The organism is Agrobacterium vitis, from assembly GCF_014926405.1.
GTDB classification, from domain to species: Bacteria; Pseudomonadota; Alphaproteobacteria; order Rhizobiales; family Rhizobiaceae; genus Allorhizobium; species Allorhizobium vitis_H.
In genome coordinates, this window is sequence record NZ_JACXXJ020000005.1 from 1,611,730 (window position 1) to 1,666,010 (window position 54,281).

General features: G+C 56.7%; 64 protein-coding genes, 1 tRNA gene and 1 pseudogene (2 of these 66 only partly in view). 22 read left to right on the forward strand and 44 right to left on the reverse strand.

Annotation, left to right across the window (positions count from 1 at the left end; genetic code table 11):
- The 3 genes from IEI95_RS18675 to IEI95_RS18685 all read left to right on the forward strand — a co-directional run.
- On the forward strand, nt 1-1,722 hold the 3' portion of the coding sequence (locus IEI95_RS18675) for a hypothetical protein (protein WP_156538672.1). Its footprint begins 300 nt before the window's first position; 1,722 of the gene's 2,022 nt are visible here — the last part of the coding sequence; the start codon falls outside the window, past its left edge; the stop codon is at nt 1,720-1,722.
- Between the two features lie 334 nt (nt 1,723-2,056).
- A complete protein-coding gene (locus IEI95_RS18680; RefSeq protein WP_194416878.1) occupies nt 2,057-4,489 on the forward strand; it encodes a glycosyltransferase family 2 protein in 2,433 nt (810 codons plus the stop codon).
- A gap of 7 nt (nt 4,490-4,496) precedes the next feature.
- Nucleotides 4,497-6,038, forward strand: a complete 1,542-nt coding sequence (locus IEI95_RS18685; RefSeq protein WP_156538670.1) for a rhamnan synthesis F family protein — start codon at nt 4,497-4,499, stop codon at nt 6,036-6,038.
- A 95-nt stretch (nt 6,039-6,133) separates the two neighbouring features.
- Here IEI95_RS18685 and IEI95_RS18690 read toward each other — a convergent pair whose 3' ends face one another.
- From IEI95_RS18690 to IEI95_RS18705, 4 genes are all read right to left on the reverse strand, one after another.
- Nucleotides 6,134-6,520, reverse strand: a complete 387-nt coding sequence (locus tag IEI95_RS18690) for a hypothetical protein (RefSeq protein ID WP_156538669.1) — start codon at nt 6,518-6,520, stop codon at nt 6,134-6,136.
- Between the two features lie 183 nt (nt 6,521-6,703).
- Nucleotides 6,704-7,141, reverse strand: coding sequence for a secretion protein HylD (locus IEI95_RS18695; RefSeq protein WP_194416879.1), 438 nt, complete (start codon nt 7,139-7,141; stop codon nt 6,704-6,706).
- Nucleotides 7,138-7,380 carry a hypothetical protein gene (locus IEI95_RS18700; protein WP_156538667.1) on the reverse strand — a complete coding sequence of 81 codons (243 nt, stop codon included), beginning with the start codon at nt 7,378-7,380 and terminating at the stop codon, nt 7,138-7,140. Before IEI95_RS18700 ends, IEI95_RS18695 begins: the two co-directional genes overlap by 4 nt.
- Entirely contained in the window at nt 7,377-7,985 is a 609-nt protein-coding gene (locus IEI95_RS18705; RefSeq protein WP_194416880.1) for a glycoside hydrolase family 19 protein, read from the reverse strand. Before IEI95_RS18705 ends, IEI95_RS18700 begins: the two co-directional genes overlap by 4 nt.
- A 114-nt stretch (nt 7,986-8,099) precedes the next feature.
- Here IEI95_RS18705 and IEI95_RS18710 point away from each other — a divergent pair, with 114 nt between their 5' ends.
- The 3 genes from IEI95_RS18710 to relB (IEI95_RS18720) are packed head-to-tail and all read left to right on the forward strand — an operon-like array spanning nt 8,100 to nt 8,976.
- Nucleotides 8,100-8,387, forward strand: coding sequence for a type II toxin-antitoxin system RelE/ParE family toxin (locus IEI95_RS18710; RefSeq protein ID WP_156538665.1), 288 nt, complete (start codon nt 8,100-8,102; stop codon nt 8,385-8,387).
- Nucleotide 8,388: 1 nt separating this feature from the next.
- Nucleotides 8,389-8,685 (forward strand): addiction module antidote protein, encoded by a 297-nt coding sequence (locus IEI95_RS18715; RefSeq protein WP_156538664.1) that lies wholly within the window; start codon nt 8,389-8,391, stop codon nt 8,683-8,685.
- A 9-nt stretch (nt 8,686-8,694) separates the two neighbouring features.
- A complete protein-coding gene (gene relB / locus IEI95_RS18720) occupies nt 8,695-8,976 on the forward strand; it encodes a type II toxin-antitoxin system RelB family anti-toxin (RefSeq protein WP_234934236.1) in 282 nt (93 codons plus the stop codon).
- A 6-nt stretch (nt 8,977-8,982) separates the two neighbouring features.
- On the opposite strand, the gene IEI95_RS18725 is transcribed toward relB (IEI95_RS18720), so the two are convergent.
- Genes IEI95_RS18725 through IEI95_RS18765 form a run of 9 tightly spaced genes read right to left on the reverse strand, consistent with a single transcriptional unit; the run spans nt 8,983 to nt 19,623 of the window.
- On the reverse strand, nt 8,983-9,486 hold the full coding sequence (locus IEI95_RS18725; RefSeq protein ID WP_156538663.1) for a hypothetical protein: 504 nt from the start codon (nt 9,484-9,486) through the stop codon (nt 8,983-8,985).
- Nucleotide 9,487: 1 nt separating this feature from the next.
- Complete coding sequence (locus tag IEI95_RS18730) at nt 9,488-10,555, reverse strand: gp53-like domain-containing protein (protein WP_156538662.1); 1,068 nt, start codon at nt 10,553-10,555, stop codon at nt 9,488-9,490.
- Nucleotides 10,539-10,730, reverse strand: coding sequence for a hypothetical protein (locus IEI95_RS18735; RefSeq protein WP_156538661.1), 192 nt, complete (start codon nt 10,728-10,730; stop codon nt 10,539-10,541). Before IEI95_RS18735 ends, IEI95_RS18730 begins: the two co-directional genes overlap by 17 nt.
- Nucleotides 10,731-10,777: 47 nt before the next feature.
- Entirely contained in the window at nt 10,778-12,274 is a 1,497-nt protein-coding gene (locus tag IEI95_RS18740; protein ID WP_156538660.1) for a hypothetical protein, read from the reverse strand.
- Nucleotides 12,271-15,138, reverse strand: coding sequence for a phage tail protein (locus IEI95_RS18745; protein ID WP_194416881.1), 2,868 nt, complete (start codon nt 15,136-15,138; stop codon nt 12,271-12,273). The genes IEI95_RS18740 and IEI95_RS18745 overlap by 4 nt, the downstream gene beginning before the upstream one ends.
- Nucleotides 15,139-15,151: 13 nt before the next feature.
- Complete coding sequence (locus tag IEI95_RS18750) at nt 15,152-15,583, reverse strand: GNAT family N-acetyltransferase (RefSeq protein WP_194416882.1); 432 nt, start codon at nt 15,581-15,583, stop codon at nt 15,152-15,154.
- A complete protein-coding gene (locus tag IEI95_RS18755; protein WP_194416883.1) occupies nt 15,576-16,262 on the reverse strand; it encodes a hypothetical protein in 687 nt (228 codons plus the stop codon). Before IEI95_RS18755 ends, IEI95_RS18750 begins: the two co-directional genes overlap by 8 nt.
- Nucleotides 16,262-16,888 (reverse strand): hypothetical protein, encoded by a 627-nt coding sequence (locus tag IEI95_RS18760; protein ID WP_156538656.1) that lies wholly within the window; start codon nt 16,886-16,888, stop codon nt 16,262-16,264. Before IEI95_RS18760 ends, IEI95_RS18755 begins: the two co-directional genes overlap by 1 nt.
- The gene (locus tag IEI95_RS18765; protein ID WP_194416884.1) at nt 16,885-19,623 is read right to left on the reverse strand and encodes a tape measure protein; all 2,739 of its coding nucleotides are present in this window, start codon (nt 19,621-19,623) and stop codon (nt 16,885-16,887) included. Before IEI95_RS18765 ends, IEI95_RS18760 begins: the two co-directional genes overlap by 4 nt.
- Here IEI95_RS18765 and IEI95_RS18770 point away from each other — a divergent pair.
- From IEI95_RS18770 to rfbA, 4 genes are all read left to right on the forward strand, one after another.
- Entirely contained in the window at nt 19,622-19,879 is a 258-nt protein-coding gene (locus IEI95_RS18770) for a hypothetical protein (protein WP_156538654.1), read from the forward strand. The two genes, IEI95_RS18765 and IEI95_RS18770, sit on opposite strands and share 2 nt — an antisense overlap.
- 180 nt (nt 19,880-20,059) lie before the next feature.
- Nucleotides 20,060-20,623, forward strand: coding sequence for a dTDP-4-dehydrorhamnose 3,5-epimerase (rfbC, locus tag IEI95_RS18775; protein WP_156550836.1), 564 nt, complete (start codon nt 20,060-20,062; stop codon nt 20,621-20,623).
- A 69-nt stretch (nt 20,624-20,692) separates the two neighbouring features.
- Nucleotides 20,693-21,751, forward strand: a complete 1,059-nt coding sequence (rfbB, locus tag IEI95_RS18780; protein WP_015915490.1) for a dTDP-glucose 4,6-dehydratase — start codon at nt 20,693-20,695, stop codon at nt 21,749-21,751.
- Between the two features lie 243 nt (nt 21,752-21,994).
- Entirely contained in the window at nt 21,995-22,858 is an 864-nt protein-coding gene (gene rfbA / locus IEI95_RS18785; RefSeq protein WP_194416885.1) for a glucose-1-phosphate thymidylyltransferase RfbA, read from the forward strand.
- Nucleotides 22,859-23,035: 177 nt separating this feature from the next.
- Here rfbA and IEI95_RS18790 read toward each other — a convergent pair whose 3' ends face one another.
- The 21 genes from IEI95_RS18790 to IEI95_RS18890 form a co-directional block, all read right to left on the reverse strand.
- A complete protein-coding gene (locus IEI95_RS18790) occupies nt 23,036-23,221 on the reverse strand; it encodes a hypothetical protein (RefSeq protein ID WP_194416886.1) in 186 nt (61 codons plus the stop codon).
- Nucleotides 23,218-23,580, reverse strand: coding sequence for a gene transfer agent family protein (locus IEI95_RS18795; protein WP_234934237.1), 363 nt, complete (start codon nt 23,578-23,580; stop codon nt 23,218-23,220). The genes IEI95_RS18790 and IEI95_RS18795 overlap by 4 nt, the downstream gene beginning before the upstream one ends.
- 17 nt (nt 23,581-23,597) lie before the next feature.
- A complete protein-coding gene (locus tag IEI95_RS18800) occupies nt 23,598-24,041 on the reverse strand; it encodes a phage tail tube protein (RefSeq protein ID WP_015915834.1) in 444 nt (147 codons plus the stop codon).
- 26 nt (nt 24,042-24,067) lie between these two features.
- Nucleotides 24,068-24,475: a DUF3168 domain-containing protein gene (gp17, locus tag IEI95_RS18805; protein ID WP_194416888.1), complete on the reverse strand. Its 408-nt coding sequence runs from the start codon at nt 24,473-24,475 to the stop codon at nt 24,068-24,070.
- Nucleotides 24,472-24,933, reverse strand: a complete 462-nt coding sequence (locus IEI95_RS18810) for an HK97 gp10 family phage protein (RefSeq protein ID WP_194416889.1) — start codon at nt 24,931-24,933, stop codon at nt 24,472-24,474. The genes gp17 and IEI95_RS18810 overlap by 4 nt, the downstream gene beginning before the upstream one ends.
- Nucleotides 24,930-25,292, reverse strand: coding sequence for a head-tail adaptor protein (locus IEI95_RS18815; protein WP_194416890.1), 363 nt, complete (start codon nt 25,290-25,292; stop codon nt 24,930-24,932). Before IEI95_RS18815 ends, IEI95_RS18810 begins: the two co-directional genes overlap by 4 nt.
- Nucleotides 25,267-25,464, reverse strand: a complete 198-nt coding sequence (locus IEI95_RS18820; RefSeq protein ID WP_194416891.1) for an aspartate-semialdehyde dehydrogenase — start codon at nt 25,462-25,464, stop codon at nt 25,267-25,269. Before IEI95_RS18820 ends, IEI95_RS18815 begins: the two co-directional genes overlap by 26 nt.
- Nucleotides 25,464-26,012 carry a head-tail connector protein gene (locus tag IEI95_RS18825; RefSeq protein WP_194416892.1) on the reverse strand — a complete coding sequence of 183 codons (549 nt, stop codon included), beginning with the start codon at nt 26,010-26,012 and terminating at the stop codon, nt 25,464-25,466. Before IEI95_RS18825 ends, IEI95_RS18820 begins: the two co-directional genes overlap by 1 nt.
- Entirely contained in the window at nt 26,009-26,260 is a 252-nt protein-coding gene (locus tag IEI95_RS18830; RefSeq protein ID WP_194416893.1) for a hypothetical protein, read from the reverse strand. The genes IEI95_RS18825 and IEI95_RS18830 overlap by 4 nt, the downstream gene beginning before the upstream one ends.
- Before the next feature lie 60 nt (nt 26,261-26,320).
- Nucleotides 26,321-27,592, reverse strand: coding sequence for a phage major capsid protein (locus tag IEI95_RS18835; protein WP_234934238.1), 1,272 nt, complete (start codon nt 27,590-27,592; stop codon nt 26,321-26,323).
- 50 nt (nt 27,593-27,642) lie between these two features.
- Entirely contained in the window at nt 27,643-28,251 is a 609-nt protein-coding gene (locus IEI95_RS18840; protein ID WP_194416895.1) for an HK97 family phage prohead protease, read from the reverse strand.
- Nucleotides 28,226-29,518 (reverse strand): phage portal protein, encoded by a 1,293-nt coding sequence (locus IEI95_RS18845; protein ID WP_194416896.1) that lies wholly within the window; start codon nt 29,516-29,518, stop codon nt 28,226-28,228. Before IEI95_RS18845 ends, IEI95_RS18840 begins: the two co-directional genes overlap by 26 nt.
- Nucleotides 29,519-29,530: 12 nt before the next feature.
- Nucleotides 29,531-31,345, reverse strand: a complete 1,815-nt coding sequence (locus IEI95_RS18850; protein ID WP_194416897.1) for a terminase large subunit — start codon at nt 31,343-31,345, stop codon at nt 29,531-29,533.
- A complete protein-coding gene (locus IEI95_RS18855) occupies nt 31,329-31,796 on the reverse strand; it encodes a P27 family phage terminase small subunit (protein WP_194416898.1) in 468 nt (155 codons plus the stop codon). The genes IEI95_RS18850 and IEI95_RS18855 overlap by 17 nt, the downstream gene beginning before the upstream one ends.
- 133 nt (nt 31,797-31,929) lie before the next feature.
- Nucleotides 31,930-32,259: an HNH endonuclease gene (locus IEI95_RS18860; protein WP_194416899.1), complete on the reverse strand. Its 330-nt coding sequence runs from the start codon at nt 32,257-32,259 to the stop codon at nt 31,930-31,932.
- Between the two features lie 207 nt (nt 32,260-32,466).
- Nucleotides 32,467-33,123, reverse strand: coding sequence for a transcription termination/antitermination NusG family protein (locus tag IEI95_RS18865; RefSeq protein ID WP_194416900.1), 657 nt, complete (start codon nt 33,121-33,123; stop codon nt 32,467-32,469).
- Nucleotides 33,110-34,393 carry a helix-turn-helix domain-containing protein gene (locus IEI95_RS18870; protein ID WP_194416901.1) on the reverse strand — a complete coding sequence of 428 codons (1,284 nt, stop codon included), beginning with the start codon at nt 34,391-34,393 and terminating at the stop codon, nt 33,110-33,112. Before IEI95_RS18870 ends, IEI95_RS18865 begins: the two co-directional genes overlap by 14 nt.
- A complete protein-coding gene (locus tag IEI95_RS18875) occupies nt 34,390-34,683 on the reverse strand; it encodes a hypothetical protein (protein WP_194416902.1) in 294 nt (97 codons plus the stop codon). Before IEI95_RS18875 ends, IEI95_RS18870 begins: the two co-directional genes overlap by 4 nt.
- Nucleotides 34,680-35,237 (reverse strand): hypothetical protein, encoded by a 558-nt coding sequence (locus IEI95_RS18880; protein WP_194416903.1) that lies wholly within the window; start codon nt 35,235-35,237, stop codon nt 34,680-34,682. Before IEI95_RS18880 ends, IEI95_RS18875 begins: the two co-directional genes overlap by 4 nt.
- 85 nt (nt 35,238-35,322) lie before the next feature.
- Complete coding sequence (locus IEI95_RS18885; RefSeq protein ID WP_194416904.1) at nt 35,323-35,559, reverse strand: hypothetical protein; 237 nt, start codon at nt 35,557-35,559, stop codon at nt 35,323-35,325.
- The gene (locus IEI95_RS18890) at nt 35,556-36,053 is read right to left on the reverse strand and encodes a hypothetical protein (protein ID WP_156538155.1); all 498 of its coding nucleotides are present in this window, start codon (nt 36,051-36,053) and stop codon (nt 35,556-35,558) included. Before IEI95_RS18890 ends, IEI95_RS18885 begins: the two co-directional genes overlap by 4 nt.
- A 104-nt stretch (nt 36,054-36,157) precedes the next feature.
- On the opposite strand from IEI95_RS18890, the gene IEI95_RS18895 reads away from it, so the two are divergent.
- The 5 genes from IEI95_RS18895 (at nt 36,158) to IEI95_RS18915 (ending at nt 39,204) form a co-directional block, all read left to right on the forward strand.
- Nucleotides 36,158-36,376, forward strand: coding sequence for a hypothetical protein (locus IEI95_RS18895; protein ID WP_156538156.1), 219 nt, complete (start codon nt 36,158-36,160; stop codon nt 36,374-36,376).
- Between the two features lie 97 nt (nt 36,377-36,473).
- Nucleotides 36,474-37,223, forward strand: a complete 750-nt coding sequence (relB, locus tag IEI95_RS18900) for a type II toxin-antitoxin system RelB family anti-toxin (protein WP_234934239.1) — start codon at nt 36,474-36,476, stop codon at nt 37,221-37,223.
- Nucleotides 37,224-37,496: 273 nt separating this feature from the next.
- Nucleotides 37,497-37,937: a hypothetical protein gene (locus IEI95_RS18905; protein ID WP_156538157.1), complete on the forward strand. Its 441-nt coding sequence runs from the start codon at nt 37,497-37,499 to the stop codon at nt 37,935-37,937.
- On the forward strand, nt 37,924-38,130 hold the full coding sequence (locus IEI95_RS18910) for a hypothetical protein (RefSeq protein ID WP_156538158.1): 207 nt from the start codon (nt 37,924-37,926) through the stop codon (nt 38,128-38,130). Before IEI95_RS18905 ends, IEI95_RS18910 begins: the two co-directional genes overlap by 14 nt.
- Nucleotides 38,131-38,136: 6 nt before the next feature.
- Complete coding sequence (locus tag IEI95_RS18915) at nt 38,137-39,204, forward strand: tyrosine-type recombinase/integrase (protein ID WP_234894816.1); 1,068 nt, start codon at nt 38,137-38,139, stop codon at nt 39,202-39,204.
- 24 nt (nt 39,205-39,228) lie between these two features.
- On the opposite strand, the gene IEI95_RS18920 is transcribed toward IEI95_RS18915, so the two are convergent.
- Both IEI95_RS18920 and IEI95_RS18925 read right to left on the reverse strand, forming a co-directional pair.
- Nucleotides 39,229-40,059 (reverse strand): ABC transporter permease, encoded by an 831-nt coding sequence (locus IEI95_RS18920; RefSeq protein ID WP_156533185.1) that lies wholly within the window; start codon nt 40,057-40,059, stop codon nt 39,229-39,231.
- 261 nt (nt 40,060-40,320) lie between these two features.
- Nucleotides 40,321-40,405 (reverse strand) — tRNA-Leu (locus IEI95_RS18925).
- Nucleotides 40,406-40,903: 498 nt separating this feature from the next.
- Between IEI95_RS18925 and lipB the strand changes: the two genes are divergently transcribed.
- Nucleotides 40,904-41,635: a lipoyl(octanoyl) transferase LipB gene (lipB, locus tag IEI95_RS18930; protein ID WP_156533187.1), complete on the forward strand. Its 732-nt coding sequence runs from the start codon at nt 40,904-40,906 to the stop codon at nt 41,633-41,635.
- Nucleotides 41,636-41,656: 21 nt separating this feature from the next.
- Here the strand turns inward: lipB and IEI95_RS18935 are convergent, their stop codons facing one another.
- Together IEI95_RS18935 and IEI95_RS18940 are read right to left on the reverse strand one after the other, a co-directional pair.
- On the reverse strand, nt 41,657-42,061 hold the full coding sequence (locus IEI95_RS18935) for a helix-turn-helix domain-containing protein (RefSeq protein WP_156538159.1): 405 nt from the start codon (nt 42,059-42,061) through the stop codon (nt 41,657-41,659).
- A gap of 753 nt (nt 42,062-42,814) precedes the next feature.
- Nucleotides 42,815-43,408 carry a DnaJ domain-containing protein gene (locus tag IEI95_RS18940; protein WP_085946625.1) on the reverse strand — a complete coding sequence of 198 codons (594 nt, stop codon included), beginning with the start codon at nt 43,406-43,408 and terminating at the stop codon, nt 42,815-42,817.
- 365 nt (nt 43,409-43,773) lie between these two features.
- On the opposite strand from IEI95_RS18940, the gene purL reads away from it, so the two are divergent.
- The 5 genes from purL (at nt 43,774) to IEI95_RS18965 (ending at nt 48,403) form a co-directional block, all read left to right on the forward strand.
- Complete coding sequence (gene purL, locus IEI95_RS18945) at nt 43,774-46,011, forward strand: phosphoribosylformylglycinamidine synthase subunit PurL (RefSeq protein ID WP_194416905.1); 2,238 nt, start codon at nt 43,774-43,776, stop codon at nt 46,009-46,011.
- Between the two features lie 39 nt (nt 46,012-46,050).
- Nucleotides 46,051-46,287 carry a BolA/IbaG family iron-sulfur metabolism protein gene (locus IEI95_RS18950; protein WP_015915812.1) on the forward strand — a complete coding sequence of 79 codons (237 nt, stop codon included), beginning with the start codon at nt 46,051-46,053 and terminating at the stop codon, nt 46,285-46,287.
- 15 nt (nt 46,288-46,302) lie between these two features.
- A complete protein-coding gene (locus tag IEI95_RS18955) occupies nt 46,303-46,503 on the forward strand; it encodes a hypothetical protein (protein ID WP_060715654.1) in 201 nt (66 codons plus the stop codon).
- Between the two features lie 101 nt (nt 46,504-46,604).
- A complete protein-coding gene (grxD, locus tag IEI95_RS18960) occupies nt 46,605-46,940 on the forward strand; it encodes a Grx4 family monothiol glutaredoxin (protein WP_015915811.1) in 336 nt (111 codons plus the stop codon).
- 257 nt (nt 46,941-47,197) lie between these two features.
- Nucleotides 47,198-48,403 (forward strand): multidrug effflux MFS transporter, encoded by a 1,206-nt coding sequence (locus tag IEI95_RS18965; protein WP_156533327.1) that lies wholly within the window; start codon nt 47,198-47,200, stop codon nt 48,401-48,403.
- Nucleotides 48,404-48,476: 73 nt separating this feature from the next.
- Here the strand turns inward: IEI95_RS18965 and IEI95_RS18970 are convergent, their stop codons facing one another.
- The 6 genes and pseudogenes from IEI95_RS18970 to rpsD form a co-directional block, all read right to left on the reverse strand.
- Nucleotides 48,477-49,298, reverse strand: coding sequence for an inositol monophosphatase family protein (locus tag IEI95_RS18970; protein WP_156533193.1), 822 nt, complete (start codon nt 49,296-49,298; stop codon nt 48,477-48,479).
- Between the two features lie 27 nt (nt 49,299-49,325).
- Nucleotides 49,326-50,162 carry an inositol monophosphatase family protein gene (locus IEI95_RS18975; protein WP_194416906.1) on the reverse strand — a complete coding sequence of 279 codons (837 nt, stop codon included), beginning with the start codon at nt 50,160-50,162 and terminating at the stop codon, nt 49,326-49,328.
- A 43-nt stretch (nt 50,163-50,205) separates the two neighbouring features.
- Nucleotides 50,206-51,093 carry a tRNA 2-thiocytidine(32) synthetase TtcA gene (gene ttcA / locus IEI95_RS18980; RefSeq protein ID WP_156533195.1) on the reverse strand — a complete coding sequence of 296 codons (888 nt, stop codon included), beginning with the start codon at nt 51,091-51,093 and terminating at the stop codon, nt 50,206-50,208.
- A gap of 96 nt (nt 51,094-51,189) precedes the next feature.
- Nucleotides 51,190-51,984 carry a ChbG/HpnK family deacetylase gene (locus tag IEI95_RS18985; protein WP_234934285.1) on the reverse strand — a complete coding sequence of 265 codons (795 nt, stop codon included), beginning with the start codon at nt 51,982-51,984 and terminating at the stop codon, nt 51,190-51,192.
- A gap of 140 nt (nt 51,985-52,124) precedes the next feature.
- A pseudogene (locus tag IEI95_RS18990) lies at nt 52,125-53,050 on the reverse strand (glutaminase).
- 155 nt (nt 53,051-53,205) lie between these two features.
- Nucleotides 53,206-53,823 (reverse strand): 30S ribosomal protein S4, encoded by a 618-nt coding sequence (rpsD, locus tag IEI95_RS18995; RefSeq protein WP_015915804.1) that lies wholly within the window; start codon nt 53,821-53,823, stop codon nt 53,206-53,208.
- Nucleotides 53,824-54,155: 332 nt separating this feature from the next.
- Between rpsD and IEI95_RS19000 the strand changes: the two genes are divergently transcribed.
- A protein-coding gene (locus IEI95_RS19000) for a TerC family protein (RefSeq protein ID WP_156533205.1) crosses the window boundary here: on the forward strand, nt 54,156-54,281 show its start. It continues 864 nt past the right edge of the window; the window shows 126 of its 990 coding nt (coding positions 1-126); it begins with the start codon at nt 54,156-54,158; its stop codon lies beyond the right edge, outside the window.

The following is a 54,281-nucleotide window of genomic DNA, read 5'->3' on the forward strand; positions in this document are numbered from 1 at the left end:
CTTCCGGTTATTAAAGACCCACGGATCTGTCGGTTTTTTCCGTTTTGGCGACAGGTTCTTGAGGGAATGGGAAAAACCGTTCATGTAGTTATGCCGCTGCGGTCTCCTTGGGATACGGCAAAGTCACTGAACTATCGCAACAAAATGCACATGACGCATGTCATAATGCTCTGGCTGCGGCATGTTTTGGATGCCGAGGTCGAAACCAGAGACCTTCCGCGCGCCATCTTCACCTGGCAGGATTTTCTCACCGATTGGCGTGGCACCTGCGAAGCTATTTCAACCGAAACAGGTCTCACTTGGCCGCGCCTTTCGGATAGGTCCATTGCTGAAGTGGAAAATTTCCTCTCGCGGGACTTACAACATCATGCTTCTGAGGAAAAAACTTTTCCCCAACTGCGGCAGGTCAATCATTGGGCTATGGAAACTTATGAAGCCTTAAAGGAGCTCTCTAAATCGCCACAGTCAAAGGCAGCGCGGACAGCGCTGACTGATGTAAGAGAGGCATTCAACAATTCAGGTGCAATTTTCGGTCGCCTGCTCATCGAATATGAAATCAGCATAGAGGAAACAAACCGCTCTTTGGAAGCGGCTGTCCGAGACCGCGACGCCTTGCAAAATGCGCAAAATGACAGTGACGCTTATCATACAAACAAGCTCAATGAGCTCGAAGGCACACTTGAACACGTAAGGAATGAGAGGCAGCGTCTTGAAACTGAATTGGAAGCCGCACGCCAGACTTCTGAGACACTGATTCTTGAGCGCGATGCTATAGAGCAAAACTCAAATCACTCTCTCGCTCGTATCGCGGAGCTTCAGGAAACGCTAGAGCATGCCAATAAGGACCGGCAACGCCTCGAAGAGGAACTAACTAGCGCTCAGACAGAATGTCAACAGCTGATGTCTCGGGTCGACGTTCTCGCGGACGAGCTACAAACAGCGATGGAGGCCTGCGTTAACCTACAAGCAGATCGAGATCAGCGCGATCATGATCTGACGAAACTAGAGGCCCAAGTCAACGCATTGCAGCACGACCTTGTGAACCAGGAGTCGGAGGTTACCGTGTTGCGAGAGGAACTAGCAGGCCGAGACGCACAGACCAAAGAACTGCGAGAAGAACTGGCAGGCCGAGACGTACAGACCAAAGCACTGCAGGAAGAACTGGCAGGCCGAGACGCACAGACCAAAGCACTGCAGGAAGAACTGGCAGGCCGAGACGGGCAAAACACTCGACTGAAAGAGGACTTGATAAATGTTCAATCTGCGCTGGCGGCATCAAAAAAGCGGCTCGAGCAATCATTTTTTGGGAAGCTTGATCCCGGAGCCGACAAGCGCCTAGCTCGCAAATTGCTGGCAAGCGATTTGTTTGACTTTGATTTCTATTGCAGTCAGCTCAAGAACGCTCTTATCACGCCGCCTTCTGCACCAATAGATGCTGCTTTGCACTTCGTTAAGGCGGGCTTCTCGCAAGGCCTTTGGCCGAACGCATTTTTTGATACCCATTGGTATCTGTCCCAATACGACGATATCCGCAATTCCGGAATCAATCCGCTATGGCACTACCACATCAACGGCTGGAAGGAACGGAGAGACCCTTCAAGGAAATTTTCCACTGCATTTTATCTTGCAGCCTATCCAGATATTCAGGTTGCGAACGTCAACCCGCTTCAGCATTTTTTGCGTCACGGCCAGCATGAGGGACGTTCGATCTTTCACATCTGATAAGGTCCGCCAATGAACGAAATTTTTCTTAGCTGTGCCCAAACTGTGGAGGCGAGAACTGTTTCCATAATGTAACCACACATCTATGTCGTCCTATTGCAGGGCCGAAATTTAGACCAGCAATCGAAATGCGAGTGTGAAAGCCTATCGGGCAAATTGGCGCTAAAAATCTCACCAAGGGTTTACAGCTTAGGGCCCTTGACATAGAAAGCCGACCGCACGCTAACCAAATTGATGGAACTAGATCTCCCAAATGGGAGTGGTTCAACAACTGCTTCACGCGCCTTCAGCGTAGCTTCGCATCACCAAAACAATCCCGAGGTCCAGCACTAATATGAAAAAAATCGGTTTTATAGAAAAAATTGATGGCGGCACGGTGTGGGGATGGTCTCTCGGCGTGAAGGGTGCAAGATCTTCGAGTATTAAAGTCTACATAGACGGATCCTATGCTGATGAAATCGTTTGTGATATTATGCGTGAGGATGTTAACTCTTATCACAACATAAATATTCCTACAGGATTTTCTTACTCCGTCCCCAATTCGTATCGCGACGGGCAACCACATAAAATTGAGATCAAATCAGATACTGGCGTCTCACTTAAGAGCCTGATTCCCAATCAGTCAGGCAGCCAAATTGTTTTCAATGCTCCATCTCGTTTTTCCGGTCATGTCGACAAAGTCAGTGCCGGAACTGTTTCAGGTTGGGTTCTAGAAAATATCGACGGTCGCCCCTTGAAAAAAGGCGGGGTAACTCTGGCCATCTACTGCAATTCGTCGCTTGTTGGGCAGGTAATAGCGAATCAACGCAGGCCTGATGTCGCACATATTTTGAACGGCGATACTGAGTGTGGGTTTTCGTATCCATTGCCTCCTTTCTTTTTACAGCAGGACGTCCGCATAGAAGTCAAAACTGTATCTGATGGATGGCCGCTGACTAATTCACCCATTACATATACTAGCCTTAGTAACGATGATGGCGCTTTGATCGGCTTGATCCATAAAGCACTGGATAAAAACATAGCAGATCTGTGGCAGTTAAATTTGAAAATTGCGGAACATACGGAAAATTCATATATTTCTTTAGATAGCTACAATGACTGGGCTGTAGAGTATTTTGACGATTTGAACCGTCGAGTTCCAGAAATCAAGTCAGCAAACATTCCTTTAGTAAGCGTCATTTGCCCGGTATATCGTCCGCGATATCGTGACTTCAAGATGGCTGTTGAGTCGGTTCTAGGTCAGACATATAAAAATATAGAACTTGTATTGGTTGACGACGCCAGCAATGATCCAGAACTTGATATTATACTGGACGAGTTCGCACGTCGTGATGCTCGCGTAAAATTAATTAAATCAACTAAAAATTTAAACATTAGTGAGGCTACCAATGTAGCCATTGCGAATTGTTCAGGGGATTTGATAGCGTTTTTCGACCATGATGACCTGCTAGAATTCTGCGCGATACAATTTATGGTCGACGCTCTCGTCGCCAATGATGCATTGCTGGTATATAGCGATGAAGATAAAATCGATGATGCGGGATATTTTTCAGAGCCGAACCTTAAGTCGGACTGGAACCTGCGGCTTTTGATGGCGCAGAACTATGTGTGCCACTTTTTGATTGTCAGCGCTGAAATGGTCCGCAAGGCCGGAAAACTTCATACAAAATATAACGGTGCGCAGGACCATGATTTTGTGCTGAGGCTTTCTGAAATAATTCCAGAAAACCGGATTTATCATATCCCTGAGATTCTTTATCATTGGAGAAAGACGCCCAACAGCACTGCGAGCACAATTGACAATAAAGAGTACGCGATCAAAGCGGGGATCGCGGCTGTTCAAGCGTATGTCGACAGAAATTCCATCGCCGCATCGGTTACCTCTCGCGGCAACATGACGAATTACGTTGTAAACTACAAAGAAAAAAGTGCAAAAATTTCGATAATTATTCCGTTTAAAGATCAAATAGATATGACACGCAAATGCGTATATTCTATCTTGGAAAATACGGATTATAAGAATTTCGAAATAATACTCGTTAATAATTTTTCATTGTCTATTGAGGCTGACAGTTTCAGAGACGAGATAGAAAAATTAGATAACGTCAGGATGATGGATGCTAATTTCGCGTTTAACTATTCCAGGATAAACAATTTTGCCGCTCAGAATTTGAAGGCAGATGCGTTTCTTTTTATGAATAATGACGTGATCGTCAGTGATCCTACGTGGCTGACGGAACTTGTCGGCGAATTATTACGTAGCGGTGACATTGGTGCTGTTGGGTGCAAACTTCTTTACGAAAATGGCACCGTCCAGCACGCAGGTATTATTGTTGGCGTAAACGGTGGCATCGCTGATCACCCTTACAAAGGACATGAAGCACATGATCCTGGCTTCATGGGGAGAGGCCTTTGCAGTCAAGAGCTTTCTGCGGTTACCGGCGCATGTTTACTTTGCTCATCGGACGTGTTCCACGCCGTATCAGGTTTTGATGAATTAAACTTTGGGGTGGCTTTTAATGACGTTGACCTGTGCCTTAAAATAAGGAACCTGGGTAAGAAAGTCATTTGGCGTGCGGAGACCGTATTGGAGCACAGAGAAAGCTTGAGCCGTTCATCTGATCTTGAGCCTCAAAAAATTGCACGCTTTGCTAAAGAACACGTGGCTTTCAAAGAAAAATGGCAGGTGGTTCTAGATAATGACCCCTACTACAATCCGAAGTTCTCTAGGAGGACCGGTATATTCAAGGCCTTAAAGCGAGTGTAGTTGTCTTATGAATTCCATAAGATTTATTATATTTCAATTAAATAGAGTTCGCCACATTTTCAATGTGGCGAACTCTATTTTTTCATTAAAGACAGATGGCAAATATAGGAAACAGAAAGAAGGCGTTTTAATTTTTTTTGATCCTGTTTTTTACTTAAATACATATATTGACGTTCATGCCTCTGGAATTGACCCGATCTACCACTACGTCGCTAATGGCTGGAAGGAAGGTCGCTCTCCTTTCCAATATTTTAATGTTCAGTCTTTTACGAAAGCCCATCCTCGCCTAGAGGCGTTAAACGTTGACCTCGCCGAGGCCTGTATCCGGCTCTATGGCTCCTATGCTTGGCAAAGTCACATCGAGTGTTTCGGAATTGCGACTGATCTGTCTTTACCCGTTTCATTCACCTCAGCCGAGCGACGTAGATTACGTAAAAAATGGACGCGATATCGTGATTTTTTCGATGCTGAATTCTATTTAAAAGAATACCCGGATGCCGCAGCGACACCTGCTGGAGCCTTTATGCATTATATGCATTGGGGCTTTTCGGAGGATCGCCAACCTCGGGCGGATTTTGACGGGTATTACTATCGTAAGGCGAATGGCCTTCGCCGCGGGCAAAACCCTTTCCGGCATTGCATTGAGAGCATGGAGGTGGGCCAGAAGTTTCCGGCTAACGTGGAGAGCCGACCAGGAGTACAACTATTTTCGAAACCACCGTTCTCCGAGGACATAACCATAAATTCTTCGAATCCAGTGGCTTTGCAATTGAGCCTCTGTATTCATGTCCATTGTTTTTATGTTGAATTGTTCGATGAGATCGTTGATCGGCTTCAGTGTTTGACGCTGCCGTTCTACCTCGTGGTAACTGTTTGCAATGAGAGTGATGCAGAAGTAGTGGAGAATCTTCTTGTCGACTTCAATCAGCGGCAAAACACCCACATTCTCGTGGTCGAGAACAGAGGCCGCGACATTGCGCCTTTTCTTATTGATGCCAGCCCGATATGGCGAAAGTCAGATTTGGTTTTGCATCTTCACACCAAGAGAAGCCCGCATATTGCATGGGGTGACAACTGGCGTCGGTATCTCTTCGATCAAACCATTGGATACGAGCCTTTGCTGAAAGGCATAATCGATCAATTCCAAGATCGGGGCGATGTGGGTATGATGTACCCGGAAAATTTCAGCATGATTAAACACTTTACGGAAGAAGAACAAAATAAAGACGCCATCCGATACATCGCGCAAAAATTTCGTTTGGAATGTAGTTTTGAGGCACTAGGTGAGTATGCGGCCGGTTCCATGGCTTTTTACAGGGTGAAGGCACTCGCCAGTGTTCTCGAATATGATTCACTAGAAAATCTTTTCGGGCCTGAAAAAGGGCAGCTTGACGGAACGGCGGCGCATGTTCTCGAGAGGCTACTTCCAGAGATGGTCCGGTTAAATGGTTTTGAAACACAGCCTTATTTTTTGATAGACGCTGAAGCAGCCGGCCTGCGCACGCAAAGGTGTGGCAACGACGCCAAATCGCGCCAAGCCAAACAGTAAGCTAATCTAGGCCCACCGTAGTTGCCGTGAGGCCGCAGCTACCCGTTGCCAAGTGACATAAAAAGCCGGAAAAGCGATTTTCCGGCCTTCTGGATTCAGCGTTGCTTTTGCGCCGCCTCGATCCGCTGCAAGATTTCCCGCATCACCCGAAGGTCGCCGCTTTGCCCGCTGGCGGTGATTTGCAGTTCCTTGATGGCCTGTGAGATCGATGTGGCTGATTGTTCGGCAACAGTGACGCGGTAGGAAAGATTATCGAGCTTGCGCAGCTCAACCTCATTGACCTTGAAGCGCTCCTCAATCTTACCATCGGCATTGCCAAGCCGTCCTTCCACGGCAACCCGCCATCGCTTTAACTCGTCAATGTCACTATTGGTTTGCGCCCAGGCATAGCCGCCGCCAGCGATGATGCTGACCAGCGTCGTGAGATTGATCCAGGTGTTGATATTGTATTTCGGCGGTTTTGCAGCTGGTTCGTCGGTCACGTCCCGCCCCCTTGCAAAGCGTTGATAGTGTCTGCCTTGGCGGCATTTGTGGCGCGGCAATCGGCCAACGCCTTTCGGTCCCTACCCCACAGCCGATATTCAGCCGTCCGATCCGTGCCAGCAGGAATAAACACAGGTGCATCGCAATCAGCCATGATACCAGCCGAGACGCTTGGTTTACGATCAGCGGTCGGTTGCGCCGATGGCGTTGAGAGCGTTTCGCACCCCGTCAGGCATAGCAGGGCAGGCAGGAGCGGCACCCGCCCCAGCAGCAGCACTCGGTTTCGCATTGGTCTTTTTCCTTTCATTGTCCAGTGCAGCTTCTAGTCCTGCGACCTGCCCCACATGGGCGGCCATCGTGGCGACCAAGGCCGCATCGGCGGCATTGATCTGTTTCTGTTGGGCCTCGATCTTGGCGAGCTGGAGCAAGTCTGCCTTGCGTTGGGCCTCTGCCCACCGCTGGCGGATCTCAGTCCGGCCAGCTTCTTTCAGCGACGACGCCCAGCTATGCAGGCCTAGCCCGACGATAAGGACGGCAGCGATCAAGGCGATGCCGCGCCAGTCGAGCTTTTCGCGGAGCGCCTTGAAAGCACTCCAGGCAGTCAGGGGGATAGCAATCATCGGCAATCACCATTGTGATCCCGGTCATGGGCCGGTTGCCAACCAACCGGAGGCTGGGGCTTCATCATCCCCGCAGGCCCATCGCGCCAGGTGTTGATCAGGATCTTGGCAAGGCCAAGCAGTCCGACAATCTTCAGGGAAACCGCTTCGCTAAAGAACGGCGTCCAGTCGAACAGCGCCAGCGCCGGGATCGCAGCAATGAGCGTGTTGATGATGTTATGGAGAAGATTGGTGTTCATGCCGCCCCCACCAGAGCCGCATGAAACGCTTTCGCATAGGCGGCCACGTCGGCCGCCCGTTCCTTGCCATTGATGATACGGCGGGCATTCACCCAATCGGCTTTAGCCCCGACGAAGAAATTTCCGAGCTTGGCCCCGGTAAACAACCCCTCGCCCATGCCCAAAAACATCACCTTCAGGGCAATGTCTTCACGCATCGCCAACGACGGATTGGCGACGAGGTCAATGCCAATTGCACCGCCGAGCTTGATATAATTGCCCTTGTGAGTGAGCTGCACATACCCACGCCCCAACCAGCTCTTGCCGTCCGAGCCGATCCGCCAATAAGGCGACTTCACCCAGGGCATGGTGCCCTTTGCGAATGACCGGTCGAGCATGGCAATAGCCTGGTCATCCGTTGCCGCGCGCGTCTCTCGCACCGGCTGCATGGTCTGGGCCGTTTCGTGATAGGCCGTGCCAAGCATGTACGCTAGCCACCGCAGATCTTTCATATCGCTGGCCTGCCAGGCATTCAGAATGGCTGTAATGCCATTGACCTGATTTTGCGTGAGCGCACCGCCGAACAACGACGAGCGCACCGCCGCGAAGAATTTCGCGCGATCCATAATGATCATCCTTTTATATAAGAGTTTGAACGCCGTTCGTGGCGTCAGACCGGCTAGTGTGTCCTATAGTTCACACCACTTGACGCAACATCGACTGTGAACTATAGATTACACATGTTCGAAGTTCGCAAAACGGATGTGTTTTTGAAGTGGTTCAAATCGCTCCGGGATATCAGGGCACAAGCCCGCATTCAGATACGGATTGACCGCTTGGAGCTTGGCCTGTTGGGCGATGCAAAGTTCTTTGAGGGCATTGGGGAAATGCGCATCGATTACGGTCCCGGGTATCGTGTTTATTTCGTCCAGCGCGGCCAAGAAATCATCATCCTGCTTTGCGGCGGCGACAAAAGCACACAAAGCAAGGACATCAAACTTGCCAAAGATGCAGCAAAGGAGATCTGAAATGACCATTGAAACCAGCACATGGGATGCAACGGACTTTCTGACCAGCGACGAAGCCATTGCCGCCTATCTGGAAGCAGCGCTTGAGGATGGCGACCCCAAAGTGATCGCCGTCGCCCTTGGTAATATTGCGAAGGTAAAGGGCATGACGAATGTCGCAAGTCAGGCCGGGATAACCCGTGAGGCTCTCTATAAAGCCTTGAGTGCAAAAGGTGACCCGAAGCTTTCCACTCTGCTTGGCGTGATGAATGCCCTAGGCTTGCGATTTACCGTTGCAACCAAAAATCAGGCGGCGTGAATTCCTCGGATGGAACGCGACAGCGCAGCAACCGACACGGTCAGGGCCAATATCGCCGCAGGTGACGACGAACTTGTACCCGCCGAAGTTGTCAACCAGCTTCTTGCCGGTGAACACCCGGTCAAGGTCTGGCGCACGTTTCGCAAGATGACAGCGCGGGAATTGGCCGAACAGGCCGGTATCAGCGCGCCCTATGTTTCCGAGATCGAGAGCGGCAAGAAAGACGGAAGCTTTGCGACGATGAAGAAGATCGCAAAGGCCCTTAGCGTCGATCTGGACGATCTGGCGTAAATTCGCCTAAAACCCCGCAGCCCACACCCAAAGGCTATCGAGCTGCTCGCCGGAAATACCGAGCAAGGTCGCCACTTCGTCAACGGCAGGATTGGACCGTTCAAAGCTGACCGCCTCGGTAATCTCAATGCGCAGATCGGCAGCCGCCTGTTTGTCATCCATGCCATCGACCAGCACCAACACGTCCGCCTTGCTGACATCGATGCGCGAGGCGGCCAACCAGAATTGGCGCGGTGTCAGCGTCGGCATGACAGGCGCGACCGGAGGTGGCTGGTATTCAATCACGACCCCATCAATCAGTTTGCGCAGGGATGGAAAGCTCAACATCTCGCCGCGCTGCGCTTGAGTGATCTCCACCGCCTCAACCGGAATCAGACAAGCGGGATTTGACTGATGGCCAGTAACCTCGCCAACATCGTCATAGACCGGCAGTTGCCGAGCGCCGTGAACCGCCTCATCATAAAACGCTTTCGCAAAACCATCGCCGTCAACTATCGCGTATATCGCCATATCAATCTCCTATCGCTATCCAATGGACTAAAGTGCCGACGTGGCCGCTAAGCGCACCGCCTGCTGAAAGAACCCGCGAGCGAATATCAAAGCCGTTCTTGGTGAGTTGCGAGACCGTGATCGAAAGAGCATTGGCCGCCGGCATGACGTTGTCCGCAACCGGCGCCACCGCCCAACATGCCGATGTGAAAGCAACCGGAAGCGGCTGGTAATAGTCGCTGTAGTTGCTGTTCATGGATGATCCCCATTGGATCAGCGGGCCGCCTGGTATCCTCTGGTAGCCAGTCGCGGCCATCTGTCGGCCGGACCCAAAATCTGACCAGATCCGACCGATATCGACGTAGTCGACCTGGCCTCGCAGCGAGGTGTTGTCCCAACCCAAGAAGATTTTGTTGACGCCTTGCCCGGTTCCACCGCCCTGCTGGACAGGCGTAAAGCCGAGATTAGCTTGCGCTCCGAGCTTTGCGCGTCTGGCAGCAGGATCGCCCTCGACATAAGCGTTTGTCCAAAGGGCACCCATCGGCGTGGCATCGACCTGCGCCAACAATCCCGACCCATCAGCCGCCCACCCGAGCCTAACAATGTTAGGGCCTTGGCTGGTCCCCCCGCCCTGTTGAACAGCACCTAACGTTGCGCGTGCTGTCGCCGCATCCGCATCGTCAAGCAGCGAGCGAGCAAAGGCGGTCAGGGTGGTAAGCCCCATTTGCCCCGATCCAGTAAAATAGCTGAGCCGGTTGGCGAGCCCCTGCAAGCCCCCGAGCGCTTCGAGATTGCCGGAATTGCCTAGAAGATCGATCAACTGCCGGGCTTGCGCCGAGATCCGCGACCCGTCACCCTGATAGCGCAGTCGGTAGGCCGCGCCATTCAGCATTCCACCCCGCCAGGGCTGGGCCAATGTCAGCGCCGTGTCGCTGGTGACCGCGCCGACAATCCCGCAATATCCATCGGCAAACAGCTGATCCCCTTCGGCAAAGCCCGCCGTTAACCAGGCCGTGCCGGAGCCGGTGACGGCCGTTGCGCCTGTGGCAACCGAGATCGTGCCCGCCCTATAATCACTGCGCAGCGCCATCGGCATTCTCCTGCTCATTGGTGGTGGTCAAAGCATTCAGTTCGGCTTGCAGCTGGTCGCGCTCGGCGCTGACCTCGGCCAAGGTCTGGGCGAGTGCCAGATTGCGCTGCTTCAGAAACTCGGCCTGGGCGGACAGTTCGCGATAGGCGACATCGGGGTGAATGTTCATGGTCATGATAGGCCTTTCGGTGGAAATGCAAGACATGGGGAGAAAGCCCCGCCTTATGGCAGCGCTACGCCGAAGACGTAGTAGCGAAGGCCAATGATGGCAGCGGGATCGTTGACGGTCTCGGTGCGCACTCCGCCGCCGCTTTGATTGTAGTAAGCGACGTAAAGCGGATTGCCCCGGAAGGTGTAGAAGGTCGCACCCGTGTCCGTGTATTGGACATAGCTGGTGTCACCGGTGAAGGTCGGAGATCCCCAGCTGTCATTATAGGTGCGGTATTTGCCGAGCCTTGGCGTGCGCACGAACTTGGTGGTGTTGATCGACAGCGAGCCACCCTCAACCGTGCCGCTGCCGTGGACCGTGCACCACTTTATAAAGGTGAACATGCCGGTGGCATCGTAGCTGATCGTATTGGCCTGATTGCCGGTGGTGATCGACAGATAGCCTTCCTTGACGATTTGCAGGGCTGGCCATCGGTTATCGATGACGATATCGCCAAAACCCGGCGATGCCCCTGCCCCAGGCCGCAGGAATTGCACCACCTGCTGACCGTTCTGATCGAATTGCCGCAGCACATTGTTCGCACCGCTGGTGGCACTGGCCGGCGCCTCGGCAAAGACAATCACCCGCGCCCGGCAGGCCCCGTTCGGATTGGAGAACTCGACGGTATTGCCATTGGCCCGAAACGTTGCACCGAACGGTCCATCGTTAGGATGGCACGGAAAATAGATCGGCTGGCCAGATGCATAGAAATGGCATTCGATGATCGTGTCGGTGGGCAGCGCCATGCCGCAGTCAAAATAGCTCGTTCCTTTTGGAACAGCGATATCGGCGGCGGCAATCACCTTGGCCGGGATCTGCGAGGAGCTAAATGCCAGCTGGCTGCCCGTCGCCGTATTCACATCGAAGCCCGGCTTGCTGACCCTGAGATCAGTCGAACTGATGATGATTTGTGGCTGGCCCGACACCGCCGCTTGCGGCGTGCCGTTCTGGATGGGGGTCTCATCGCCCGGCAATTGCCAGACGACCAGCTTGTCGGTGCCTGATAGCCAGATCGAGCTTTCGGTTGGTTTGACCGTTGCCCCAAAATACCCCGTGAAGGTATAGGTGGCATTGGCGGCAGCCCAGCCCATCAGATAGGCCCCGCCGTCGCCGAGCTTCCAGACCTGCGTTCGGTCATTGCTCCCGAAATACATCTCCAGCATCTGCATATGGGTATAGAACCCATTGGCATCGACCCGCTTGCGGTCATAGAGCGGCAGGTCATAGATCAGGCCGGGAAAATAGGACTTCTTATAGATGTCCTGATACCCACCATCACCATTGCCGGAACTCCACCAGGTCCAGGACGAGGCAGACGGATAGTAGCCACGCGGCGACGTTCCGGTCGCCCCGGTGCGGATGGCATTGACTTTGCAGTCTGCCGCCCATTTGGACGAATAGTAAAACTTCGATATCTCGGCATCCGAGGTGGTTGCCGGATCGAAGGCCCCCTTGGTGATCTTGATGCAGGCCGTGCCGGTATAGTCGAGGCCAATAAGGGTTTTGGTCATGACGAAATCACAATCGTGCCTGCATTAAGGGAAATCACCATCTTGCCGTTCGAGCTACGGATCTCACCGGCTGTCACCGTGCCGATATTGGCGACATTCATCCGCACGGCAGCACCATCGACCACGAACGGGTTATTGAGATTGCCACCGGCAACGACCAAAAATTGCCCAGCCTCGACCACGAACCGGCTGGGCAGGTTCGCGTCATTGGGGACATCGAGATACCAGGCCGCACTGCGCCAACCGCCATTGCCGCCCTGCCGCGCCTCCGCACCAATACGGGCATAGCCCTCAGGCCCGCCCATGGACGACATGCGAAAATTGGCAGTGGAGACATCGCCACTGGCAGAGGCCGCCGTCAGCGAGGTCAGTGCCGTGGCAACAGATGTGACATTGCCATTGGTGGTGGCGACACTGGCTTGCAGGGTCGAGACGGCAGTGGCGGTATTTTGGAGCCCTGTTTTGGTGTCAGCCAACGAGGCGGTCAGTGTATCGACGCGGCTGGACAGGGCCGTATCTGCTGCCGCCAGCGCATCGGCCCGCGACGACAAGCTGGATGACGACGACGCGAGCGAGGCCGTCAAGGTATCGATGCGCTTTGAAAGAGCTGTATCGGCATTGCCAAGCGCGGTAATCTGCGAGGTAAAACTCGCCGTGACGCTGTTAAAGCTGGCGGTCAGCGTCTCGACCCGGCTGACTGTTGCGGCATTGGCTGAGGCCACCACATCAACGGCAAGGCTCCAGTCTGCCGTCACGCCATCAGCCACCGCCTTGATCTGCTGGCGCAATTGCTGGCGGGCATAAGCGTTGCCCAGATCCAGACCGGCAATGCGCGCATCCAGCTCCTCAAGGGTTGCCTGGACATCGCGCAGGCCAGCCCCAATCCAATCCTGGAGATTGGCCAGGTCATCATCCAAGCCGGAGAGCCCGACCGCGCCCTCATACGGATCATAATCGGCCCCGGCCAGAAACCGCACATCATGCGTCAGCACATCGATCCAGTCGCCCCATTCGGTGGCGCGATTGGAATAAGGCACGAACCGGCCCCGCGCCTGATAGAGCGAAGCCGACAGGAACGTGCCGTTCAAGATCCACTCAAACGGGGCGGCATAGGCTGTGGCATTGCTGTCAAACACCACCATCTGGCTTGCCTTCAAGCGCACCTGCACCCAGACATTGGCCACGTCATCCTGATCGGGCGCACAGATCACCTTGATGGATGGGCGCCGGGGATTGCCATTGGCGTCAGAGATCGTCGCCGGTTCGGCCTTCCAGCCGTACATCGGTTGCGCAGCAGGCACCCCGCTGGACACGCTGCCGGTGACGGGTGGCTTATAATCCGTGCCCTGGTTCCAGCTGTAATCGGTCGGATCGACTTCGGTGATATCGAGGACAACATCAAGGTTGGGCTGATCGAGAACACCATCCACCCGAAACCGCTTCTCGACATAGCCATTGCGATTACTGGACGTGGCGACAATGTCCCCCGGCTCCAATGCCCCGAACTTTGGTGGCATCGAAATGGTATGACGACGGGCGCGACGGGCTTCCTTCAGGGCCGATTGCATCAGCCGCTGCACCTGGGCAGCGTAAGGCACGAAGTCGAGGCTGACATCCGACAGCAGACGCCGGTTGCCGTCTTCCACCTCATAATCGCCGTTATAGAGCGGCGGGGCTTCCGTCATATTCCAAGCGTCGTCTGGCGATGGATAGGACGCGGAGATCCCGTTGACAGTATCAGACAGACCGAAGAACGGCGCAAAACTCTGTTCTTCCGTGGATAGAATATCGGCGTCGGTGAAACTCATAACCGGTTCGTCTGACACGCCGATAAACGGCTTATAGGTGCCGCCGATCTCGGCAAGCCGCCCGTTGCAAGCGGTCAGCATCGCTTGCGCCGCATCCTGAATAGCTGCACTGACCTGCACCTCAGCACCAGAGCGATAGGTAGCCTCCAGGCCGTCAGCGCCTTCGATCAGGGTGCGGCATTTGCCAATCTGGGCAAGCCAGTGACTGGCAGGCAAGCGCCGTTCGGTCACGGTCTGGAGGCCATAGAGCCATTGACCGTTCCAGCGGATACCCCGCATCAGGGCATAGAGCTGCACAACGGGCAGCCGGTCGCCGTCGCCGCCCCAGGTCGAGGCGTCGTTCCAGCGCTGCGCACCATTGCCGCCGACCGAGCTATCCTTGGAGGGATCATAAAGCCGCATTCCGTCCAGCACGAACTTGAACGAAGGAAAGCCGGAAAACAGCTCCTGGTTCACGCGCGAGGTGGCGATCACATAGGCAACGCCATGGCCGACGCGGGTATTCTCGTAAGGCCTGGCCGTGGACGAGACGCGATTGACCAGAAAGCTATCCGCTTGGGTCTGCGTGCCATCGTAAAACTTGAGCCAGAGGTAATCGGTATTGCCCTTGCGGTAATCGAGAACCGGCCAGCCGTATTCAGCATGCGGATGATCGAAATCGATCTCGCAGGCGACACCATTGACGACAGGCACCAGCAGCGACTTGATCGGCGCATCGGCGAGCGCAATGACCTGCGTGACATAGGCATTCGGTGTCTTGCCCGCATTGCCCCAGGTATTGGCATAGACCAAAGAACCCGCCGTCGCCGTCATCCCAAAAATGATCGAGCGCGGCACGGTGCCACCGGACTGCAATTGCCCATTGACGGCAAAGCTTGCCGTCGAGGCGGTGTTCTTGCCCGCCACAGCCGAGGCCAGATAGTTCAAGCCAACGCCGACCGCAGCCTTCAGCAGTGTCGAGCCGATGACGCCCATACCACCGATAAAGGTTGAGACCGCGCCAAGTGCCGACGCCACGCCGCTGACAATGGCGGCGATGCCAGAAAAGATTGCCATGGATGGGATGCCCTTAGAGGGGTTTTATAAAATGGGTCTCGGCAGGCACATAGCCACGCCGGACATAGAGGCTCGACACATCGTTGGTGGTAAGCGCCGCCATGCCGATCGAGGTGCAGCCGATGGATTTGGCCCATGCCTCATAGGCATCGAGCATGATAAGGCCGGAGCGACCCCGCGCCTGCGGTGCAATGAACCACACCGTTTCCTTGGCCATCAGGCCAGCGCCGAAGGGATGATCGAAGGCCGATGCCAGCAACAGGCCGCACACGCTGCCATCGCGTTCCAGCAGCAACGCGCAGGCCATCGGATTATCGAGGTGCAGCCGGTACAGCGCATCGGCCCGCGCCGCCTCGAACCGGAAGGCATAGCCCGCCGCCGCATGGCTTTGCCGCAAGAGATTGACGACAGAAAAGCGGTCAGCCGGGGTGCCAGACCTAACCATTTTTCGCCAGCGCGTTCTTGAGGAAATCGGCCATGCTACTGGTCTTGCTGGTCGAGATCTTGCCGTTCGTCTGCCCCCAGAACAGTTCCCAATCACCAACCACCGCCGTATCCTGATAGAAATTATCGGTGGAGCTGCGCAGCTTCTGGCTGGCGTCCGACCGGGTGTCGGGATTGGAGCGGGTGATTTCCTGCATATGGGAGGCGCAGGTCAGCGTCACCGCGCCGGTATCGCCTTCGGCGGGGGTCTTGATCTCTATCGTGTCGATAAAGCCCAGGAACCGCAGTTCTGCCGGAGACACCAGCTTGCGGGTTTGCGGGGAAAACAGACCGCGATAGATTTCCACGCGGGCCTGTTTGCAATCGTAGAGCCGCACCGCCTGCGCCACCATATCGTCAATCTGGGACATGGTGATGGTGACGTTTTGCGCCTCCAGGGTCGAGACCAACGGGATTTCTGTGACGCTGATCAATGTGCCGGAGCCGTAAAAGCTCCTGACATCAGCGTTGCCGGTGTCAGGATGCACGACCTCGGCGGAAACATTGCCGACATCCGACCAGAAGCCGACACCAGCCGGGTTTCCAGTGGTTCGGTCACGGGCGATGATCCACAGAAAATCACGCGCCACCAATTGCCGCGCCGCGAGCGCGTTGGTGATTGCAGCAGGATATAAGCGCATCAGCGCACCTCGATACCTTGGAAAGACACAGAGCCGCGCCCGGTGGACGCATCGGCTTCAGAGGAAATCGACCCCGGCACGATCATCATCGTGCAGGATGGCCGCAGCAGCGTGACCGCAGACCCCACAGCGGTCCCCGGCCATAAATGCGGGCGCACCTCAAAGGCACCAGCAGCACCGGCCCCATTGGCAACCGCACCCTCGACAACACGGTAAAGCCCGCTGCCTGCAATCTGGATCATGTCACCAACCGAGACCATATAACCGGCACCCAGCCCGGAGATCGTCACGCTCTTATTGTCACCACCGATGGCCGACAGCACCACGCCATTGTCCGGCACGGGCTTGCCAGTCGGATAGGCAATGGGCCGGGACCGCGACAGGGAATACCCCCGGAAGTATTGCAGCCCGCCTTCCAGCACCTCGATCCGCGCCCGCCAGCCGTCGAGGTCGTTCGGCTTCAACTGCTTTGTCTGATAGGCCGCCGACCATAACGGCGACCCCAGATCCTTGATGTAAGTCACCCCGCCAGCGGTGCGTGATTGCTCCTGGCGAAACAGCGGTTCGAACTTGGTCGACCAGCCGGGGAAATCCGCGAGCAGGTCGATGGGATAGACGATGGTCATATCTTCACACCCCTTGCCCGCGCATCGCGCACCGCAGTCACGATTTGAGCTGGCAAGGTCTTTTGCAGCTTGTTCATCGCCTGCTCTTGTCGTGCCACAGCCTCAACAGAAGCCCCGCGATTGTCGATCACCGGATTAATGCTGATCTGCACCGCGCTGGATTTGCTAGCCGCCGCCCTGGACAGATCCGGTATGCGCGGCGCACTTGGCCCGACATAGCCGCCGCTGGAATAGCCCTTCAGCCGCTTGCGCATGGCGTCCAGGCCAGCCGGTCCACCAGCCTTTCGAACGGCATCCGCATCAAAGACATACTCGCCTTTATGGACGACGCCCGCAGGTTCATATTTACCCCCGGCCCCGGTATACCCACCATCGGCAAAGCCAATCGCCTTGGCAAGGCCGGTCAGCCAGCCACCGCTACCGGTCGCGGACGATCCGCCGAGCAGGCCGTCGAAGGCACTGTTCAAGGCCAACTCGCCCAGCTTTTTGAGAACGCCGGACAGCGCATCGCTAAAGCTTTCCGCCCCCATGATCACATCCGAGAATGCGGATTTGGCGGTATCGTAAAACTCTTGTGCTGCCTGTTGCGACCGCTGCTGGGCTTCTTCGACTTTACGCAGAATATCGGCCTGCTCGGCATAGGCTTCGGAGGCCGCTTTGATTTTTGTGATCTGTTCAGGCGTCAGTTGGACCGTGCGCCAATTCTCATCATTGTTGCGTCGGGCCTCTTCACGCGCATCCTGGAGCGCCTGCTGTTCGAGATCAAGCGCCATGCGGCGCTTTTCCTGTTCACGGTAGGATTGCCCAACCGCCGCCTGTTCCTCGACCAGAGCTGCCGTGCGATCCCGGATCGACTGGATGTCCATGTCGAGCCGGTCATCTGCCGTCGCTCTCGGCACGGCGGTCTTTTTGCCGGAATCGGAGCGCCGCTCATCCGCTTTGACTTCAGCAATTGCCAAAGATGTGATTTTATCATCAGGCAAAATCCCGCCCTTTTTAGCGAGATCAGCCTTGATTTTAGCAATCTTGCCTTCAACCGCCAGCTGCTCTTTCGAGAGCGTGTTCTGCCGCTGCGCCTCATCAGCGTAGGCCTTGCCGATCCGCAGCATCTCCTCGCCCTTTTGGCGCGACTTCGAATACTGACCATAGCCCGATGCGACCTTCGGATCGATGGTCGAGACATCGCCAAGCTGCTTTTGCAAAAGCGCCGTTGCGGCAACCGCCTCTTTCAGCCTGTCGAGCAGTGGTGCAAGCTGATCGGCCAGTTTCTGGAATTTGGGGTTGGAATTGGCCAGCGCATAGAGTGCATCGCTTGCACCGGCTGCGGTGACCTTGCCCTCCTTCAAACCATCGCGCAGATCCGAAAGCGACTTCAACTGGTCCTCAGTGATAAGGCGGCGTGGCGCGTTGTCGATGATCTGGGTGAAGAGATCAAGCACGGCTGTTTTTGCCGCCTCGATCTGGGCTTTCCCTTCTTCGACGCCACCTGAAAGCGCGTTGCGGGTCCGCTCGCTGATCGAGTTGGCCGCACCTTCGACGCTGGTTGCCGCCTCTTTTGCGCGCTCCTGCACCTGGGTAAGCGCCTGCGCATAGGTCTTTGCCGCCTGACTGGCTTCTGCCGAGGAAGACGAAAACAGCGCAAGCGCACCGACAACCGTGCCGCCGATGATCAGACCAAGCGGACCGGCCGCCGCACCGATGCCACTGATGGCGGTCGCAATACCGGCCATGGACGATGCAGCCCGCAGCGCCGCGATCAGCCGGAAAACTGCCGCTGTGGCCAGGCCGAGATTGGCAATCATCAGAGCGATGGACCGGCCGACCAGAGCGGCGGCAATGACAGAGGCGAGCTTCAGGACGACATCGGCCGTCTGCTCGAAATTATCCGCCAAGGCATTCAATCCAGCCACCAGGCGCTGGGACGCGCCGAGGCTTTCATCCGTCTGGCCGATATAGCGGGTGAAAGCGTTGTTCACCTTGGTTACGCCCTGTTCAATCGTCTGGGTGGCATTCGCGGCCATACCCTGGATGGTCGGCAAACCCTTCAGGAACGACTGAAAGAATTCCTGGTTGGACACTTTGCCATCATTCACCAATTGCTTGAGCTTGCTGACAGAACCGCCGGCAGCGCTGAGGCCGTTGGCAACCGCAATCAGGATCGGTCGCGCCCCTTCGTTGACCGAATTGAATTCTTCGGCCTGGACGCGGGTCGAGCCGAGAAGCTGGCCGAGCTGCGTCAGCGCACCCTGCGCTTGCGTGGCAGACTTGCCCTCGATCTTCAGTGCCGTGCCGACGCCATCGGTGAACTTCAGCAGATCCGCCTGAGACGCACCAAGCGCATCACCGGATTGTGCAGCCTTGCCGAACAGATCGGCCATGGCACCAATCGGGGCGGCATTGCGCTGGGCCGAGCTGTAAATCTGGTCGAGGACGGCGACCTGAGTGACGCCCACGACGCCGGCCACCGCCAGGCTGTTTTTGGCGCTGGTCCAGGCGTCAGCATAATGGATGACGGAATCCACCGTCAGTGCGGCCGAGATCCCGGCAAGCGGAGCAATGAGGCCCCGTGCCATGGACGTGCCGAGTGTGGAGAAACGCCTGTCCATTTGCTTCAGGCGGTTCTCGATGGCGCGGGCCTGTGAACTGGTCACATTCGCGGCCTTCTGCATCTCGCGCTGATAGCCTTTGATGTCGGCCGAAAGCTGCACGACAAGCTTTTCGAGATCGGTTGCCATGGGTGCCTCGAATTTTGGAAGGATTCAGTGGGTTGCTGGGCTGGCGGCCTCCGACCGGATAGGTCGTAGATCAGTTGCCGCAATCACGCTCGGTCCTGGCCCGGTCAGCTTTGCCGACCTGCTGAAGACCGATCCGCTGCGCCGGGTGCGGGTCGTGAACCTGATCGACGCCGGTAACGACGACATGGCACCGCCGATCCAATGTTCTTCTGCCTTCCAGCCGTTTTCCGCCACGCTTGAGGGCGCGCCGATCTGACGGAGGCAGTAGAAGACCTACAACCGTTCCGACGTAGGGGTGTTGAACGCCAAGTTCTCCTGTCCGCACTGTCCGAATAGCGTCATAATTGTTCTATTAAGACAGTCCCATGCTGCATTTTGCTTGCTCCGGCCTGCCGGGACGGTTAATTGCCAAAGACACGATGAAGAAGGGACAAGAATGCAGTTTGAAGAAACGAAGCTTTCTGGCGTTTTTCTGATCACTCCAAAGCGGTTTGGGGATGCGCGCGGCTATTTCATGGAAACCTTCCGCGCCAGCCTGTTTGAAAGCGAAGTGGGATCTTTCACCTTCGTTCAGGACAACAAGTCGTTTTCGGCAGAGGTTGGCACGGTGCGCGGCCTGCATTTCCAGCTGGACCCGAGGGCGCAGGGAAAGCTGGTTTCCTGCGCGGCGGGCGCGTTGTTGGATGTCGCTGTCGACATCCGCCAGGGCTCGCCAACCTACGGCCAGATGGTGAAAGCCGAACTGACCGCCGAAAACGGCTGCCAGCTTTGGGTGCCGCCGGGCTTTGCTCATGGCTTCTGCACATTACAGCCCAATACCGTGATCAGCTACAAGGTGACGGATTATTACAGCCCGGATCATGACCGGGGCCTGTTGTGGAACGATCCGGCGCTGGCGATCGACTGGCCGGTGACGGAAGATAATGCCATTCTGTCTGACAAGGACAAGAAGCAGCCGAAACTGAGCGAGCTTGAGACGAATTTCGTCTATCGGCCTTAAGCGCCTCTGATTTTTGCCAATCTGCTTCATGCCAGTCTGCTCTATGAACGCTAGGGGATATCGAAAATCATGCGCGTACTTGTAACCGGCGGCGCCGGCTTTATCGGATCGGCTGTTGTGCGGCATCTGGTGCTTGAAAAAGGCTATGACGTCCTGAATGTCGATAAGCTGACCTATGCGGGTACCTTGACCTCGCTGAAATCGGTTGAGGCAAATCCGCTTTACCGGTTCCTTCAGGCCGATATCTGCGACGGCCAGGCGATTGCCTCGGCTTTTGCAAGCTTCAAGCCGGACCGCGTCATGCATCTGGCCGCCGAAAGCCATGTGGATCGCTCGATTACCGGTGCCAAGGATTTCGTCGAGACCAATGTGCTCGGCACGTTCACCATGCTGGAATGCGCCCGCGCCTATTGGCAGGGGCTGGAAGGTGCGAGCAAGGACGGTTTCCGCTTCCTGCATGTCTCGACCGACGAAGTTTATGGATCGCTGGGCGATGAGGGTCTGTTTACCGAAACCACCCCCTATGATCCAAGTTCTCCTTATTCAGCCTCGAAAGCGGCGTCCGACCATCTCGCCAAGGCCTGGGCGCGCACCTACGGCCTGCCGGTGGTGGTGTCGAATTGCTCCAACAATTACGGCCCCTTCCATTTCCCGGAAAAGCTCATTCCGCTGATGATCATCAACGCGATGGAAGGCAAGCCTCTGCCGGTTTACGGTAATGGCGCCAATATCCGTGATTGGCTTTATGTCGAAGACCATGCCAGGGCGCTTGATATCATCGCCGAGCGTGGGCAGATCGGCGAAACCTATAATGTCGGCGGACGCAATGAGCGGCGCAATATCGACGTCGTCACCCGCGTCTGCGCGCTGATGGATGAGCTGCATCCGTCGGGTACACCGCATGAGAAGCTGATCCAATATGTGACCGACCGCCCCGGCCACGACGCCCGTTATGCCATCGACGCGACGCGGCTGGAAACCGAACTCGGCTGGAAGGCCCAGGAAAATTTCGAGACCGGCATCGAGAAAACCGTGAAATGGTATCTTGAAAACCGCTGGTGGTGGGAACCGTTGCGCCAGGGCTATGATGGCAGCCGCCTTGGCCTGCTGAAAGCCGCGAGCAAATGAGCGGCGTGAAGCGCTATCTGGTGACGGGCCTGACCGGACAGGTCGTGCAGTCGCTGTCGAAAGGCCATCGGACCATCAGTATATCGAGCTGATTGCGCTGGGCCGTCCGGCACTCGATCTTGGCAATACCGCCACGACCGAACCCCGCGTTGCGCGCCGAAAACGCATGTTTGTCGGAAAGCAGGGGCTCTTTCGGTCAATGCATGACAGATAAACACAAATGACGTGTCAGGAGTTTTATACATGAAGGGTATCATTCTAGCCGGTGGCAGCGGCACCCGCCTGCATCCCATGACGCTTGTTACCTCCAAGCAGCTCATGCCGGTATATGACAAGCCGATGATCTACTATCCGCTGTCGACACTGATGCTGGCCGGCATCCGCGACATCCTGATCATCTCGACGCCGAAGGACCTGCCGAATTTCCAGAGCCTGTTGGGTGACGGATCGAAGTGGGGAATTTCCTTGACCTATGCCGAGCAGCCGTCACCGGACGGTCTTGCTCAGGCCTATATTATCGGCGCGGATTTCGTCGGCTCTAATCCGTCCTGCTTGATCCTCGGGGACAATATTTTCTATGGCCATGGTGTCAACGACCTGTTCAGAAGTGCAGTTGCCGGCAATGACGGGGCAACCGTATTTGCCTATCACGTCAATGATCCCGAGCGGTACGGCGTCGTCGAATTCGACGAGGATTTGAAGGCCATCTCCATCGAGGAAAAGCCGCAGGCGCCGCGCTCGAGCTGGGCCGTGACCGGGCTTTATTTCTACGACAAGGATGCCGTTGATATCGCTGCAAACCTGAAGCCATCGGCGCGTGGCGAGCTGGAAATCACCGACGTCAACCGCGTGTATCTAGAACGCGGTCGGCTGAACGTGGTGAAGATGGGCCGTGGCTATGCCTGGCTCGACACCGGCACGCCAGATAGCCTGCTGGATGCCTCCGAATTCGTCGCCACGCTGGAGCGCCGCCAGGGCTTCAAGATTTCCTGCCCGGAAGAGATCGCCTATCGGCTTGGCTTTATCGATGCAGCCCAATTGGAGAAGCTCGGGCTGCAATATGGCAAGAGTTCTTACGGCCAATACCTGCTGAAAAAAGTGCTCTGACGCTTTCGATTAACACGCGCATCTGCGTTACAGCGCCGTGCACGAAACCGTGTGGGGCGCTGTATTGGTTTATATATGCTACGTAATTTCGATGTCGGGCCCCAAATAGCGGACAAAAATGATTCAGTATCATTGTGCCGTAACATTCGATCTTTGCTCGACAACACACCACCCCGATCAACCGCCAATAAACTCCCACAGCTCCTCCCGTTCCCTCTCCGACAGCGCAGTTTCCTCTTCTGGGACATTCGCCTTCATCCAGCCGTCGACCGCCGCGAAGAACTGGAACATGGACATGGCGCGGACGGATTGCGGGGCAAACCCCATGGCCGCGCCATTGCCGTAGATGGCGGCAAACCTCAACTTTCCGTTGGGAAGGTCGTCGAGGGCATTGCCCCCTTTTGATTTGCCGCGTCGGCCTCCCCCGGTTTTTCATCCGGTGCGCCGACAATGCCGGCTGTCAGGATCGCCTGGGCAAACAGCAGATTTTCAGCGGGCGGGCGGGCCTCAACCCATTTGCGCACCAGAGTAAGCGCCTCGACCGGGGTCTTGCCACCGCCGATCAGCCCGAAGCGGATCACATGGGAGATATCGCCCACGCGCCAGGTGCTGGTCTGGAGCCGGTCGAGGATCACATACGGCCCGGCATCGCAGGCTTCCTGCAATCCTTCCAGCTCCCCCCAGCCGAGGCGGAAGATGTAATCACCATCCGCCCAAGGCATTGTCAGTTCCGCGTTTCTCATTTCGGGGTGACCACGCGGGTCATCTTGCCGTCACTCTGCATCGAGATGCTGGCCGTGGCGCGCTTGCCGTTGTCGCCAGCACCTTCGAACTTCTCGACATGCATGCGGCCAGTCCAGGTGATGGTCTTGGCCGGGAACTCCCATTCGACCTTGACCGGAATGCTGTCGATGTCTTCCCAGGCATCGAGCCAGGTCTCAACGCTTTCCTGCGCCAGAACACCTTCTCCGGAAATCGACATAGAGAGCGACGAGGCATCACGGCCAATCCAATCGACGGTATCGGGATCATCGCAGTCAGGGATGGAGCTTTCCTCCAGGCCCTTGTCGAGAGACACCGACCGCTGGGTAAAGCCGCAAGGGGCGGAATAGACGATAGGGGTGGCGGAATTTCCGAGCAGAACACGGATCTTCCCGCCACGCATGGTGGTTGCTTGTGCCATGATGGCCTCCTGATTTTGGAAAAGTGTCAGTGATTTTCGATAGCGGCGCGGAAGGTCAGCGCAATATGCGTGGTCAATCCATCCGGGTCGCGCAGATCGCGTCGGCTATCCAGTTCGAGATAGACAAGCGCATTGTCATTGAGGGACAGCATATCACCGGACAGCGCCGCGACGATTGCCCTGGCAATCCGCCGCCCCTCGGCATAGCCAGGATCGTCCGACCAGACGCTCAACTGGATGAACAGGTCGGACAGGTCCAGCCCATCGGCATTTTCGGGTAATTCCTGGGTTGGGCCGAAAGACACATAAGGCAGGCTCACGCCCTGCGGCACCCGGTCATAGACGCGACCGGCAATAATGGCCGTCACATCAGCATCGGCTTTCAGGCAGGTGACAATCGCCACCTGCAATTCGTGTGCTGCATCTTCGCTCATGAGGCCGCCACCTTTCGTGCTGCGGTGCGGACAGCTTTGCGCACCGTTCGTTTGGCTGACTTTTTGCTGGCCCGCCAGGACACATAGAAGAACGGCCGCGCCCTGGTGCCGGGGTTTTCTGATCCGGCATACATGCCGCCGTTCTTGTGGGGTGCCGTGCCGTATTCCACCCAGCGGGCATAATAGGCCTCGGTGCTGCCGGCATAGATGGTGATGGAGAGATCATTGCCCATCTGCGATTTGACCGCGGCGACAATCCCCGCCCCTTTCGGCACCTTGCCCCAGGTCCAGCCGATGCTGTCGCGAAGCGTGCCGTCTTCGACCGCGACCAGGTTCTTCATCATGGCAACGACGCCATCGGCCGCCGCTTCCATACCGGCTTTGATTTCGGCCTTGGCTAGGTCTGGCAGGCGCTTGATTTTCCGGTCCAGTTTGGCAAGATTGAGGAGGTTGCTCATCCAGCCACCCCGCCGCTCTGGCAGAGGAAGTCGATCCAGCGTCGGTCGCTGTCGGTCCATTCGCCGGCAGTCACGTCTCGGATATTAAAGAGGCGCTCTGTATCGAGGTCACGAATGCGCCAGTCGGTTTCGACGTCCCGCGCCTCAATGCAATCGCGCACAAAAATCACCTGCGAATGCTCGCCTTGCAGCCGATCCGCCATCACAGTCTCGCCACCACGAAGATGGACAAAACCCGCACGGCAACGATAGCGCTCAACCCATGATGCGACGGTGACACCATCGCCCCGGTCGATCTCTTCGCGCTGCTCGAAGACAATCAAGCGCTTCAGGTCACCCGTCGATCTCTTGCTCGCCATCGGACCCTCCTGCACTTTCGCGCGGCGGCTTGGGCAGCTCGACCGCCTTCCCGGCCGCCACGGCCCGTTCGCCGCAGCGTTTCAACACCGTCACTTCCATGCCGGCGCGGTAGGCAATCGTGGTGGCGCGGATCGGTTTGAAGTCAAAATCGTCCAGGAACCGCACCCGCATCACGCCCCCCGCCGCCAATTGACCAGCAGCCGGTCGAAGTCGGTCACCACATCCGCCGCGCTGCTTTCCGGCTTGCCGTAAATCTCAGCCACGCGCATGATGATGCCGAGACGAAGATCAAAAGGCAGCTCGACAAACCCGACCTCATAGGTGACGGTCACAGGCGCTCCCCGATGCGCCTGCGGCCAGGATCGGATAGGAACCAGGCCGAGCGTCAGCCCATCGGATTTGAGCCGATACAGCGCGGGATCGAGGACAACTTCCCCACCATCCGGTGATGTATAGGTGATGATGGGCTTACTTCCAGGTTTCACCGGTCCATCCGGCAGGCGCTCCAGATCGGCCCAGCTATCGCATTGTGCCACCAGGGTTTTCGGGGAGACCGACAGATTGCAAGTCTGCTCGATGACCGAGACGACTTCCTCGATCATCATTTGTAGTATGGCGTCATCATGGGCGGTATCGATGCCGCAGCGCTCTTTGACGGTCGCGACCGTGACCGGCAGATCGGTCGCTTTCGCCGTGACTGTCGCGGCATACCAGCTCATGTGCCACCGCCTTGCGCCGGCTTGGTCGCCGCTGCAAGAGCAGCCACCGTCGCGGCATGACGGTTGCGCAGCATCATCAGTTCGGCGCGCAATTTGCCAAGCTCATCGCCCTCGGGATCAACGACAAACTCAGCAAGGCCAGCTTCGACCAGCCGGCGCGCTTCCGGGATCTCGTAACGGTCGGTCACTTCACCTCTGTTCAGAACAAAGTCGGCCCCGACAGCACCGGTCAGCATTTTGATTTTCATGGCTGTTCTCCAATCAGGAAACCGGCCGGCGCTGTTTGCGCCGACCGTGACCAGGCGCGATCAGGCCGCCGTCTTCATGGCCTTGATGGCCTTGGCGTCGCCCAGCTCGCCGTCGAAGCGGATCAGGCCGGCAATACCAACCTTCGGCCAGAAGCGTTCGCGCAGCACGCCGATCACGGGCGATCCGACCTTGCGGACATAATATTTGGAGAAGTCACCAAACAGCGCGATGCGCTTGTCGGCCGTCACTTCATCCATGTGCTGATTGATTGAATAGGCGCGACCGTTGAAGCTGGCCGGCGTTCCCTTCTGCACATCGCCCTGCTGCCAAAGGTAATTGCCGTTGCCATCCTTCAGTTTGCGGGTGGCCAGCAGGAACTTGTCATGGAACATGTAGCGGCATTTGGGCGAGCCACGATACGCCGGGTCAATGGAATGCTCCAGTTCAAGGATATCGTCGAAGGTGAAGGCATCCTTGGCAGCCGTGGTGACGCCGAGGCCAGCCGCATTCACCACACCATTTGGCTGGTTCTGGCCGGTTCCCGATGTCAGCTTGCGATTGCCGATCCGGCCGAGGCGCTCGCCGATCATGCCCCCGAGCAAGGACTCCATGTTGAACAGCGAATCCGCGTCCAGCTCGAAGGACCACTTGATGAACGGCGTGGCATAAACATAGGCGTTCAGCACCTTTTGCCCGAACTCGACATCGCCGCTGCCGTCTTCCAGGAGATCAGCCGCCTCGGCCAGGGGGTCGGCCTCATTGTCGGTATCGTCAACGGTCGGCACCAGCATTTCATTGCCCTTCGACGTGGTGATGACAGTGCAGATGTTTTCGTCATAGAGCGGGCCCCAGGCTTTCATCGCCTGGATGATCGTGGCTTCCAGCTCGACCGGCACGGTATAGCCACCGGCAATGGCACTGGTTGTCACCTGATCGCGGGTCTCAAACGAGGCAACGCCGCGCTGAAGAACCGCGCGCTCTTCCTTGGTCAGGTCGGACGGATTGACACCGCAGACCACCTTGGCAAACACGCTGCGATATTCGACCTTGCCACCCTGGGGCAGATCGTCGCCGCGCATTTCCGGGGTATCGCGCAGCGGACGCTGTTTGGCGCGGCGCTCTTCATCGCGCTTTTCCAGCTCGATCAGCTTTTCCTCGCGGTCGAGAAGCCCTTGCAGCCGATCATATTCGGCCATCGCCGTATCATGGGCGCTTTCCAGTTCCTTGGACCGAACCTCATCGGTGTCAGGCGTGATCGCCTCCAGCCGTTCGCGGGCCTCGGTGACAAGGCGCGCCTGCTTTTCGCGCAATTCTTTCAGTCTTTGCGACATGGTCATGCTCCTGAGTGTGGGGGGAGAGTGGGATGGTGGGGACGCGGGTCTTACGAGCACCGCGTCAGGTCGAGGCCTATTTTCAGGCGAAGGCGCGTGGCCAGCCCATGAGACCGGGTGTGATGAGAACGGGTGTCGCCACGGGCGTGTTCAAGCGACCGCAGCGCAATCGAGGTGCCGGCATAGGCCGGGATAGAGACGATGGAGACTTCGAACAGATTGAGATCGGTCAGCGTCCGGCGCGGCATGGATCTGGAAAAATCCCATTCCTCGCCAACCGCCTCGAAGCCAAACGACATGCCTGACACGTCGCCCCGGGCAATCAGCGTTCGGACATCGCGTCCGACCGTCGTATCGGGAAGATCGATTTCGACAGCCAGGCCCTTGGCATCCTCCGACAGCCGCAGCGTTCCCGCCCGGTTGCGACCCAGGACATGGGCCGTGTCATGGTCATAGAAGGCGCGGATATCATCAGACCGCAGCGACCGGGCAAAAGCACCGGGTGCAATCGTCTCTTCGAACACCCCGGCGATGGTGCTGACGTCACCAAAATTAGCGGCATAGCCGGCCACCGTCATTCGCTCGCCATCGCCCCGGGCTTCCACCGGCAGCACCAACGAGCGGCGCTCACGCTCACCCGGCTTCGGTTTCGGTGTCATCGGTCACCTGCCTTTCTGTGTCTGCTGCGGGATCATTGAGCGGCGGGTCGCCATTCTCGCCCATCGCGTTTGTGCCGTTGGCACTGGTGCCGATGGCAACGGTTGCGCCCTGGATGTAGAGCTGGTCTGCAGCCGGGTTCGGATCGCGCGGACGGCCTTCAATCTCCCGGCCTTCGTTCGGGGTCAGCAGCGCCGAGTTGACGCCGGTTGCCAAGGCCTCCAGGCGGCTTTTGAAGTCACCGCGCATCAGGCCGTCGAGGTTGTGACGGACATAACGGCGGGTGTTCATCCGCCCAAAAATCTTCAGGTTCATTTCCCCTTCGAGCGCCGTCGCCCATTGGCTGACCAGATGCTTGACCAGATAGAGGTCGTTCTGCTCGACATTGGAGAAGGTTGCCCGGCTCAAGTCCTGAAGAAAGTTCGGCGGGATCTGATAGGCGCGAGCAATTTCCTGCACTTGATACAGCCGGGCTTCGGTCATCTGCCCCTTGGCCGGGTCGTAACCCACTTGGGTGAGTTTGTAGCCAACCGGCAACTGGATCAGCGGCAGCTGATCGTCCCGCGCCGCTTTCACCGCCCGCTTGATGTCTTCTCGCGCCCGCTGCATAGCCTTGTCATTGGCGGGCATCGGACCTTCCAGCGCCAAGGGCGGAACGCCGCCGCCGGCAAAGAAGTTCGAGGCATAGTCGTTCATGGCGAGCGCCAGCTGGATGGCCTTTTCCGCCATGGCAATCGGGCCGCGATGCTGGACCAGATTGCGCTTCAGCATATAGGGGATGTCGATCACGTCGGTGGCTGGATATTCCCTGCCGTCGAAACTGTAGAACAGCCGCCCGCCGCGCCTCCTGATCGAACAACTGCCGGGATCAATTGGCCAGAGCGCCTCGATGCCAGCACCCTTGCGCTCGATCCAGGCCAGCCCCCGCCCACCGGTAAACACCTGTTCCCAGAAGAAGCGCCGGAACTTCGAGGTGTCCATTTCGTCGTTCGGGTTTTCTTCCAGAACGACAGCCAGCTTGCCGCCGAGCCGCACCGGTCCCCGTTCGCCCGTCCGGTAGACATAGAGCGGAAGTGTTGCGAGGGTCCGCGACAGAAACGACACCGCCGCCTGCACGGCCGGCACTTTCAGCGCCGTTTCGATATTGACCGTGGGCAGCGCGCCACCGCCAAGCCCGAAGAACTCCATAAAATTGGTGGCGCTGACCGGCACGGTTTCGCTTTCGAGCGACGTCGAACGCCGCTCGGCCTTGCCCTTCTTGGATGCCATCAGGCCACCCCTTTATTGATTTATGGAATAATCCGGGTCATCCCATGGGGATGCCTGGGAGGCACGAACACGGCACATCGCCATGCCCATCGACATGGCCAAAGACACCATGCCGTCGATGCGGCCAAAGGCATGTTCCTTGTCGAACATCCGATGGCCGGTGCGGTTTTCTGCAAAGACGGTGCTGGCCGCACAACTGTCCAGCATCGGGTTCGGGTCGATCTCGATGCGCGTCTCATAGAGCGCGTTCTCGAGTTTGTTGATGCTATGCGGCATCCAGAGATAGATATCCTGCTCACCATCCGGTGCGTCAGGATCGCGCTCCAGCACCCGGCGCTGGAAGCCCTGCGGGTGGGTGGTCAGCGGTAGGGAAACACCCTGATCCTCCAAATGCTCGGACAATTGCTCCAGACCGTACTGGTCGGCGCCGATTTCCATCGGTTCGAACTTCGCGCAAATCTCGGCCAAGGCTTCTGCCAGCCAGGGATATTTGAGCCGCTGGCCGGGTACCGCCTCGATAAAGCCCTGGTCGCGCCAGAGGTCATAGGGGGCCTGGTCGGTATTGGCCCGATCCTCCAGCGTATCGGCCGGGGTCCAGAACCATGTCTTTGACGCAAACCGTTCGGCATCCTTGGTGCTGTCGAGAACCCAGATCAGGGTCAGCGCGGTAAAGTCCCGGGTGCGCGACAGGTCGAGGCCGCCATAGCACGGAAAACCTTCGCTGATCAGCCAGTCGAGATCGAGATCCTTCTGGCAGGCCATCCAGGCCTCACGCTTGATTGCCGCATTGACCGATTGCGTCCATTCGCAAAAGTGCAGCCGGGCAATGCCGTTTCGTTTGCCGGGCATCATCCGCGCCTGGTCAACGACCCCATGCAGATAATCCGTGGTGATCGTCACATCGAGCAGCGGGTTTGCCTTCACCCAGCAGGACGGATCGTTTTCCCAATCGTCGCCTTCGTCCAAGGAACAGACAAAAGCGAATGTCGTGTCATCCTGGACGATCCCGGCCGCGACGTTGACGGCATGTTGGTGCTCTTCCCAGCAGATCGATTTCCGGTCAGACCCGGAATTGGTTGCCATCACCAGCAACGGCTGTTTGCGGAATTTAAAACCGCGCTCCAGCATTTCGATCACATCGCGGTTGGGATGTTCATGCACCTCATCGCACAGCGCACAGGACGGTCGCGGACCCGATTGCGCCTTATCCGCCGAGATCGGCTTGAAGAACCGCTTATCGCCACCCTTGCTAATGTAAGTGAGCTGCCAGACCGGGTTTTCGCCGGATGTCGTGATCCGTTGCGATAGTTCTGGCGACTGGTCGCGCATAGCAACCGCATCCCGAAACAGCACCTGCGCCTGGTCTTTCTTGGCCGCCGCCGCATAGATCTCGGCACGGGGTTCGCCATCGGCCACCATCATGCAGATGCCGATCCCGGCCAGCAATGGCGATTTGCCGTTGCCCTTGCCCTCTTCGTCATAGAAGCGCCGGAACCGACGCAAGCCGGTATAGGCCCATTTCCAGCCGAACAGCGAACCGACCCGGAAGGCCTGGCTTGGATGCAGCCGAAACCGCCGCCCCTCGAATTGCCCGCCATTCAGGCGCAGCTTAGACCCGAACCACTTGATCCGCTTGTTCGAGGTTTCCAGATCCCAGACCAGGCCCCGGGCCGGGCCGTCGATGAGATCGCGCAGGTGACGGCGGCAGGCATTGCGAACATGGGGACCGGCAACGATATCGCCACGCACCACATCCGCCGCCCAGGCGGTCACCGGATCGTCGTCATAGCTGACATCCGGGATCTCGACATCAATCGAATCCATCATCGGTCGGGAACTCAAATCCTAGCTGGCCGGTCGCCTGCAAACTGCGTTCGGCGGAAGGCGTCATGCCAAAATCACTCGCCAGCGCCCGGATCTGCCGCCACGTCTCATTCAACTGGCTGACTTCCGGGCGGCTCTTTAGCTGGGTGCCGTTGCGGGTTTGGCTCTCATAGGTTTCCCCGCCTTCCCGCACATCGAGCCGCAACCGCTCATGACGGGCTATTGTCCAGCAGAGCTGTTCGAACATGTAAACGTTGATTTCATTCAGTCGGTTCTTGCGGGGATCACACAGCGGCGGCGCGATCCGATCCCAGATGGCGCGCACATCGAACGGCAGATCATCAGGCCGAAGCTCCCGCGCCTTGGCCGCCGCCCGCGCCTCGAAGTTCGCGCCCTGGCCGTCCTCGGTTTTGAGGGGCACGACATTTTCGGAGGTAGGCTTGCGACCTTTCATTGGGCAACCTCATCAAGAGTGGCTTTTTGTCTCCAATTCCCACTCGCTGCACACGAATGACCAACGCCGGTGCGGGAGGCGGATCGGGTTCAAGGCTGAACCACCCCCCTGCCCTCGACCATCGGACGAGGGGTCAGGTCCGGTTCGCCGGGTGTCTGGGATCGGTGGGCCAGCCATTCGCGCCCATGGCTGTCGAGAAACCACGATGCTCTTCCCGCTGTTTGGTCGCGTCGTGATGCTTCTTGCACAGGGTCTGGAAAGGTCCGTTCCAGAACTTCTCCGCATTGCCGCTATGGCGTTCAATGTGATCGCAGATGAAGCCCTTCTTGAGCTTGCCTTGCTGCCGGCACATCCGGCAATAGGGTTCCCGCTTCAGCTGGATTGCCCGGATGGCTCGCCACCTCGTAGTGTAGTACCAAGAGCGCCAGCCCTTGGCCTCATCTGATCTCTGATCTGTCGCCATATCCTTAAAACAAAAAAAGGCGACCCATCGGCCGCCTTGTCATCATTCATCTGGTCATAGCTTACGCACTGGCCCTGAATCGCATCGCCTATTGGCTTGGATCAGAGCGAGGCCGGGGGAGAACATCAATCCCTTGGGAGCATCATACGCCCCGGTCATCTCGGTGGGAAAGGCTCTGTTCGCCTCTCCACGTTTCAAGCGATAATCTCAGGCCGAAATGAAGTCAATCCCCATCGTGATTTCGTTCATACTGCCGAACAACGGCACGTCAACGACCACCTGGCCACGCTTCGACAGCACCTTGCGCACTGTCACCACGAAGTCGGCAAACGGGCCAGAGCGGATCGTCACCTGCTTGCCCAGCACATCCGGCATCGGTGGAACGTCACGCCCATCCATATGTTTTCTTTCCGCTTTCTTGGCAGACAGCATCAGTTGGCGCATCAATGGTTCGGGCATCAGATGGGGCTTGCCATCCTTGCCCATCAGCCCACGAAGCTTCGATGCAAGCATGAGACCGACGAAGGCTTCATTGTCGGGAATGACCTGCACGAACAGGTAGCCTCGAAACAGCGCCCGCTGGATATCCACAGCTTGCTTGCCGCGTCTGGGAGGCAATCTCAACCGCTCGAAGGGGCACCAGCACTCGATGTCCTGCTGTTCGAGCGAACCGCGGATCGCCTCTTCCATGCCGCTCTTGCAGCTCGCCACCACCCACCGGGCCAAATGGTCGAACTCAGGCCGGTCGCGCCGGGCCATGGCAACCTGTCGCTGGCGCTTGGCCTCGATAGCGTTGATGTAAGCCAGCCTCGACAAGCCATCATCCGAGACGCCATCCAGAAGTTTCCCGTTATGCTGCATCATGGGTGCGTCCCTCGCTCAAGCTGGTTTGGAAGTGTTCGAGTGCCGCCTCGACCGCCGCGTCGAGATCGGGCTGATCCGGGTCAATGGGCGGGAAATAGTTCCAGTCGCGCAGGCCATCGACAAACATCCAGCCACGGCGTTCGTGCAGGCGCTTCCAGGCCGCAAACAGCGCACTGCTGCTTTCGACCCGCTCGAAGCTGGCAACCAGCGGCAGCAGGTCCACCGAGGTGACGAACGGCTCATTGCGGCGGGCAAGGTCGCGCATCCGGCTCACCAGCGGCCAGCCGTGTTCACGACGCTTTTCCCACACCAGGGCTTCCCGGCTGATCGCGCCAGAAGCCAGCCGCCGATTATCGAACGCCGTGAACACGAACTGGCCCGTCGGCTCGCAAAGCAGCGTTTCCAAGCGTCTGCCCATCCAGAGCTTGCCGCAAACCTTGGCGGTAGCGTGGGTTTGGACCGCTGGAGCAACCTCAGGCATTTTTTCCCAAGCCCGGTCTCGCAGGAACACAGCGGCGAAGGTGAACGTGCCTTTGCCGATCCACTGGACGTAGGCCGGAGTTTTTTCGATGCAGGCCGCGCGCTGATCAGCCGTCAGGCCAAACCACGCCTTCCTCGCAGCCGTGTCGCTGCTCTTGTCGTAATTCGGCCAAGTCGGATACCAGCGCTTGAAGGCGAGATCGATCTTTCGCAATTCCTCTCTCGAAAATTCCCCCCGCCCCGCGCCTGCGGTGGGAGAGTTGTTTGGAGAGTTAGCTGGAAGAATCTTATCTTGGTGGAGCTGCTCCACCACCTTTGTGGAACCATTTCCACCACCTTCGGGCGCCATTTCCACCACCTTTTCCGCACAAGGCGGTGGAGCTGCTCCACCACCTTCGGGCAAAACCTCGCCTTCAAAAGGTGGTGCATCTCCTCCACCAGCTTGCGCATTTGCGACAGAACCGGCAGCAGCATGGCCAGCGAGATCGCGTCCCGGCCAGCGGGCGATATATTCGTTACGCTTCCATTTTTGACCGCGAAAGCCATGCTGGGTGACTTCGATCCAACCCGCCTGTTCGGCAACGTCGAGGTGCTTCAGGATTGTTTTCTTATCGAGACCGGATAGCTCGACCAGTTCTGAGACGGGCGGATAGCAAGAACCTCCCGTGGCATCCATCTTCAGGCCGAGCGTATGCAGCACCAGCCGCGTGATCGGCGGCAGGCCAGATTTGGCAACGGCATGACGCCAGGACCATGCCCGCGACGTTGCTCCGTGATCAGGCTCTATCATGCCGCACCGCCTTTGCGCGCCACGTCCAGCATCGCCGCTCTGGCCGCACCAATGGTCAGCAACACGCTATCGCGCCAGCAGCCCTGCCCGCTCCGCGTGGAATTGATCGCCGCAAACTCGGCATCGAGATAGTTGACACCGGCCAGAAATCCGGCCGTCCGCAACACCATGCAGATGGCAGCATGGTCGCGATAAATGACACCCTGCGGCACCCGCAGCAGCCAGTCGGCCCGCTCCGCGTCCGTCTGGCAATCGCAAAGCTGCTCTACGATTGGAAGTAGCTCGGTCATGCTTCACCCCCGCCGCGCAACCACGCCTCGTACTCGCCAAACAGCGAGAGCCAGGCCGCTCTGACGCGGTCATCTTCATTGATCTGTTTTTTGCTGGTGATGCCGAGGCGGACCTTCAAAGCCGCGTCGGCAGTGTCTTTGTCGTCAACCACGCACCCGTCGCTGGTCTCGCTCAGAAACCGGTGAAAGGCAGCATGGGACAGCAGAATGGAGGCTTGCGCCGCGTGGTTCGGCTTGTGCTGTCGGGCCGCTGGCTGGCTATTGTGCGTCGCCAGCTCACCCCGCAGATCGCGCACGGCAATCGCTGCCCGATCCACAAGACGAAGAAACAGGCGCAAATGATCGAGCGCTCCACAGATCAGGTCACGTTCGTCATGCAAGGCGGCCGGATGAATGGTGGCAATATGCACCTGCTCACCCATCAGCCGATGCACCACCAGGCGCAACCCGCCCCGATCCGCTTCCAGCGTCCAAACATCATCATGCAGACGCTCTGCCGACCCCTTGAGCCGGTTCACCGTCGAGGCTTCGCGTTGGCGGTTCACATCTTGCATGATGCGGCCACCTTGTTCGCTGCGAGAATAAGGGAAAGCCCGGCAGAACCGGGCTTGGGAAACTTGACTGACACATAACCGGCCATCAGTTCGCCCTCATCAGACGATCAAGGTAAGCCTGACCCAAACCGGTCAGCAGCACCGTCTTATGATCCTCGCGGATCAGCACATAGCCGCAGGCACGGCAGTCATCCGCCAACCGCCGGTCAGGGCCATCACGCACGATCAGCTGACCACCATGGATTTTGAGCTTGCGCAGGAAGCCCCGTGCCCGCGCACTCAAGGGCCGCTCGAACAGCGGGGTCAAGGTTGCGTCGATCATGGCTGATCTCCCACAACCCGCAGGCCGAATTTTTCCCCACCCCGCGCTTTCACACCGGCAAGCGCCTTGCGGAACACACCAATCTTCGCTTCGAGCGCAGCCGCATCCCGGTCCATCTTGGTGGCTTCCGCTGGCGTCGCAACGAGATCGGAAAAGGCAATGGCCGCACCGGAGAAAAGATCACCAGCCTGCTGCATCATATCAGCATAGGCAAGGATGGCGCTTTGCTCGACGGCACGGTCGCCTTCCGGGTCCGTCAACCGCCGACCGCTCAATTCCGCCATAGCCGAGGTGACAAGAGGCAGGCCGCATTCGCTCTCCAGGGCATAGACAACCGAAATCGGCATCAGGTCCGTATCACGCGGATTGTTCATCCGGCCGATATGACTGGGAGAAACAGACGAGATCTCAGATGCCCGATCGATGCCGCCAGCAAGCCTAATCAGGTCACGCTGCGCCGCTTTGATGCGATGAAACCAAGCGCTTGTTTGCATGAGACAAAACCTTTCCCGCGCCGGGAAATCTCCGGCGTTTTTCCCGTGGTGGGAATTGATCAAAAATGTGAGGAATGGGCCGTCAGATACTCAGGGAGGCCCGCATGCAAAACGATAACGATCCGCGCGGAGGCAGCCGCCAAATGGCCAGGAGAAGCCTTTTGGATAGACAAGCAAAAAGATTATCCAAGTCATCAACTGGATTTCCGTTTGCTGAGGCAAATTTCAAGAAATTGAATGGCAGTTACACGCTGGTCTGTGCCGCGTTCAATGTCCCGGGCCAAATCGATACTGGGATCACGTTGACCGGACAGTACACGTGACAATGTACTCGGCGCGCGCCCGATACGGAGCGCAAAGCTCGACAACCTCTCACCGGATTCGTCCAAATACGTCCTAAAAGCATCCATGTAACATTACTTGCCAAATAGGCAATTTTTAGTCAAGAGTTATTTTGCCTATTTGGCTATGGCGCTGGAGCTTCAAACTGAGCATTTTTGCCATATGGACAAACAATACCCTAACAGACTGAATACGCTCCGAGAAGAACGGGGTATGACAATCGAGCAAGTAGCGGAAGCGACTGGCTTATCGACGTCATATGTGTCGAGGCTAGAGAATGGAGACCGCAACCTGTCGGTCAAAAATCTCAACCTCTTTGCGCACGCTTTGGGTGTCGAGCCTCAAGAGATTCTAATTAAGAGCAATGAACCGAAAGCGAATGTTGTAGCTGTGATGGGGCGCATTGGTGCTGGAGCCGAAATTTCGCCAGATGAAGAGCAGGTACCACCTGACGGCCTACATGAAGTCGAGACACCTTTTCCCATTCCCGACGATGCCCTGGCCTTCGAGGTCAGCGGCGATTCAATGTGGCCGCGATATGATGATGGCGATATTATAATTTGCTGGTCTCAGAGCATCATCCCAGAAGACGTACTTGGCTGGGAAGCCGCTGTCAGAACGCGGGATGGCCGTCGATATCTCAAGCGCGTCCACAAAGGTGCAGAAGCCGGAACTTATGACCTCGAAAGCCACAACGCACCACCCATAAGAGGGGTCGAGTTGGTGTGGGTCGCCTCCATTCAATCGGTCATCAGAAGCGGTCAATGGAAAAGGGCAGCACCATCTGAGCGCCATAGGCGCATACGCAAGATGATCTCAGGGCGGTAGCAAGACATCGCACGCAATAAAAAGGCCCAGATGTTTCTGGGCTTTTTTGTATTTTTTATAAATTTGCCAAATAGACAAATTTTAGCTTGACGATTATTGCCTATTTGGCAATATTGCGTTCACCATCAATTCGATGGCGGCATATTTAAGCCGTGCGGCTTGAGTGCATCAAACAGCAGGCAAAGATGAGTTGGATGTAACGCGGCACGATACCCAGCCCGCGAACGCCGATCTGCGCCCGCTTTGCAGTTCCAGCGACAAGGAGCACTGAAATTGGCATTTATTAAAGACATCAACCGGCCAGTTGACCGTGAGTTACTAAACATGATCGGAGATGGCGCAACGCCAGCCGAGATCGCAAAGTCTGTCCCCTGCTCTATCGATTCAGTTCGCGGCTGGCTTCGCCGGCTTGGATGCACCCACAATCGCAAGGGATTGTGGTTTCTGCCAAAAGAAACATCCAAGAAGCCACAACGGGACAGCCGCCTCACCCAGAAGCGACAGGTTGAGGTCCGCAAAGGCGTTCTGCCAGAACAGTTTCCATTTATTCGCACCCACATCACGATTAGGGACGATGGCAGCCGCATCACCCTTCCTGACCTCTCCATCCTGGCCGTTGCACGCGCCGAGCGCGACAGAAGGGAACGCTGCAGCGCGATGGCTTTCAATATCTCACACCCACAGCCGCAGGAGAAACAGAATGCGAAAGGCTGATCAGACTTTGGTGACACCACCCGCCAGAAAGCGTGCCAGCGAGCATGCCATGGCCGCTGCCTTGAAGGCCGCCAGACGCGCAGGCCTTATGGTAGATCGCCTGCTTATCCATGACGGCACGGTCGAGATACGATTTACTGGCAGCGCTGAAAGCGATGTCGAACCAGCCTCTCTTGACCTTAAAGAATGGTAGGACGTCATGAAAGTCAGCTATCCCGGCCTTATCAAGGAAGAATTGCCTTCGGGCAATGTTCGTTACCGCGTCCGCGTGATTGGCAACCCGAAACAGCGCATTCGCATTTTCTGCCTGCCAGGCGATGAAGATTTCAGCCGCCAATATACGCTTGCCCGCTATGGAGAACAGCCGGTACCTTTGAAGAAGGCATCCGAGGTGGTCAAGCCCAGGTCCATTGGCTGGCTGGTGCACAGTTATTTTGAATACATGGAGCAAAGGGTAAAGGCCCGCCTGTCCAGCGCGAAAACGCTGAAGAAGAAACGAAACCTGCTGGCCCGGCTGATTGAGGATCCAGACAGGATTATGCTCATCCCGCAACCAAAGCTGATCGAAATGCAGGATAAAATGGCCAGCACGCCCGCCCAAGCGGATGCCTTCATCGAAGCGATCAGCGTCATGTATGAGTGGGCAATAAAGCGTGGCCACCTTAAGACCAATCCAGCCAAGGGAATTGACCGGATCTATAAAAAAGGCGACGGGGCAACGCCTTGGAAATCCGCAGATGTGAAACGCTTCTTTGCCCACCATAAGCCGGGCTCCAAGCCTTTCATTGCAATGTCCATCCTGCTCTGGACAGGATGCCGCATCGAAGACCTAACATTCCTTGGCCCAAGACATGAGTGCATTTTGGACGGGCTGGAGGCGCTGCGATGGGTGCCAGCAAAGAAGGGCTCATCCGAAGTGATCATTCCCCTGCTCAAGCCGTTAAAGGCCGCAATCCATAGCCAAGCCGCAATAGCAAAAACCTATATCGTGGCACGCGGCAACAAACCCTTTGCAAGCGGCGATTCCATGTCGGCCATGTTCAAGCGCTGGTGCATTGATGCGGGTTTGAATCACCTCTCTGCTCACGGCGTGCGCAAAGGTCTGGCCGAGTTGCTGGCCGAACAAGGCTGCAGCCAATATGAAATCATGGCCATTCTCGGACACTCAGAAGCCAAAACAAGCGAGGTTTATACCCGCCGTGTGGAACGCTGGAAGCTCGCGCAGCAAGCGATGGACCGGCTAGATGCCTCAGATGCTTGGCTGTGACCACTGCCATATTTTGCTTGGAAATCAGTTCTCAAGTGCGTATCTCCGCAGCAACCGCTCAAGAACCAGTCCGAAGCAAACACTGCCAATTGAGAATCCAATGAGATACTGCTTGTCAATAAATTCGGTAGGATAGCCCAGATAGTATGCTGATCGTACCCATTCGACTGCATGAAATACTGGATTCCAGGAAACGGCACGCAAAGCCACTTCTGGAAACGAATTAAGATAGATTGGCGCACCTGAGGTTAGATATACTACCACCATTGAAAATCCATAAATCATCGGAAAAATGGGAAGAATGGCTGAGATTACGCTGGCGCTTATTCCGAATCCAATTGACAAAATTACTGTAAAAAAGAACGCCGTTAAGGCTTCCGAAGGATGAATAGGAACCGGATTACTACCCGTCGATATAAGATATATATATATTAATATAAAAGAGATAACAATTCCGATAAATTCCAAAAAAGCCCTTGCCAATACTATATCGAGCAACCGAACCACTGGGAATGACATCATAGATTTGTTTGCAATCAAGGATATGGACATAAATCGAGACACATACATAAAAGTCATAACAGGCAGCAACCCAGTAGCAAAAAACAACTGAAGATCATCACCAAATTCAGATTTTTTTCCCACCACGTTATATACAGTTAAAAGCAAAAGAATATGTGCAACAGGAAAAAGCGGCACGATTAAGAAGCCTAGGCCGTGGTTAAAGTAGCGGCTGCGTATGTCGCGCATGATAACAGCATGCATCACGTTTAGCTTTTGCCGCAACGCATCTTTCACCGAAATCTTTGGCTCGACCTCAGCCCTCTTTATCGTTTGCGCGCTAATCTCTGTCACGATATTCTTCCCGATCTTTGACCACTTTCAAGGTAAAGCGAAAATCCGGCTTTTCCGGGTCCGGAGTACCGACCATTCAACGTTTAGCACGGCCAATCAGAAGCAAAAACAAGCGACGTCTATGGCGCTCAGTGAAGCGCTGAGCGCTAGCCAGTAAGCGCTAAACCGGCCAGACATGTCCCACGCACCATTTTGACGTGGGACACATCAAAACTTAACCTGTTGAACAAAAAAGAAAAACCCGGCCTAAAGCCGGGTTCTTGGTGCGGTCGAGAAGACTCGAACTTCCACGGGTTGCCCCACAGCGACCTCAACGCTGCGCGTCTACCAATTCCGCCACGACCGCATCGTGGTAGAGTACCGACTTGCGTCGACGGGCTGCATCTAGCAAATGCATCGGGGGTACACAAGGGCGGCTTGCAACATTTTTATGAAATCGCTCCACAGCATTGAATTGTCTGTTGAAAACTCGCTCCAGCCGGGCCAAATGCAGGGTGAAATGCGGCGCGCTGCTGGAATGAACCTTATAAGCAGAATGAACCTCATAAGATTGAGTCATTGGAGATCACCGCTCATGCTCCCTTGCCGTTATAATCAAGGCGAGAAGGCGCGCACATCTTCTCCTTAACCTTGTCTGATTCGCGCAAAGATTGAACATCAGTATGTGCGCCCGTTTAACGACGGTGCCATTTCACCATTGCATAATTCTTTCAGCCGAAGTCGGCGTAGAGAAAATTATGCAACAAACTTAAAGTGTTATACTGCCGCCCCATATAGGAGGTGCGGCGCTATAAACCAACCACACGATGGCGACCGCCAATTGTGCCCTTAAGGATAGTGTCTCATGCTTCGTTCCGATCTCGATAAGTCCATGCTTGCCAGCCCTGGCAATGCGCCGATCCGGTGGCGGGTCAGCGACGGACTGGTTGGCTATGAGGATGCGTTGCGCGTGATGGAGGAGGAAGTGGCAGCGATTGCCGATGGCACCACCGACGAGCTGATCTGGCTGCTGGAACATCCGCCGATCTACACGGCAGGCACCAGTGCCGATCCGAAGGATTTGATCGACACGCAACGCTTTCCGGTTTTTGCCACCGGACGTGGTGGTGAATATACCTATCACGGGCCGGGCCAGCGTGTCGTCTATGTCATGCTGGATTTGAAGCGGCGCCGCCAGGACGTACGAGCCTATGTCGCCGCCCTGGAAGACGTTATTATCAAAACACTGGATATGATGAATATTCGCGGCGAGCGACGAGAAGATCGGGTCGGGGTCTGGGTTCGCCGGCCAGATAAGGCACCTCTACCGGACGGTAGCGTTACTGAAGACAAGATCGCCGCGCTTGGCATTCGTCTGCGACGCTGGGTCAGCTTTCACGGCCTGTCTTTAAATGTCGAGCCAGACTTGTCTCATTTCAGCGGTATCGTACCCTGTGGCATCTCTGCCTATGGCGTCACCAGCCTTGTCGATCTCGGTCTGCCTGTGACGATGACCGATGTCGATATTTATCTCAAAGAAGCATTTGAAACGGTGTTCGGCCCGACAGTGGCCGACCAGGATCCAAAGCCACGGTAATTCGCGCCTGAAAGGCACCCATTACCGGCTGGACCGCTGCTCCAAATCGCCAATCCTGCGGTGCAGGATTTCGATCATGCTGCCGGTTTCCTGATACATATGGGTCAAACGATCAAGCTCGCGGCGCATGACCAAAAGCATGTCGTCCTCCGCATCGCCGCCATTGTCCTCTTCGTCTGGACCGCGCCCGTTGCCTGTCATCAGCCATTGGCGGCAAACGCCAAGACCATCGGCAACCAATCCAAGACTTCTGGCATCGGCTTCACTGCGGTCCGCCTCCCATGAGCGCAATTTCGCAACCGGCACGCCTGCGATCGAGGCCAAATCGGCGAGATCCATGCCTGCACAATCCCGCGCAGTTGCAAGTCGCCCGCCCAAGGTATCGTCATTCACATTCAGTAGCCGGTTAATATCGTAAAGCCCCATAATACGATCTCCGTGAAAAAACGCCGATGATTCCCAGCCACCCGACATCCCTTGACCGCCTCTCGCCAAAGGCCCACGCCTTCGACAAATTTTTTACCCGCATGATTGCCAGCTTAAAATAGATCCAAATCGAAATCCGTCTGCCGCGCATCCGGGTTAAAAATACGCGCCCATCGGATTGCCACGCCGTTGAACCGTTTAAAACCGCAACAGAAATGTCCGCCGTCTCAATTGGTTCCACGCCGCAGAAAAAATTATCCTGACGTCGCAAATTACGAAAATTGAAACTGTGCCGCAATGGCGCCTCACGACAAAATTCGTTTTCACGACTGTCATATTTAAATACCAGCCAGCAGACTCTCGGCCAAACGCTCGGTAATTCGAAATTAATGCTTGAAAAAGACAATATTTTTCAACGGGAAAGCGATGAATTGAAGTCCATTGAATAAGCTGATCGGACCCGACGTATCCTTATCGGCTTCTGTCGACAGGACTTAAGGGCGCGTTAACGAACCCAATAAGCGACGCTCCAAAATGATCCATTTTTATTCCAATGGAAATTGAATGTCTTTTTTTGAGGCGGCCAAGCCAGGGCGAATCGACACGAACCAACAGACAACCGCAACGCTTTTCTGTTTGGATTATTTTTTTGAATGATGGTGCGCGCGATAAGCCGCTTCACACTTTTCGGGCCGATGGCTTCCTCCAAGCATCGGCTTATCCGAAAACCGCGCCACACTTTTCGGGCCGATGCTATTCAGCCGCCTTCGGCAGATCCGGAACAGGATCGGACAGCGTCTCCACCAGTGGTTCCAGCTCGTAGGAATAGCCCTCTAGCATGGAATAGGCGCGCTCGATGGCGTCGATCTGGGTTTCGGCATTCTTGATCGCTTCGGCAATCGACTGGGTGCGGGCGCGCAACATCGAGCCGAGCACATCGGTTTCAGGTCGCCGGCCAATACGATCCACATGCTTGCGGATACGGGTGCGGTGACGCTCCAGTTCCAGAATATGAAACCGGGCTTTGAGGATATCGTCCGTCAACTTGCGGCGCAGGCCCGCGACCGGATCGAAACTGCCGGGCTCGCGCTCGTCAAGAATCATGTCGTTAATCAGCGATTCCAGCACCATCAAGCCCTTCAGGTCGGCAACATCGGCCAATTGCGGATCATAGCCGGTATCATCATAGACCTTACGGCGAACCGGATCCTTCAAGAGATCGTAGGACGTAGTGATCCTGCCAAATTCATCCGGGTCGCCGCCGGCATCTGGATGGGCGCTCTTGGCCTTCTTGCGATACGCCGCCTTGACCGCCGCCTCATCGGCATCGCGCTCCAAACCCAGCATGACATAAGGATCGATCACAAAGGCACCTGTCTAGAATTCCAACCGGCCCGGCAAAGCGGGCAGACGTTTCGCATGGCTGTAACACAGGCTCATCCGCCTCGCTTACATCGCGCATAAGTTTACCGCAGGCCGGGGCGAAAATGTGAAAAGAAATGGTCTATCCCCAAACAGATTGTCTGAGATGCCATAAACCGCGCTTTCACCAGCCCTGGAATTTGCGCAGATCCGGTCACAGATAAGCCATCGACACGCAAACCTTGGAAAGGCCGCATTTTACCCGCCGCAGCCACATTTTCCAGTCGCGCGAATGAATTGCCTGTTATAAAAGGGCGGCAAAATTCTCACTCCCAGTGCAAGAGAGAGCCATGACGATCCCGAATTCCATCCCGATCACCCCGGAACTGGTAGCCTCCCACGGCCTGAAGCCGGAGGAATATGACCGGATTCTGCAATTGATCGGACGGGAGCCGACATTTACCGAGCTTGGTATTTTCTCGGCCATGTGGAACGAACATTGCTCCTACAAATCTTCCAAGCGCTGGCTGCGCACCCTGCCCACCACGGGCGCGCGCGTTATTCAAGGTCCGGGCGAAAATGCAGGCGTGGTCGATATCGATGATGGCGATTGCGTGGTCTTCAAGATGGAAAGCCACAACCACCCTTCTTATATCGAACCTTATCAAGGTGCTGCGACCGGTGTTGGCGGCATTCTGCGCGACGTTTTCACCATGGGCGCGCGTCCGATTGCCGCCATGAACGCGCTGCGCTTCGGCGCACCGGATCATCCGAAGACACGGCATCTCGTCTCCGGCGTTGTGGCTGGCGTCGGCGGCTATGGCAATGCCTTTGGAGTTCCCACCGTGGGCGGCGAAGTGGAATTCGACGAGCGCTATAACGGCAATATCCTGGTCAACGCCTTTGCCGCTGGCCTTGCAAAGTCGGACGCGATCTTCCTGTCCGAGGCCAAGGGCGTTGGCCTGCCGGTCGTCTATCTCGGCGCCAAAACCGGCCGCGATGGCGTCGGCGGCGCGACCATGGCGTCGGCGGAATTCGACGAATCCATCGACGAAAAGCGCCCGACCGTACAGGTCGGCGACCCCTTCACCGAAAAATGCCTGCTGGAAGCCTGCCTTGAACTGATGAAGACCGGTGCGGTCATCGCCATTCAGGACATGGGTGCCGCCGGTCTCACCTGTTCGGCGGTGGAAATGGGTGCCAAGGGCGATCTCGGCATCGAGCTTGACCTCGACACCGTGCCGGTGCGCGAAGAAAATATGACCGCCTATGAAATGATGCTCTCGGAAAGCCAGGAGCGCATGCTGATGGTGCTGGAGCCATCCAAGGAAGAGGTCGCCAAGGAGATCTTCGTCAAATGGGGCCTGGATTTCGCTATTGTCGGCAAAACCACCGACGACCTGCGCTTCCGCATCCTACATCAAGGCGAGGAAGTCGCCAATCTGCCGATCAAGGACTTAGGCGATCAGGCACCCGAATATGACCGCCCATGGCGCGAATCAGACAAGCGCGGCCCCCTGCCCGCCAATCTGGTGGACGAGCCAGCCGATTACCGCGCCGCTATTCTGTCGCTGGTCGGTTCGGCCAACCAGTCCAGCCGCCGCTGGGTCTATGAACAATATGATACGCTGATCCAGGGGAATTCGCTTCAGCTTCCCGGCGGTGACGCGGGCGTAGTGCGGGTGGAAAATCATCCGACCAAGGCACTGGCCTTCTCCTCGGATGTCACGCCGCGTTATGTCGAAGCCGATCCGTTTGAAGGCGGTAAGCAGGCCGTGGCTGAATGCTGGCGCAACATTACCGCGACCGGCGCCGAGCCGCTGGCCGCCACCGACAACCTCAACTTCGGCAATCCCGAAAAGCCCGAAATCATGGGCCAGCTGGTGGAAGCCATCAAGGGCATCGGCGAAGCCTGCCGGGCGCTGGATTTCCCGATCGTCTCGGGCAATGTCTCGCTGTATAACGAAACCAATGGCGTCGCGATCCTACCGACCCCGACCATTGCCGGCGTTGGCCTGTTGCCCGACTGGAGCCGGATGGCGAAAATCGGCGGCGCCCAGGATGGCGATCATGTCCTGCTGATCGGCACCGATGGCTCCCATCTCGGCAGCTCGATCTATCTGCGTGACCTTCTTGGCCGCACCGATGGCCCGGCGCCTGAGGTGGACCTGCATGCCGAGCGCCGCAATGGCGATTTCATCCGCTCGGCGATCCGCAATGGTCAGGTAACTGCCTGCCATGACATTTCCTCTGGTGGTCTCGGGATTGCTCTGGCCGAAATGGCGATGGCCTCGTCCAAGGGCCTTTCCATCGACCTGTCAGAAAGCCGCGGCCCAGCCCATGCGCTGCTGTTTGGTGAAGACCAGGCCCGCTATGTTGTCACGGTTCCGGCTGATCTTGCCAATTTCATCTGTGCGAATGCTGAAGGTGCGGGTGTACCGTTCCGCCGTCTTGGCAAGGTTGGCGGCGATGCGCTTGTCATCGACGGTATGTGTACAATCACCGTTGAGGAATTGCGCAACACGCATGAATCGTGGTTCCCTGACTTCATGGATGGCAAGGCTGAAACCCTGGCCGCCGCGCAGTAAATATCAGGCGCGCAAAAAGATCAGAATGGGAGCAGAACCATGGCTATGAAGCCCGGCGATATCGAAGACATGATCAAAGCGGGTATTCCCGGCGCCAAGGTCGTCATCCGCGATCTGGCTGGCGATGGCGACCACTATGCCGCTGAAGTCGTGGCCGAAGCCTTTCGCGGCAAGTCGCGCGTGCAGCAGCACCAGATGGTCTACGATGCCCTGAAAGGCAATATGGGCGGGGTGCTGCATGCCCTCGCCCTGCAAACCTCCATCCCCGAAGCCTGACGGTATCACATCATCATGAGCAACCCGATTACCTCGTTTTTCTCCTCACTGATCAAATCGGTGAAAGCTGAAATGTCCGACCGAAAGAAATACAAGCAGGCCCGCCTGCAACGGTTGAATGCGCCTGCTGCCGACAAGAAGGTCGAGCCGACGCGAGCGAATACCCGCAACAAGGCTGCCCGTCAGGCCCGGCGCGTCACCCGCAATCGGGGCTGATGACCGTCTGTTTCCGTTTTGACTTTTGAAATTTCGGCAAAATGCGCCTATATAGGCAATGGAATACTGCGGCCTTGACCCGCATGTGAAAGGATAAATCCATGAGCGGTGTAAACGAATTCATTGATAATGCTGTAAAAAGCAATGATGTCGTGCTTTTCATGAAGGGCACGCCCCAGTTTCCGCAATGCGGATTTTCGGGCCAGGTCGTACAGATGCTCGATTATCTCGGCATCGACTACAAAGGCATCAATGTGCTCGCCGACCAGGAAATTCGCGAAGGCATCAAGACCTATTCCAACTGGCCGACCATTCCGCAACTTTATGTGAAGGGCGAATTCATCGGCGGATGCGATATCGTCCGGGAAATGTTCCAGGCCGGTGAGTTGCAGTCTCACCTCGAGGAAAAAGGCATTGCCGTTCGCGGCGCCGCCTGACGCGAACTGGATAAAGCCCGGTAGTATTCCGGGCTTGTTCCTATCGACGCCTTTGCGCATATTGCGGTGCGGCAAATTTGACGCACACAGCGGTCAGCTACAAGCCTATCGACAGCACGGCTCTCATAATCGATTCCGATTGAGGGATTAATGCAGTATCTGATAAGGGCGTCGCGCCTTGCGACGCCTTTTGATTTTCCAGGACATGTTTTCCCATGACAGCTCCCATTCGTTCCGCTCCAGCTGCCTTGCAAGGCATGAGCAAGCTGGAATTCGTCTTTCTCTGCGCCGCATTGATGGCAATGAACGCGTTGGCGATCGACATCATGCTTCCTGCCTTGCAGCAGATCGGCGAAGCCCTCAATGTCGTCAATGAAAATCACCGGCAATATGTCGTGACGTCATACCTGATCGGGTTTGGCTGCGCGCAATTGATCTATGGCCCGCTGTCGGATCGGTTCGGGCGGCGCACGCCGATGTTGATCGGTCTCATCGTCTATGTTCTGGCAGCACTGGCGATCACCATTGTGCCAAGCTTCGCCGGATTGCTGATCCTGCGCTTCATCCAGGGTGCCGGCTCGGCTGGAACCCGGGTGATCACCATTTCCATCGTGCGCGATGTCTACGGCGGACGCCAGATGGCGGAGGTGATGTCGCTGATCATGATGGTTTTCATGATTATCCCGGTCGTCGCCCCCGGAACCGGTCAGATCATCATGTTCTTCGGCAACTGGCACCTGATCTTCCTGTTCATTGCTGTTGGCGGCATTCTCACCAGCATCTGGATGCAGATGCGGCTACCGGAAACACTCGATCCCGAAAATCGACGGGAATTCACCCCGAAAGTCATCCTCCAGGGCTTCAAGATCGTCCTGACCAACCGCATTGCCCTGTTCTACACACTGGCAAGCACCTTCATCTTCGGGGCGCTGTTCGGCTTCATTAACTCAGCCCAGCAGATCTACATGGGCATTTATGGTCTGGGCGTCTGGTTTCCATTCGCCTTTGCTGCCGTGGCGATTTTCATGGCGCTGTCGTCCTATGTCAATTCGAAGCTGGTCGGGCGAATTGGTATGCGGCGCCTGTCTCATGGCTCGCTTCTCGGCTTCATCGCCATCAATGCCCTATGGTTGCTGGCCGAAACTTTCGGGCCGACACCATTGCCCTTCGTGGTGTTCATGACATTCTTTGCCATCTCGATGTTCCAGTTCGGCTGGATCGGCGGCAATTTCCAGACGCTTGCCATCGAACCGCTCGGCCACGTCGCCGGAACGGCCTCCTCGGTCCTCGGCTTCATTTCCACCGTCGGCGGCTCGGTTCTCGGCGCTATCGTCGGTCAGGCCTTCGATGGAACATCCCGCCCGCTGGTCGCAGGCTACTTCTTTCTCGGCGTTATCGGTTTGGTCTTCGTGCTGATTGCCGAAAAAGGCAAGCTGTTTCAGCCGCATAACCCAAAGGTCTAACAATCGGATATCCGAACAAAAAAGCCACGGCAGATCACCTGCCGTGGCTTTTTTTATGGGGTAAACGGAGATTTTAAACGTTGAAAATCTTTTCCCGCAATTCGGTCCAGCTTTCTTTGTCTGGGGCAATCAGCAGGCCGCCGTTGGTGTGGTGCGGCAGGTAGGCTGAGCCGTCGAAGCGGGCAGCATAGGCGCCTGCCTCCTGGGCCATCAGCGTGCCAGCCAGGTGATCCCATGGCATCAGCTTGTTATACATGGCAAAATGCATATGGCCCTGGCAGAGAATGCGGTATTCGTGGGCAGCACAGCGATAGCTGGTGAACAGCCGCACCTCAGCCAGATTGACCAGCAGCTTGCGGCGCGCCTCCAGTTCGAAGAAGCCGACATTGGCAATGCCGATCATCTGGGCGAGATCGGGTGCCGGGCGCACCTCCATCTTTTCCTGGTTGCCATCGGGTTTGCAGAGCCAGGCGCCACTGCCTTTTTCAACGATTGCCCAGTCGTTGCCCATCGGGTCGTAAATCAGGCCCGCAACGGTTTCGCCCTGACGTACGACGCTGAGCATAACCCCGAACAGCGGCAGGCCGGCCGCAAAATTAAAGGTACCGTCGATGGGATCGACTACCACGGCCAACTCCGCATCCGCCAGCTTGTCCAGCAGGGCCGGATCAGCGGCAACCGCTTCCTCACCAATGAAGACAGCATCCGGCATCAACTCCTTGATACGGCTGTGGATCAACCGCTCCGCTGCTTCATCGGCCTCGGTGACCAGATCGATGGCCTCGGTTTTCATCCGCACATCGCCCTCGCCCAGATTGCGAAAACGCGGCAGGATTTCCGTGACTGCCGCTTCCTGCAGAAGATTGGCAAGGGCTGCAATGTCGATATCGGCCATGTCTGTTCCTTTTAGAGTTTGTCAGTCTTATCGCGCCTGGATCACTTCGCGTAGAATCATCTCCCAGCTGTCGCGATCCGGTGCCGTCAGGATGCCGCCGGTGGTATCGCCGGGACGATAGGGGCTGCCATCGAATCTGGCAGTCACGCCGCCAGCCTCTTGGTGGATCAGCACACCGGCCAAATGGTCCCAGGGCATCAATTTGTAATGGCCGATGAAATGAACTTTGCCGGTGGCAACCAGCCAATATTCATAGGCAGAGCAATTGAAGGCGAAGGCCATCTTCGTCTTTGTGAGATTACCAGCAATCCGCCGCTTTTCCTCGCCCGTCAATTCATTGATGGAAATCGTTCCCACCATGGCCGAGAGATCGCATGGGGCAGCCACCTTGACCGGCACGCGCTCGCCATCGGCACGCAAAAACTGCGCACCGGCACCGCGGGAGGCCACCAGCGTATCGCCAAGTACCGATTCGTGGATAATCCCCGCCACAGTCTCACCGCGCACCACAACGGCGAGATTGGTAGCATGCAAAGGCAGGCCAGCCTGGAAATTGAACGTTCCGTCGACCGGATCGATGACGAATGCCAGCTCCGCATCCCTCAACGCGTCGATCACGCCTGGATTGGTTTCGCATGCCTCCTCACCGACGATCAAGGCACCGGGCCAGCGGGCCAGAAAAGCGTCCGTCATCTGCTTTTCCGACAGAAGATCGGCCTCTGTGACGAGATCGATAGAGGATTTCTTTTCGGAAATATCGGAAACGCCGAGACGGCGAAAACGAGGCACGATCTGGCTGGCGGCGGCGTCCTTGACGATTTGCAGGACGGCGTCGATATCACGATCTTGAAACACGGGAGGCACTTTCTTGAGGCTGGTGAAATGTCAAAAACTCGATGCGCCCGCCTTATGACGGCTTCGTGACAACCAGCCCGGAAAAGTCAAAAAGTGCAGGATCAAGCAGATGCGAGGGGTTCACATGCGACAATGCTCTCAGCATCGCATCCTTGCGGCCCGGCATCTTGGCTTCGATTCCAGCCAGCATGTCCTTCATTGCATTTCGCTGCAAACCATCCTGCGAACCACAGAGATCGCAGGGGATGATAGGAAATTCCATCGCGACAGCGAATTTGGCGAGGTCATCCTCGGCCGCATAGGCCAATGGCCGCAGCACGAACAGATCGCCCTCATCATTTAGCAACTTGGCTGGCATGGCTGCCAACCGGCCACCATGGAAAAAATTCATGAAGAAGGTTTCGAGAATGTCTTCGCGGTGATGACCGAGCACCAGAGCGTCACAGCCTTCTTCGCGGGCGATGCGGTAGAGATTACCGCGCCGCAGCCGCGAGCAGAGCGAACAATAAGTGCCGCCCGCCGGGACCTTTTCCTTGACGATGGAATAAGTATCTCGATATTCGATGCGATGCGGCATGCCGATGGATTTCAGGTAATCCGGCAGGACATGTTTGGGAAAATTCGGTTGCCCCTGATCGAGATTGCAGGCGATCAGCTCGACGGGCAGCAGGCCGCGCCATTTCAAATCCATCAGCAACGCCAGCAGACCATAGCTGTCCTTGCCACCGGAAAGCCCAATCAGCCAGCGCTTCTGGCCGTTCAGCATGCCGAAATCGTCCATTGCCTGGCGCACTTGGCGCAGCAACCGCTTGCGTAGCTTGTTGAAGGATACCGATTGTGGTGCGGCACTAAACAGGGGATGGCGAACATTCTCCTGCGCGTCTTCGGCCTCATCGGCCTCGGTGCGGTCCGTCGCGCTTCCCGCAAATGCAAGGTTCATGTTCGGATGCGCCCCTGTCCGCTGATTTGGCTAATACCGTCGATCCGTGAATTACCGCCAATGCCTATCGGACGGATTTTCTCTTACGATCTTCCCTTACTGGCGCATCAGCTCGGCAAATTCAACCTCGCGGGCCATCATCAGCCGGTCACGCGCCCGCAGGATCGCATCCGAATGGCCAGGATGACACATGACAACGGCGTCACGCGGCGCATGGCTGCGAAAATAGCGAAGCGCATCGGCAAAGCCGTTCGGCTTGCCGCGCTCGTAAAAACCAGTCAGCGGTCCCTTGATCGCATAGCCCGCCGCCTGCATTTCCGTGTTGAAACCGCGTGCCATGCGCTGCACCAGGCTGATCTTGGCCCGCTGCGCAAGGCTTGTCGCCAGCCGCGCATCCGGCTCACCGCGCAGCCAGGGGCTGTTGCCGCGCGGGCTGATCAGCAGATCACGCCGCGCCACCAGCCATTCCCGCACCACGGGCAGGAAATGAATGTGTTGATGACCGTCGATATAATCAGGCACGCGACCAATCACATCGATAAAAGCGTTGAGCTGCGCATCAAGCTCGCGCTGCAGCTTGCCCTTGTCGACACCGCCCATGAAGGACTGGGTCAGACGGCGTCGGAAAGAACACATGGGCTGCACGCCGCTCAAAGGCAGGAAATTGGTCAGCGTCAGGTGCAGGCCGATGGCGCCGCCACATCTGTCGATCACGGGCAGCAACAGAGAAGCCTCGTCGCGCCAATCGGCAAACACAGTCATGCAGCCGGTGCCACGCACCTTGCCTTCGCTGAGGAGCGTCCTGATTGCCTGATTGACGCCCGGCGACAGGCCATAGCCATCGGCAACGATGCATAGCGGCGCCGCATTGATTTTCATATCCGAGATCACGTTCAAGACTTGTCCCACTCCTGCAGGCCTTTTGCCCGCTATATCATAGTCACGGCATGAATGCGCGCCGAACTTTATGCCTATCGACCCTGCATTCTCCAGGCATCGCTTTTCACCAAAAAGCAAAAACCGTTCTCACATCAATTTCCAAAAACCGACCAGCCGGTCCGGGTTGCCAGCAGTTCGAGCGCTTCCGATCCAAGCGCCGAATTGCCGACTTTGTTCAATCCCGGAGACCACACTGCAATAGAGGCCTTGCCCGGCGCTATCGCCAGGATGCCGCCGCCCACGCCGCTCTTGCCGGGCAGGCCGACATGATAGGCAAAATCCCCCGAGCCATCATAATGGCCGCAGGTCAGCATCAAGGCGTTGATGCGCCGCGCCCGCTTCGGCGAGACCACGGAAAAGCCACTAAGCGGATTTGTACCCGGTTGGCAAGATACAGACCCGCATGGGAGAGTTGCACACAGCTCATCGCCAACGCGCATTGATGGAAATAAACGCCCAGCACCATTTCCACGGCATGGTGCAGATTACCAAAACCGCTCATGAAATTGGCCAGCGCGAAATTACGGTAGCCAGTCGTCTGCTCAGACTGCGCCACCTTTCGGTCGATGGTGATACTGTCGTCATCAGCCAGGAACTGCATAAAGCGCAGGAACTCACCGATGGCCTCGCGCGGCTTGTGTCCGGCCAGCACCATATCCGTCACAACGATTGCGCCCGCATTGATGAAGGGGTTGCGCGGAATGCCATGCTCGTGCTCCAGCTGAACGATGGAGTTGAAGGACGAGCCGGAGGGCTCGCGCCCGACCCGCTTCCACACACCCTCACCCGTTTTGCCAAGCGCCAGCGTCAGCATGAACACCTTGGAAATGCTCTGGATCGAAAATGGTATTGCCGCATCGCCCGCGGTGAAGGTCTGGCCGTCGACGGTGGTGATGGCGATGCCGAATTGCTTCGGATCAATCGTCGCAAGCTCGGGAATATAGTCCGCGACCTTGCCTTCCCCAAGCCGGGGCTGCATCTCACCGACAATGTCGTCAACAATTGCCTGCAAATCCATCTGGTTTCCCCATGCCGAGCTGTTGCTCATCCCGGCAGATGCATGACAGTCACGTTTTTCGTGCAGAAGCCGACAGTCATCATTATCGAATTTTGCTGCGCTGCAAACAGAAAAAGCCGCCCGTAAAGGCGGCTTTCTCGAATTTCAGATCGAAATCAACGCGAGTAGAATTCGACGACCAGCTGCGGTTCCATGATAACAGCGTAAGGAACGTCCGACAGGGTTGGTACGCGAACGAAGGTCGCAACCATCTTGTTGTGATCAACTTCGATGTAATCGGGAACGTCACGTTCTGCGAGCTGAGTGGCTTCCAGAACGATGGCCAGCTGCTTGGACTTCTGACGCACTTCGATAACGTCGCCAGCCTTGCAGCGGTAAGAACCGATGTTCACCTTGACGCCATTGACCGAAACGTGGCCGTGGTTGACGAACTGACGGGCAGCAAACACCGTCGGCACGAACTTGGCGCGGTAGACGATGGCGTCCAGACGCGATTCCAGCAGGCCGATCAAGTTTTCGGAGGTATCGCCCTTGCGACGGTTGGCTTCGTCGTAGGTCGCGCGGAACTGCTTTTCACGCAGGTCGCCGTAGTAGCCCTTAAGCTTCTGCTTGGCGCGCAGCTGCACACCGAAGTCGGAAAGCTTGCCCTTGCGGCGCTGACCGTGCTGGCCGGGGCCGTATTCGCGACGGTTAACCGGGGACTTCGGGCGGCCCCAGATATTTTCGCCCATGCGGCGATCGATTTTGTACTTGGAAGATGCGCGCTTGCTCATCGTATTTCCTCTTGTTGTTATTGGGCCTTTTAGAACCCATTTTGGGAAACACGCCCTCCTCTGGATCGCCTTTCGGCTTTCCTGACAGGCGACTCACACTTGGAAAGGCGGAGCCTCCACGGGACATGTCGTAAAAACACCGGGCGTTTCCACCCGGCGTTGGAGGGGTCTCTACGCAGAGCCATTATAAATGTCAAGCACTCGGCCTTGAAACGGCGCGAAGCCCGCCACATTTACGCAATAATCAGCAGTTCCGGGCCCCTCTGACGCGAGTGCCGGATACCCGTGATGTCGGAACTGCAACAAAAACCCTCCGGCAAAGGAATCCCTCGATGGATTTTCTTTGGGTCGATTTTATGGGCAAGCCAACATGGATGTGGCTTTTCTTCCTTGCAGTCGTACTATTTCTCCTCATACTCGATCTTGGCGTTCTGCATAAGAACAGCAAAGAGATCGGC

What these genes read in the sequence shown, in the direction of transcription:
- IEI95_RS18680 (WP_194416878.1), top strand. Translation starts at nt 2,057, where the DNA reads ATGAAAAAAATCGGTTTTATAGAAAAAATTGATGGCGGCACGGTGTGG.
- IEI95_RS18685 (WP_156538670.1), top strand. Translation starts at nt 4,497, where the DNA reads ATGAATTCCATAAGATTTATTATATTTCAATTAAATAGAGTTCGCCAC.
- IEI95_RS18695 (WP_194416879.1), bottom strand. Translation starts at nt 7,141, where the DNA reads ATGATTGCTATCCCCCTGACTGCCTGGAGTGCTTTCAAGGCGCTCCGC.
- IEI95_RS18700 (WP_156538667.1), bottom strand. Translation starts at nt 7,380, where the DNA reads ATGAACACCAATCTTCTCCATAACATCATCAACACGCTCATTGCTGCG.
- IEI95_RS18705 (WP_194416880.1), bottom strand. Translation starts at nt 7,985, where the DNA reads ATGGATCGCGCGAAATTCTTCGCGGCGGTGCGCTCGTCGTTGTTCGGC.
- IEI95_RS18710 (WP_156538665.1), top strand. Translation starts at nt 8,100, where the DNA reads ATGTTCGAAGTTCGCAAAACGGATGTGTTTTTGAAGTGGTTCAAATCG.
- IEI95_RS18715 (WP_156538664.1), top strand. Translation starts at nt 8,389, where the DNA reads ATGACCATTGAAACCAGCACATGGGATGCAACGGACTTTCTGACCAGC.
- relB (WP_234934236.1), top strand. Translation starts at nt 8,695, where the DNA reads ATGGAACGCGACAGCGCAGCAACCGACACGGTCAGGGCCAATATCGCC.
- IEI95_RS18725 (WP_156538663.1), bottom strand. Translation starts at nt 9,486, where the DNA reads ATGGCGATATACGCGATAGTTGACGGCGATGGTTTTGCGAAAGCGTTT.
- IEI95_RS18730 (WP_156538662.1), bottom strand. Translation starts at nt 10,555, where the DNA reads ATGGCGCTGCGCAGTGATTATAGGGCGGGCACGATCTCGGTTGCCACA.
- IEI95_RS18735 (WP_156538661.1), bottom strand. Translation starts at nt 10,730, where the DNA reads ATGACCATGAACATTCACCCCGATGTCGCCTATCGCGAACTGTCCGCC.
- IEI95_RS18740 (WP_156538660.1), bottom strand. Translation starts at nt 12,274, where the DNA reads ATGACCAAAACCCTTATTGGCCTCGACTATACCGGCACGGCCTGCATC.
- IEI95_RS18745 (WP_194416881.1), bottom strand. Translation starts at nt 15,138, where the DNA reads ATGGCAATCTTTTCTGGCATCGCCGCCATTGTCAGCGGCGTGGCGTCG.
- IEI95_RS18750 (WP_194416882.1), bottom strand. Translation starts at nt 15,583, where the DNA reads ATGGTTAGGTCTGGCACCCCGGCTGACCGCTTTTCTGTCGTCAATCTC.
- IEI95_RS18755 (WP_194416883.1), bottom strand. Translation starts at nt 16,262, where the DNA reads ATGCGCTTATATCCTGCTGCAATCACCAACGCGCTCGCGGCGCGGCAA.
- IEI95_RS18760 (WP_156538656.1), bottom strand. Translation starts at nt 16,888, where the DNA reads ATGACCATCGTCTATCCCATCGACCTGCTCGCGGATTTCCCCGGCTGG.
- IEI95_RS18770 (WP_156538654.1), top strand. Translation starts at nt 19,622, where the DNA reads ATGGGTGCCTCGAATTTTGGAAGGATTCAGTGGGTTGCTGGGCTGGCG.
- IEI95_RS18765 (WP_194416884.1), bottom strand. Translation starts at nt 19,623, where the DNA reads ATGGCAACCGATCTCGAAAAGCTTGTCGTGCAGCTTTCGGCCGACATC.
- rfbC (WP_156550836.1), top strand. Translation starts at nt 20,060, where the DNA reads ATGCAGTTTGAAGAAACGAAGCTTTCTGGCGTTTTTCTGATCACTCCA.
- rfbB (WP_015915490.1), top strand. Translation starts at nt 20,693, where the DNA reads ATGCGCGTACTTGTAACCGGCGGCGCCGGCTTTATCGGATCGGCTGTT.
- rfbA (WP_194416885.1), top strand. Translation starts at nt 21,995, where the DNA reads ATGAAGGGTATCATTCTAGCCGGTGGCAGCGGCACCCGCCTGCATCCC.
- IEI95_RS18795 (WP_234934237.1), bottom strand. Translation starts at nt 23,580, where the DNA reads ATGCCTTGGGCGGATGGTGATTACATCTTCCGCCTCGGCTGGGGGGAG.
- IEI95_RS18800 (WP_015915834.1), bottom strand. Translation starts at nt 24,041, where the DNA reads ATGGCACAAGCAACCACCATGCGTGGCGGGAAGATCCGTGTTCTGCTC.
- gp17 (WP_194416888.1), bottom strand. Translation starts at nt 24,475, where the DNA reads ATGAGCGAAGATGCAGCACACGAATTGCAGGTGGCGATTGTCACCTGC.
- IEI95_RS18810 (WP_194416889.1), bottom strand. Translation starts at nt 24,933, where the DNA reads ATGAGCAACCTCCTCAATCTTGCCAAACTGGACCGGAAAATCAAGCGC.
- IEI95_RS18815 (WP_194416890.1), bottom strand. Translation starts at nt 25,292, where the DNA reads ATGGCGAGCAAGAGATCGACGGGTGACCTGAAGCGCTTGATTGTCTTC.
- IEI95_RS18820 (WP_194416891.1), bottom strand. Translation starts at nt 25,464, where the DNA reads ATGCGGGTGCGGTTCCTGGACGATTTTGACTTCAAACCGATCCGCGCC.
- IEI95_RS18825 (WP_194416892.1), bottom strand. Translation starts at nt 26,012, where the DNA reads ATGAGCTGGTATGCCGCGACAGTCACGGCGAAAGCGACCGATCTGCCG.
- IEI95_RS18830 (WP_194416893.1), bottom strand. Translation starts at nt 26,260, where the DNA reads ATGAAAATCAAAATGCTGACCGGTGCTGTCGGGGCCGACTTTGTTCTG.
- IEI95_RS18835 (WP_234934238.1), bottom strand. Translation starts at nt 27,592, where the DNA reads ATGTCGCAAAGACTGAAAGAATTGCGCGAAAAGCAGGCGCGCCTTGTC.
- IEI95_RS18840 (WP_194416895.1), bottom strand. Translation starts at nt 28,251, where the DNA reads ATGACACCGAAACCGAAGCCGGGTGAGCGTGAGCGCCGCTCGTTGGTG.
- IEI95_RS18845 (WP_194416896.1), bottom strand. Translation starts at nt 29,518, where the DNA reads ATGGCATCCAAGAAGGGCAAGGCCGAGCGGCGTTCGACGTCGCTCGAA.
- IEI95_RS18850 (WP_194416897.1), bottom strand. Translation starts at nt 31,345, where the DNA reads ATGATGGATTCGATTGATGTCGAGATCCCGGATGTCAGCTATGACGAC.
- IEI95_RS18855 (WP_194416898.1), bottom strand. Translation starts at nt 31,796, where the DNA reads ATGAAAGGTCGCAAGCCTACCTCCGAAAATGTCGTGCCCCTCAAAACC.
- IEI95_RS18860 (WP_194416899.1), bottom strand. Translation starts at nt 32,259, where the DNA reads ATGGCGACAGATCAGAGATCAGATGAGGCCAAGGGCTGGCGCTCTTGG.
- IEI95_RS18865 (WP_194416900.1), bottom strand. Translation starts at nt 33,123, where the DNA reads ATGATGCAGCATAACGGGAAACTTCTGGATGGCGTCTCGGATGATGGC.
- IEI95_RS18870 (WP_194416901.1), bottom strand. Translation starts at nt 34,393, where the DNA reads ATGATAGAGCCTGATCACGGAGCAACGTCGCGGGCATGGTCCTGGCGT.
- IEI95_RS18875 (WP_194416902.1), bottom strand. Translation starts at nt 34,683, where the DNA reads ATGACCGAGCTACTTCCAATCGTAGAGCAGCTTTGCGATTGCCAGACG.
- IEI95_RS18880 (WP_194416903.1), bottom strand. Translation starts at nt 35,237, where the DNA reads ATGCAAGATGTGAACCGCCAACGCGAAGCCTCGACGGTGAACCGGCTC.
- IEI95_RS18885 (WP_194416904.1), bottom strand. Translation starts at nt 35,559, where the DNA reads ATGATCGACGCAACCTTGACCCCGCTGTTCGAGCGGCCCTTGAGTGCG.
- IEI95_RS18890 (WP_156538155.1), bottom strand. Translation starts at nt 36,053, where the DNA reads ATGCAAACAAGCGCTTGGTTTCATCGCATCAAAGCGGCGCAGCGTGAC.
- IEI95_RS18895 (WP_156538156.1), top strand. Translation starts at nt 36,158, where the DNA reads ATGCAAAACGATAACGATCCGCGCGGAGGCAGCCGCCAAATGGCCAGG.
- IEI95_RS18910 (WP_156538158.1), top strand. Translation starts at nt 37,924, where the DNA reads ATGCGAAAGGCTGATCAGACTTTGGTGACACCACCCGCCAGAAAGCGT.
- IEI95_RS18915 (WP_234894816.1), top strand. Translation starts at nt 38,137, where the DNA reads ATGAAAGTCAGCTATCCCGGCCTTATCAAGGAAGAATTGCCTTCGGGC.
- lipB (WP_156533187.1), top strand. Translation starts at nt 40,904, where the DNA reads ATGCTTCGTTCCGATCTCGATAAGTCCATGCTTGCCAGCCCTGGCAAT.
- IEI95_RS18935 (WP_156538159.1), bottom strand. Translation starts at nt 42,061, where the DNA reads ATGGGGCTTTACGATATTAACCGGCTACTGAATGTGAATGACGATACC.
- IEI95_RS18940 (WP_085946625.1), bottom strand. Translation starts at nt 43,408, where the DNA reads ATGCTGGGTTTGGAGCGCGATGCCGATGAGGCGGCGGTCAAGGCGGCG.
- purL (WP_194416905.1), top strand. Translation starts at nt 43,774, where the DNA reads ATGACGATCCCGAATTCCATCCCGATCACCCCGGAACTGGTAGCCTCC.
- IEI95_RS18950 (WP_015915812.1), top strand. Translation starts at nt 46,051, where the DNA reads ATGGCTATGAAGCCCGGCGATATCGAAGACATGATCAAAGCGGGTATT.
- IEI95_RS18955 (WP_060715654.1), top strand. Translation starts at nt 46,303, where the DNA reads ATGAGCAACCCGATTACCTCGTTTTTCTCCTCACTGATCAAATCGGTG.
- grxD (WP_015915811.1), top strand. Translation starts at nt 46,605, where the DNA reads ATGAGCGGTGTAAACGAATTCATTGATAATGCTGTAAAAAGCAATGAT.
- IEI95_RS18965 (WP_156533327.1), top strand. Translation starts at nt 47,198, where the DNA reads ATGAGCAAGCTGGAATTCGTCTTTCTCTGCGCCGCATTGATGGCAATG.
- IEI95_RS18970 (WP_156533193.1), bottom strand. Translation starts at nt 49,298, where the DNA reads ATGGCCGATATCGACATTGCAGCCCTTGCCAATCTTCTGCAGGAAGCG.
- ttcA (WP_156533195.1), bottom strand. Translation starts at nt 51,093, where the DNA reads ATGAACCTTGCATTTGCGGGAAGCGCGACGGACCGCACCGAGGCCGAT.
- rpsD (WP_015915804.1), bottom strand. Translation starts at nt 53,823, where the DNA reads ATGAGCAAGCGCGCATCTTCCAAGTACAAAATCGATCGCCGCATGGGC.